Raw genomic sequence first — 57,671 nt, forward strand, 5'->3', positions numbered from 1 at the left:
GGAGGAAAGGACATCAACCGAGACTCCGTTAGTAGTGACGAGCGAACGCGGACTAGGCCAGTGGCTTCAAAAAAATAACTAAAACAACATGGAAAGGTTGACCATAGAGGGTGATAGTCCCGTATAGGTAAAAAGTTTGAAGTCCTTGAGTAAGGCGGGACACGTGAAATCCTGTTTGAATATAGGGGGACCACCCTCTAAGCCTAAGTACTCTCTAGTGACCGATAGTGAACAAGTACCGTGAGGGAAAGGTGAAAAGTACCCCGACAAGGGGAGTGAAATAGTATCTGAAACCAAATGCTTACAAGCAGTCGGAGCAAGCATATTTATATGTCTTGTGACGGCGTACCTTTTGTATAATGGGTCAGCGACTTAGTTTATCTAGCAAGCTTAAGCCGTTAGGTGTAGGCGTAGCGAAAGCGAGTCTGAACAGGGCGTTTAGTTAGATAAATTAGACCCGAAACCGGGTGATCTAGCCATGGCCAGGTTGAAAGCGGAGTAAAATCCGCTGAAGGACCGAACCCACTACTGTTGAAAAAGTAGGGGATGAGCTGTGGTTAGGGGTGAAAGGCCAATCAAACTCGGATATAGCTGGTTCTCCGCGAAATCTATTTAGGTAGAGCGTTGTAGCGATTACCGTCGAAGGTAGAGCACTGAATGAGCTAGGGGGTCCCACAGACTTACCAAACTCAATCAAACTCCGAATGTCGGCGAGTACAGCATAGCAGACAGACTATGGGTGCTAAGGTCCATAGTCGAGAGGGAAAAAGCCCAGACCGCCATCTAAGGTCCCTAAATCATGACTAAGTGTTAAAGGATGTGAGAAGACCAAAACAACTAGGATGTTGGCTTAGAAGCAGCCATCATTTAAAGAAAGCGTAATAGCTCACTAGTCTAAATAAGTTTTCTTGCGCCAACAATGTAACGGGGCTCAAGTCATGTACCGAAGATGCGGATTTGCACTAAGTGCAAGTGGTAGCGGAGCGTTCCGTAAGCCTGTGAAGGTAAGCCGTAAGGTTTGCTGGAGGTATCGGAAGTGAGAATGCTGACATAAGTAGCGATAAAGAATGTGAGAAACATTCTCGCCGAAAGTCCAAGGGTTCTTGCGTAAAGTTAATCTGCGCAAGGTTAGTCGGCCCCTAAGATGAGGCTGAAAGGCGTAATCGATGGGAATCAGGTTAATATTCCTGAACCTGAAGGATGTGACGAAAATAGTAAATTGTACAGTCTTATTGGATTGATTGTGCAGTGGATATTTTCCAGGAAATAACCCTTCATTATAGACCGTACCCGAAACCGACACAGGTGGACAGGTAGAGTATACCAAGGCGCTTGAGAGAACGATGCTGAAGGAACTAGGCAAATTGCATCTGTAACTTCGGAAGAAAGATGACCTGTGTGTGGGCAACCGTATGCAGGTGGCACAAGCTAGGGGGTAGCGACTGTTTATTAAAAACACAGGGCTCTGCAAAGTCAATAGACGACGTATAGGGTCTGACGCCTGCCCAGTGCTGGAAGATTAAAAGGAGGGGTGCAAGCTCTGAATTGAAGTCCCAGTGAACGGCGGCCGTAACTATGACGGTCCTAAGGTAGCGAAATTCCTTGTCGGGTAAGTTCCGACCCGCACGAATGGCGTAACGATTTCCCCACTGTCTCCAGTATCGACTCAGCGAAATTGAATTCTCCGTGAAGATGCGGAGTTCCCGCGGTCAGACGTAAAGACCCCGTGAACCTTTACTATAGCTTTGCACTGGTGTTAGGAATTAGATGTGCAGGATAGGTGGGAGACTACGAAGCGAAGGCGTCAGCCTTTGTGGAGTCACCGTTGAGATACCACCCTTTTGGTTCTTGACATCTAACCGAGATCCTTGAATCAGGATCCGAGACAATGCATGGTGGGTAGTTTGACTGGGGCGGTCGCCTCCCAAAGAGTAACGGAGGCGCGCGATGGTTAGCTCAGGTTGGTCGGAAATCAACTTTTAGAGTGCAATGGCATAAGCTAGCCTGACTGCGAGTCTGACAAGACGAGCAGAGACGAAAGTCGGTCATAGTGATCCGGTGGTCCCGAGTGGAAGGGCCATCGCTCAACGAATAAAAGGTACTCCGGGGATAACAGGCTGATGATTTCCAAGCGTCCATAGCGACGAAATCGTTTGGCACCTCGATGTCGGCTCATCACATCCTGGGGCTGGAGAAGGTCCCAAGGGTTCGGCTGTTCGCCGATTAAAGTGGTACGTGAGCTGGGTTTAGAACGTCGTGAGACAGTTCGGTCCCTATCTGCCGTGGGTGTAGGAAGTTTGAGAGGATCTGCCTTTAGTACGAGAGGACCGAGGTGGACGTACCCCTGGTGTACCAGTTGTCGTGCCAACGGCACAGCTGGGTAGCTAAGTACGGAAGGGATAACCGCTGAATGCATCTAAGCAGGAAACCTGCCTCAAAACTAGACTTCCCCATTAGAGCCGTGGAAGACCACCACGTTGATAGGTCGGGTGTGGAAGCACAGTAATGTGTGTAGCTAACCGATACTAATAGCTCGATTGATTTACTTTGCTGTGGGATTACATATGCGTATAGTGTTAATTCTATAAACATATAAGTATCAACTCACAAAGTTATCAGGTGAGATTAGCTTTATCAATGAATAAACATGTTGTTGCACAGCTAATAGTGTCATGTCGTGGCTTGACCACAGTATCTGGAAGAATTTCCAATATTTGGATTCATCCTTCTGTAGGAGTGGCAGGTTTGATCATGCAGCAATACATTAGCAGTAAACTGTAGTACAAATCTATCTTTTTAAAAGTTTGTATTGCTGGCTTGGTGGTTATAGCATGAGTGAAACACACGATCCCATCTCGAACTCGAACGTGAAACCTCATAGCGCTAATGGTACTATGTCATAAGGCATGGGAGAGTAAGTCGCTGCCAAGCTTGCAATGCAAGTTTTTAATCATCTTTCTTTCTCTTTATGAGATGTTTTATATTCATAATTCTTATCCTCTTTCGTATTAGTAATGCTTATACATTAAAGAAGAAATATTGATTTATTTCCATAGAATCGCTAAAATCTAACATAGAAATCAAAAAGTTATTTAAAGAAAAAAATACTGATCAATTTATTTTAGAGTGACTAAATGGCACAGTAATTAATGAAGGTGGAATTTTAACTCACGAAGGTTATCTTCTATATGATACTTAAACAAGCTGAGGTGATCAACATCGTTTATTAAATAAGAAATGAGATAGTAATACAGAGAACCCTTTATATTTTAATGGAAAATTAGCAATCATTTCATCTTCTGGTTCTGAAAATTGGTATCATTGGTTGCTACAAATTTTATCTAGATTAATTATATAAAAAGAGTCGGATCTTGAATATGACCGTATCTATATTAATAATTTAAAATATTCATAGCAAATTAAGTTATTAGAAATAGTATTAAATTATTTAAATATACACGAAGATAAGCTTTTTGTAGTAAATAGCGATTGTATAATTCAAGATACTAGACTAATTGTTCCATCTGTACCGTTTATTCCGGTCAAAGATACGCCTTTGCCTTTATGGTAAAAAAAAGATTTAAGAAATATTTTTATTAAAGATAATGGTAAAGCATACTATAAAATATCTATTTCTAGTAAATACGCTTCTACCCGAAAAATAGTTAATGAAGAGTAATTAATAGAAAAAATTGAGAGGCTCGGTTTTAAGGTAATATATCTAGAGCTATCCTCTCCGTATGAAGAGGCCAAGCTTTTTAATAAAACAAAAATAATAGTTGGACCGTGCACGGATCAGGATTTGCTAACATTATTTTTGTGGCCAAAATGCGAAGTAGTAGAGATTGATCACGGTACAACTCCCTATAGAAGTTTTTATAAAAGAATGGCAAATTATATGTCATGTGATTATTATCCTTTTTATGTAGATCAGATCAACAGAAGAGCATCTAGAAGACTATATAAAGATCAATATTGGATTTCTTAGCCTATCTGTAAATAAATTTTAATGAGTAATTAAAGAGCTTTTTGAGAGAAAATTGATAAGATTTTTGAAAGAATAATATTTATATTTCAAGCTCTTAAGAAAGTTAATGCTTAAAATCATTGTTTAATAAATAAGATTCGCTATTCATTCCATTTAGTCTTGAAATAGTGCGTTTGAATTCTGCGGCGCGTGCTGAACCTTGATATATTTTACTCGGCTTATCTTCTAAGCTCATAAATAAAAGGATTTTATAGAAATATGCATTATCGATAAAGTTGATAAATCTAACGGCTGTATTTGTATCGTTAGCATCGATAGTATGAACGTTCTTCACTATAACAACATTGAAATTTTGACAAATATTAACATAATCGATATAGCTTAAGTCTCTTGTAAATAATTCATTGTAATCTGTTACTAATATTCGTTTATACACTTTTTGAAAGGATATTTCTCTACCTAGAACCTGTATATTTTGAGCAACAAGCTTATTATCACTAATCTCCGTGATAATTTTTTCAAGTTTGTTTTGGTGTTCTAAAGTTAATGGATAAATTATCCTTTCTCCTTTAACTCCTAAAGCTTTATCAAATCGATAATCATGGTGATTATCTAGATATTTAACATAAAATGTATTATTGATTATCTTTATAAAAGGTACGAAAGATTCTCGTTGTAATCCGTCTTTGTAAAGATTATTGGGACTCGTGTTAGAGGTTATAAAAATAAAAATATTTTGCTTTATTAATGCATTAAATAATCTACCGATTATCATTGCATCTGTAATGTCTTTAATTTCAAATTCATCTATTCCAAGTACTCTAGTTTGTTTAGCACAATCTTTTGCAATTTTAAGGATGATATCTTTTTGATTTTCTATCTGTAATTTATGCATAGATTTATGTACTTCTTGCATAAAGTTCTGATAGTGTGTTATTATTTTAGATGTGGCTAATTCTTCAAAAAAAGAATTCATGAGCATAGTTTTACCGCTGCCAACCGGACCGTATAAATAAATTCCGCTTTTTAAGTTGTTTTGATTAAAGAATTTGAATAAACTTTTAGGCTTATTAAGTTCTGATGCCAGCTGTTTTAATGCTTCTAATAAAGCAGCTTGTTTTGAATCTAGTATTAATGAAGTATAGGATTTAATCATCCAAAATATTTTTTCTCTAAGTTGTTATATATTTTTTTCTAAAATGTCGTTCTTAGCTAAAAGCAGGAAGAGTGTGTTGTGTGGATCAATTTCATCCATGTCATACCGTGGCTTGATCACGGAATCCAGTTAAAAATGCTAACCTTTAACATGTGTTTTGTTATTTTTTCTAGATTACACCATCATTTTAGTTGCTCGTAATGACGATTGTGATTATCATTTCCTATACAAAAGGGTTGCATCGCCATAGCTGAAAAAACGCATTTTCTCTTTTATAGCATATTTATATAATTCATGCATCTCTTTAAAGCCGGCAAAAGCACATATAAGCATAAATAAAGTAGATTTAGGGAAATGGAAATTAGTAAGTAACATATCTGCGGTTTGAAATTTAAAACCCGGTGTTATGAAGATATCGGTTTCAAAGCTACCTGCTTTTATGATGCCGTTATTGCAAAAACTCTCAACTGTTCTAAGTGTTGTAGTGCCGACTGCGATAATACGCCTCCTTTCTTGCTTTGCTTTGTTGATGATTTCAGCAGTTTCAGGAGTAATAGAGCAATATTCAGTGTGCATTTTATGCTCATGAATATTTTCGGTTTTTACAGGTAAAAAAGTTCCTGCTCCTACATGTAATGTTAAAAACGCAGTATGTATGCCTTTTGTTTTGAGTTTATCAAGTATATCATTTGTAAAGTGCAACCCTGCAGTCGGTGCTGCAACTGAACCTTCTATTTGACTGTAAATTGTTTGATAGCGTTCGTTGTCATACACTATGTCATTGTCCTTATCTTTAATGTCATTCCTGCGGAAGAAGGCATCTAATTTTTCTGAATACCCGTTTTCGCGGGTATGACATAAAGTGCTAGTTGTATGATACAATGAATGTGACCTCCTAATATAAACCGGCAGCGGCATCTCACCGTATTTGTCCAAAAATTCAAATACCGAAATATTATCAAGATCGAATTTTACTTTAATCTCGCCCATCACAAGTTTTTCGGTAATAATTACCTTATGATTATCAAAATAAAATTCATCATTTACATGAAGCTTGCGAGTCGGTTTAGCAAAAGCCGACCAACTATCATCCGATAATTTTTGATTCAAATTTATTGTCACATTCTTCCACAAATGTAGCTTTGCTTTTATCACTTTGCTATTATTCAAGACTAATAAATCCCCTTCTTTTAAGTAATCTATTATGTTATAGAATTTAGTTTTAATAGGCGGCATAGCCGCAATTAGTAAATCTGAGTTATCACGTTCACTAGATGGAGACTGTGCTATAAGCTCGCTTGGTAAATTAAAGTCAAAAGCAGATAGTTTCATTATAGAATATTAGAAGTTAAAGAAGCCATTATAACAATATATTACAATATTTAATATAAGATTCTAGTTTATTAAAGACATGAATTTTTGATAGAAGACTTTATCAAAGAATCCAAAGCTTTTATTGAAGATCCAAATATAAATATTCGTTACGCGTACAAGGAGGCATACACCAATACATGTACTATAGCAGTAATGTCCTGGCGAGTTTATAGTTAAAGCAATTACTCAATGTCATTATGATTTAGTTGATAATATATTAACAGTTCTAAATGTTGATCCGAATACTTATGCAAGGACACTAGAACATGATTTTGGCAGTCTTTTATATTTTGCGTGTAAGAAGAATCAGAAAAAGATAGGCAATCTTTTACTTGACAAAGGAGTGGATATAAAATTGAGTAATAATTATTGTAACACACCTTTGTATAGTGCTATGGAAGCCGGATACTTGGATATGGTAGCATTTTTACTTGAAAATGGCTCTGATCTTCATTTACAGGGAATGGAAAATTTTCTCTTGTTTAGAGCAACAGTTGTTCTAAACAGAAATGTAGTCATGGTAGCTAAATTGCTTGCTTATGGTGCTAATATGGAAGATACCATATTTGAAAGGTTAACGTATTTAAGTAAAGATCTTTGGATTCAGACTCTGCAGGATAAACAACATAAAATAGATATGATAAAAGTATTTTTACAATACGGTGCTAATCCAGATGTGGTGTATTCTAACGGTCAAATGATCAAGGATATTGAAGCAGTGTATGAACCTATGAGAGCACTTTTAACGTTTGAAGCTGCATTTCGTCGGAATGATGACAAGGGAATTAAGGTTATTGACAAGAAAGATTTAGCAGCATTTATTCAATGGAAATCAGAAATATGGCCGGTTATAAAAGATATTTCTAAGGATTAGTATATTAAAAGTTTATTAGAGCTGACTACATTTTCAAAACAAGTGAAATTGGGTTGGGATGATTCTATAGAACAATTGCTAATAAAATTAAGAGAAAAGATAGCTCAATTGGCACCATCTTTGAAGTTTCAATGCTTTGTAAAAATTGCAGATATTATTAAAGGTAACGTTGAATGTCATATAACATTTGATTATGAGTTAACGTATAATAATGCACTGGATTTACTGAAAAAATGGGTTTCAAGTTCAAGTAACAGGAGAAGCATAGGAACTACTGACTTAGTTTAAATATTGAGGCCGGTATTATGTCACGTAAGGTTTGCTTGTGTGTATACTAAATGTCGTCATTGCAAGGAAAAACTGTAAGTTTTGGCAAAGCAATCTCAGGATGCTTGACAAGATTGCCACGTCGCTTCGCTCCTCACAATGACGATCTGGCGTCTATGCCACAACACCGGTGGGGCTACGGTATGACAATAATTGTTTCACATTATCAACCCTTTAACTTGGGACTTCCATAATTTTTGATATAGCTTACTATTTTTTAGTAATTCTGCGTGGCTACCGTCATCGATTATGCTACCTTTGTCAAAAACTAGAATTCTATCCATATTGAGTAAAGTCGATAATCTGTGAGCAATGACTATTACGGTTTTATTTTGCATCAAATAATCCGTTGACTCTTGAATCAGGCTTTCCGTCTCGCTATCTAAGCTACTTGTTGCTTCATCAAGAATTAGAATAGGAGCATTTTTTAAGATGGCTCTTGCTATGATAATTCTTTGACGCTGACCACCTGATAAGTTATTCCCACGCTCGCCGCACATAGTATCGTAACCGTCCTGTAGATTATTGATAACATCATGAATATGCGCAGCTTTTGCAGCAATTATGACCTCCTCAAGAGTAGCTTCTTTTTTTCCGTATCTGATATTTTCCAAAATGGTACGATGAAAAAGTACTGGTTCTTGAGGTATAAGGCTAATGGCTTTTCTTAAAGAATCTTGAGTTACGTTTTTAATATTTTGATTATCTATTAAAATCATTCCTTCTTCTATATCATGTAACCTAGTCAGCAAACTAATAAAAGTAGTTTTTCCTGAACCGGAAAATCCGACTAGCCCTACTTTTTGTTTACTCGGTATTAATACTGATTTATTATAAAATAGATTGTTATTATGATTATAATTAAATGTAACATTTCTAAATTCGATAACCCCTTCTTTGATATCTAAAGGAGTAGCGTTTTCAATATCCGTTATAATATGCGGTGCCATTAAAGATAAGCCTTGATTAAATGCCCCGACCTGCTCGAACATATCACCGATTTCTTGCGTTAAATCCCAAATATCGTCTGCTACATTTATACATAATGTTAGCACTAATACGCAATCACCTATGCTTATAGATAATTCGCTACGAAGTTTAGATAAATAATAAATCATTATAAGAATCATTATTGAACAAGAAGTTCCAAGAGCATAACGCAATTTGAACATAAAGAATTGCATAGTCTGCTCATCAGCCACGGTATTTTCTACTCTTGTTTCTAGATGTTGACGTTCAAATTTATGGGCTGTAAACATTCTCACAGCATTAATATTGCTAATTGCGTCTACGATACTACCGGCAACAAAAGATTGACTTCTAGCATAATTTAATGAGTATTTATTAATTCTATCCGAGAAAAGAACACTAAGCCCTACAAAAACCGTAATCCATAAAATAAATATCGTAGCAAAAACGTAATGTACGGAATATAAAGCAATGAATGCAAATACGATAATAGCAAGTTTACGCAGAATTTTTTCACCGAATATTGAAATAATCATCTCAAACGATCTTGCGGTTTCGGTAATACGATTGCTAATATGTCCAGCTAAATTATCCTGAAAGAATTTATGACTATGATATTGAGTATAATTATAAAGTTCATTTAGGATTTTGCCTTTTATTACGGGTATAGTCTTTAGATACAAATAATCATACGAACGATATGCTATATTAATACTTTCCCACCAAAGAGCATAAAATACTGCCCAGTAAATCATGGAAGATAACAGGTTATTAGCATTCTCATCGCTGAAAGATTCTATTAAATCAATGATTTTCTGAAGTAGGATACTATCAATTGCCGGAATCATACCGAGTAAAATACAAATTACAGTCAATAAAGTAATTTTAACGTTATCGAATTTTAAAAAATAAATACCTAAGCTAAATGTTGATTTAGATAAAGTAGGGTATTTTATCACGATAATGTACCTCAATTTTAAAATAATATATTAATTCGTGTTATTGCAGAGCATATTTTAATTTAATTATTTTGCAACAATATACCTAAAAATATTAAATCTATGGAAAAATAATAAACAAGCCTTGCTTCTTACCTTAAATAATGCTACAAAATTCAGAAAATAACTTCCAAATCATTAGCAATGCAAGAAAAAGAAGTATCTAGTAATTTTTTAGAAGAACAAGAATTAGAAGAAAAGTATAAGGAAGATGATTCTCCATTCTTTGATGTAAAATATATTTGTCAAGCAAGTTTACTAATTACGGATTCTATCCGGAAAGGGTATGATGTAGCTCAATTGTCAAATGGTGATATTAATGTTACAGAAGTAAGAATAGTAAATGTTCATTATAGTTGGAACTCAGAAAAAGGAAAATTTGTTAAAACTAATCAGATAGAATTTAATAGTAGCAAAGGTGGATGATTAAATCAAATACTGTGTTAATGTTATTGTGTACTTCGGTTTTTTCGTCATTGTAAGCGGGCGTTGCCCGTGTGATACCAAATCGTCATTGCGAGCAGCTGTAGGCTGCATGGCAATCTCATGAATAATAAGAAACTCCTGAGATTGCTTTGTCAAAATTTTCAATTTTTTCTCGCAATGACGTTGAATCTTAAAACAGCAGCTTAAATATGGAATTTGATCAAGTATTATTATCGAGGATTCAGTTTGCTTTTACCATAAGTTTTCATATAATATTTCCTGCTTTTACTATAGGGCTTGCAAGCTTTTTAGCGGTACTTGAAGGGTTATGGTTAAAAACAAAAAAGCTTGTTTATCAAGAAATATACAAATTTTGGGTGAAGATTTTTGCCGTTACTTTTGGTATGGGAGTAGTTTCGGGCGTTGTAATGTCTTATCAATTTGGTACTAACTGGTCGAATTTTTCAGATAAGGTTGGAAATGTCCTCGGTCCACTTCTCGGTTTTGAAGTATTTACTGCCTTTTTCCTCGAATCTTCTTTTTTAGGTATAATGTTATTCGGTTTTAATAAAGTTAGTAAAAAAGTACATTTTATTTCTACGTTAATAGTTGCTGTTGGTACTTTAATCTCAGCTTTTTGGATACTTGCAGCTAGTAGTTGGATGCATACGCCGGCTGGTTTTGAACTGCGAGGCGATGGTTTTTTTTTCCCTTTGAATTGGCTAGAAATTATCTTTAACCCTTCTTTTCCATATCGCTTTTTCCATATGATTACGGCGGCTTATTTAACTACTTCTTTTATTATCGGTGGCGTAGCTAGCTTTTATTTACTAAATAATCGTTATAAAGAGCATGCTAAAATTATGCTTTTTATGTCGGTTTTAATGGCGTTAATCGTTGCACCTATTCAAATATTTATCGGTGATTTGCATGGTTTAAATACTCTTAAATATCAGCCGGTTAAAGTTTCAGCTATGGAAGGGATTTGGAATACGGAAAAAGGAGCAGCTTTTAATCTTATCGGTTTTCCTGACATGGCAGAAGAAAAAACAAAATATGCTGTAGAAATACCTTATGCTAGTAGTTTAATTTTAACGCATAACTTAGACGGTGAAGTGAAAGGATTAAAAGAATGGACAAAAGAAGATCGTCCGCCGGTTACAGTGGTATTTTTTAGTTTCCGTGTTATGATAGGCATCGGTTTCTTAATGGTATTTACAGGTATTGCGGGGTTGTATCTTTACTTGAAAAAAAGATTATATACTACGCATTGGTTTCAATATTGGTATATATTAATGTCGCCTTCAGGTTTTATTGCAGTACTTGCTGGTTGGTTTGTAACCGAGGTAGGTAGACAACCTTATATAGTATATAATATTTTAAAAACTGTGGATGCGGTATCACCGGTACTCGGCGAATATGTGTTTATTTCTCTAATGGCTTTCGTAGTGGTGTATGTGATTATTTTCGGAGCGGGTATATATTATATAATGCATTTAATAAAGCAAGGTATAGAAGTGATAGATAATAAAGAAACGTACGGAGGTATGTATAATCAGTTGTGATTTATATCATACCGCGACTTGATCGCGGTATCTATCAAAAATGTAATTCACAAGATACCGTGATCAAGTCGCGGTATTACAATGTAGGCAATTTATGTTAAACTTTGCACCTTATATAGATTTACCGCTTGTTTTGGGTGGTCTTATAGCTACCGCTATTTGTTTATATGTTTTATTAGACGGTTTTGATTTAGGAGTAGGAATCTTATTTCCGTTTGCACCTACAGATGATTGCCGTCATAAAATGATCAATTCTATTGCTCCTTTTTGGGACGGTAACGAAACTTGGTTAGTACTTGGCGGCGGTGGTTTATTTGCAGCTTTCCCGATGGCATATTCACTATTAATGCCGGCTTTATATATTCCTATTATATTAATGTTACTTGGTCTAATATTTCGTGGTGTAGCGTTTGAATTCCGTTTTAAGGCTAATATAGGTCATCGTTATATTTGGGATTATGCTTTTCATTTTGGTTCTATGCTTGCTGTTTTTTGTCAAGGCTTAATGCTTGGTACGTTTGTCCAAGGAATAAAGATAGAAGGACGAGCATTTGCAGGAGGGAGTTTTGATTTTCTTACTCCATTTTCTGTTATGACGGGGATAGCATTAATATTCGGTTATGCACTCTTGGGTGCTACTTGGCTTATTTTGAAAACAGAAAAGAAAACACAAGATTGGGCTTATAAATCTGCTTTATATATTTTAGTTTACGTTGCACTTTTTATGGGGCTTGTAAGTTTATGTGTTCCTTTCCTAAATAACCACATAAATTATCGTTGGTTTAGTGTACCTAATATTTACTATTTATCGATTGTACCTATTGTAACGGCTTTAATATTTATCAAGTTAATTAAAGCCGTTAAACAAAAAAAAGAAGTAAAACCGTTTGTTTATACGATCTTGTTATTTTTATTAGGATATTTAGGGCTTGCAATAAGTATATGGCCATATATCGTTCCTTATAAAGTTACGCTCGAAACCGCAGCAGCAGCACCGGAATCACAGTCTTTACTGTTGTTAGGGGCGGGGATATTCCTACCTGTCATACTTAGCTATACTTTCTATTGTTATTATATATTCCGTGGTAAATCATCTCATCATCCGATATATTAGGCTCTGTGAACATTTCTAAAAAATTTAAAAAAATAACTTCTTGTCTACAAGGGTGGCAATGGTTTATTATCCTATGGCTTAGCGGATTATTATCCACGCTACTTTTAACTTATATAATTAAGTTGGTGTTTAGGATGATAGGGTAAAATTATTGTTATTACAAGCATCATAATGTCATGCCTAGCTAAAAGAGGTCTTGTTGTATGGTTTGTGAAAAGTGTTCGATGTCATTTAAAGTATAGATATATGGAAAAAATCTCAGCATTTATTATTACCAAAAATGAAGCAGCAAGGATAGCACGAGCTATAAACAGCGTAAAAAATATTACTGATGAGGTGATAGTAGTCGATAATGAAAGTACTGATGATACAGTTAATATAGCTCAAAAATTAGGAGCAAAGGTAATAGTAAAGCCGTGGCTTGGCTATGTAGGGCAGAAATCTTTTGCCGAAAGCCTTTGCGTAAATGATTGGGTGCTTAATATTGATGCTGATGAGGAGTTGTCTAAAGAGTTACAAGACGAAATAGAGTATATTTTTGCCTCTCATAATCAAGATTGTTATTTGGCTTATCAAATAAAGCTGTTAATAATGCATCGTAATGACCAAAAGCCACGAATGCTTGCTCCATTTAATAAATGTACTCGGTTGTATAATAAAAAATTTGCAAGCTTTGCAAATACCGTAAATAGTACTACTCATGATTCGGTGGTATTTAACAAAGATGTTGATTTTGCAGGTAAAATTTATCTATTAAATAAAGCTGCTTATCATTATTCTGGTACTTCAATTGAGCAGTTGGTAACTAAAGCACATTTTTATTCTAGCGAGCAAGCAAAAGATTTAGTTAAGCAAGGAAAAAAGCTTTCAAATTTTCGTTTAACAACTGAAATGATATGGTGGTTTTTTAAAGCGTTTTTTATCAGACGCTATTTTGTATTTGGTTTTGACGGTTTTGTAGATTCAATAATTTTTGCTTTTGCAAGATTTCTAAGGCTTGCAAAGTTAAGAGAGTCATCGCTTAAATCAAACAACGTCATTGCGAGCGACTATAGGTATGATTGCATGGATACCAAGTCGTCATTGGAAGGAGTAAAGCGACGCGGCAATCCAGAACAATAATTAAAAAAATTTTGACTTACAGAATTTTTTACTAGATTGCTTCGTCGAATTACTACATAATTCTTCTACCAATGACGGAAAACCGATCCACGTAATAATGTCTACTCACAATGATGATTTAGAAAATAAAAGTAACTTATGAAAGAAAATTTTAACGTTAGTAAATTAAAAAACGGTTTAACAATTTTAACCTATAATATGCCTTATGTTAATTCGGTAGCAATAAATTTAATTGCTAAAGTTGGAGCACGTTATGAGAATGCAGAAGAGGAAGGTATCTCTCACTTTCTTGAGCATATGGCTTTTAAAGGTACAAAAACTAGAACGGCAAAACAGATAGCAGAAGAGTTTGACTCTATAGGCGGACATTTTAATGCCTATACCGGTCATGAGAATACGGTATATTATGTACGAGTCTTGTCTGAAAATTGTGATAAAGCAGTTAACATACTTGCCGATATAATTCAAAATTCTATTTTTGCTGACGAAGAAATAGCTAAGGAATATCAGGTGATAATGCAGGAAATTGCTCATCATCAGGATAATCCAGATGACCTAGTATATGAAAAGTTTTATAATAAAGTTTATAGAGATCAACCGTTAGGTAAGTTGATCTTAGGTACTACTAAAACCATTGCAGCTTTTACGCAAGAGCATTTTTTGACCTTTATAGGTAAACATTATAATGCTGAAAATCTTTATTTATCGATTGCCGGTAATATTGATCATGATAAAATAGTAATTATAGCGGAACAGTTATTTTCTTCTTTGAAGCAAGGAGTAAAAAGTAGCTTTATTCCGGCAAAATATATAGGTGGAAATGGCTTTATTCATAAGGAGTTAGAACAAACTAGTTTAGTGCTAGGGTTTGAAGGTACATCATATATTAATTTAGAAAAGCTGTACCAAACCCATCTACTTTCTATAATATTCGGCGGCGGTATGTCATCGCGTTTATTTCAAACTATTCGTGAGAAATTGGGGTTAGCATATGCAGTAGGTAGTTATAATAGTGCTTACTTTGATAGTGGAGTGTTTACAATTTATGCGTCTACTGCACATGATAAATTAGAATTATTATATCGAGAGATTAAAAACGAAATAATAAAAATGACTGAAACAGTAAGTGCAGAAGAGATTATTAGAGCTAAAACACAACTTCGTAGTAATTTACAAATGGCTCAAGAGAAAAATGCTTATAAGTCAGAAGAAATAGGTAAAAATTATTCTGTTTTCGGTAAATATATTTCTCCTGAGGAGATTATGGAAATTATTACAAATATAAAAACCGATGACATTATTAATACTGCAAATAAAATATTTAGCGGTACTACTACGTCGGCAATTATTGGTCCGAATGGTTTGAGAGAGGTTTAATGTCATTCCTGCAAAAGCAGGAATGACATATGTATCCACGCAGGCGATGACGAGGACAATGAATTTTGAGAAAATAACAAATGAAAACACAAATTTACAAAGGTTCAAGTAAAATTTTATATTCTGCCGAAGAAGATTTTTTACTTATAATGGCATTTTCTGATAATGGTATCTTAGAAAGTGGTGAAATTATTGAGGTCTCAGGCAAGGGGGTACTTAATAATAATATTTCTTCCTTTCTAATGGATAAACTGGAAATGATTGGCATTGAAAATCATTTTATCGAAAAAATAAATATGAGGGAGCAATTAATTCAATATGTTGAGGTTTTTCCGGTACAAGTAATAATATCATCAGTAGCGTGTGGTAGATTTGTAAAAGAATTTGGAATGGACGAAGGGTATGTGTTTGATAAACCTATAATCGATTTTAAGGTCCGAAGCCGTGAATTTAAATATCCGATAGTTAATGAGTATCAAATATTGAATTTCAGCTGGTTAACTCTTGATGAAATTAAAGCAGTAAAAGAGCAGGCTTTGCGTATATATGCTTTTCTAAGTGGCTTATTTATGGGCGTCGGGATTCGGCTTGTTGAGTGTAAATTAGAATTTGGGCGTGTGTTGAATGGTGAAGAATCTATCATTATGTTAACTGATGAAATTAGTCCGGATAATTGTAGATTATGGCATATTCACAGTAATGAAAAATTAGGGTTTGAATTGCTTGAAAACAAGCCGAATAAAGCTTTTGAATCATATCAGCTAATAGCGGATCGTTTAAAAGAAAAATAAATATATTTTTTAAGCGGTATATGATATTTCGGATTTGAAAAACACTTCGATGTCATACCGGTTTTGTTGTATGGTTCGTTTTCATCGTTATTGCGAGCAGGCTTTGCCCGTGTGGGTCAATTTTACCGCTGTCATACCATGGCTTGACCCCGGGATCCAGTTAAAAATACTAAAATTATTAGTATTTTATTGTTTTTATGGACCTAGTTAGCAAGCCACGGGGTGGCCATTGTGGTTTAATTATCAACGCGGGAATGACATAAGAGAATTCTTGATTTTTAATAGTTTTTTACAGTAAAAAATATGAAAATACGATTTATTATAATAAGTTTTATATCTCTAATCTTAGTGGGATGGGGATATGCTGCCTATAAATTTGAACATCAAAGTAAAGAGAATATTATCTCTATTCTTGATGAATACGGGGAATATATAGCCTATGATTCAATAAAAGTTAATAAATATAGATTTAGCGTTACTTTAAATAAGGTGATGTTAAGACCTATAGATTTTTATTTTGATGAAATAGTTATTAGGCATATACCATTTTTAAATATTACAAAAATTGATTCTTACGGTAATAATGTGAAAATTACCACCGCTCAAGATGAAAAAAATATTTTTTACTCACCTGATCATCATACGACAATTTGGTTTAGAAAATCTTTATTTAATAGAGAACCTGGTTATTGGAAATTAAGCTTGAGTGATAATAAATCAACTCTTTATAGTTCTTTAGATGCAGAAAAATTAGCAGAAAGTGATATTAGCAATTCTATAATTACTAATACTAAAACATCGGATAACCTGAATTTGTTAATTTTGGATAGAAAAAATACTGTTTCTTTTATTTCTGAAAATTACAGAAGAAGTTTATATGATAAAATTTTTGAATTTTTTGGAGATAAGATAGCTAATGACTCTGATACTGCTTCCTTTGAGTATGGTTTGACAAAGTTAGATATATTGAATTTACCTATTGCTTATAATTCCAAATTAAAACTAAAATATAGTGATGAGTTAGTAGCTCTTGGGAAATTATTAATTCAAAACTTTTTGCTAAATCAAAAGCAAGAGGAAAATATGCATTCTGTTATTTTTATGCAGATGTTAGGAGAATTAGTAAAAGGTAGACCGTTTTTATTCTTTTGCGATATTGAAAGAAAAGGAAAAGTAGAAAGTAATTCATATAAATTAAATATAGACAAAGATAAAATTTTTGATTTTGCTTTAAATATTAAATATACTGTAGAACCTTCTGAAACATACGAAAAAACGGCAGTTGAAGTTTTAGGAAGTTACTTTAGTAATGGTTTAAACAAAAGAGCTGAGTTAGATAACAATTTTAAACTGACTAGCCCTATTACTCAAGAAGACGGGGAAAAAGTAATGGGTGTTTTTGCAAAAATAAATAATTCCGAATTTAATTTAAAAGGTGAGTTTGATCCTGAAGCAAAAAAATTATCCGGTAAAACTAATCTTGTAATGGATGATTTTAATTTTGCTATTGATATTGATATGCCTCATTTAGATAATCCTTTGATGCTCGAAAGTGTAATAAAATTATCGGATCCAAATGTGTTTATAAATAATTTTGTGCATTATACCGATAATGCCGTAATACCTGTGCTTAATAAAATAGAAGATTCTAAGGCATTTGCTTTAAAGCTAGGAAAACAATCTTCAGTAATAAAGCAATACGGTTTTAGAGCTATAGAAGCTTTTAGTAAAAATTCTGAATTAAAAGACGGTGAATCTTTAGTAGTTGATGTAAAAAGTAAAGACGCCGTGCTAACTTTTAACGATAGAGCTATTGATCAGATCCTTAGTGATGCAAGAGTATTAGAATTTATGAATGCCATGGTTATGATAGATCAAGAAAGAAAACAGTTGGTCGGTAAATAAAGTATTGTGCAGTGCGAGAAATTGTCATCCCGTGGTTTGACTCACTGGATGACAGCGGATTGTTTAAGAATCATATCGGCAACGTCTAAAATAGAAACCTAGAAAAAATAAGTTATAATAAAAATGATAAATATTTCTTTTCCCGACGGTAGTGTAAGACAATTTGAAAACGATATTACAGCCTATGAAGTAGCAAATGCAATTTCAATGTCACTGGCTAAAGCAGCAATGGTTGCTGAAATAAATGGCGAGCTTAAAGATTTAAGTACCGTAATTGAAAATGATTGCAAGCTTCGTATTTTAACTGCAAAAGATTCTGAATGTCTTGAGATCATAAGGCACGATGCGGCTCATATTATAGCTGAAGCTGCTAAAGAATTATTTCCTGATATTCAAGTAACTATCGGTCCTGCAATTGAAAACGGTTTCTTTTACGATTTTGCTAAGGATAAGCCATTTACACCAGATGATGTGGCAATGATAGAAGCAAGAATGCATGAAATAGTCAAGCGAAACGAACAAATTACTAGAGAATTATGGAATCGTGATAAAGCCATTGAGTTTTTTAAATCGATAGGGGAGCACTATAAAGCCGAAATTATTGCTTCAATTCCTGCAGGTGAGCAGATTACTTTATACAGGCAAGGTAATTTTATTGATTTATGTCGAGGCCCGCATGCTCCTTCCACAGGTTTCGTTAAGCATTTTAAGTTGATGAAAGTTGCAGGAGCTTATTGGCGAGGTGATAGTCGTAATGAGATGTTGCAGCGTATATACGGTACGGCGTGGGCTACGAAAGAGCAGCTCGATAATTACCTCTTGATGCTTGAAGAAGCCGAGAAACGTGATCATAGAAAGCTAGGGAAAGAGCTTGATTTATTCCACTTCCAAGAAGAAGCTCAAGGGATGGTATTTTGGCATGATAAAGGTTGGAGTATATATAATACCATTGAGCAGTATATTAGGAAAAAGATTCGTAAAAACGGTTATACTGAGGTTAAAACACCTGTTTTAGTCGATAAAAGTCTTTGGGAAGCTTCAGGACATTGGGAAAAGTTTCGTGACGATATGTTTGCGTTAGACACAGATGACAAGACGCTTGCTTTAAAGCCTATGAATTGCCCTTGCCACGTGCAGATATTTAAACAAGGTATCAAGAGCTATCGTGATTTACCGCTACGTATGTCTGAGTTTGGTTTATGTCATCGTAATGAGGCATCCGGTGCGTTGCACGGTTTAATGAGAGTGCGGAGTTTAGTACAAGACGATGCACATATATTTTGTACAGAGGAACAAATTACCGATGAAACGGTTAGTTTTTGTAAATTACTGACGGAAGTTTATAAAGATTTTGGTTTTACCAATATAAGTGTAAAATTCTCTGATCGTCCTGAGGTTAGAGCCGGTAGCAATGGGACGTGGGATAAGGCAGAGAATGCTTTAAAAGAAGCAGTGGAAAAAGCAGGGTTTACTTACACGCTAAACCCGGGTGAAGGTGCATTTTACGGTCCGAAGCTTGAGTTTGTTTTAACCGATGCGATAGGACGGCAGTGGCAATGCGGTACACTTCAGATGGATTTTGTTTTGCCGGAGCGACTCGATGCTAGCTATATTGCAGCAAGCGGTGAGAAAAAAAGACCGGTAATGCTCCATAGGGCAATACTAGGCTCGCTTGAGCGTTTTATTGGTATATTGATTGAAGAATATGCTGGGTGTTTTCCTCTTTGGCTTGCTCCTATACAAGTTGCTATTGCAACAATTACAAGTGATTTAAACGATTACGCTTTAGAAGTGCAAAAAGCTTTAATTGATAATGGTGTAAGAACGGATATTAATATCTCACCTGATAAAATTAACTATAAGATTCGTGAGTTTTATAATCAAAAAATACCTATGATTGCTGTAATCGGTAAACAAGAGCAAGAAAATAAACAAGTAACGATAAGAAGACTCAGAACTACCGAGCAGGAAGTATTATCGCTCGAACAGTTGATAACATTAATTAAGGAAGAGAATGAGAAGTATTTGTAATATATATGAAATTTAGAATTGTTTAAGACAACATAATGTTGCGATGTCATTCCTGCGTAAGCAGGAATCCAGTTACCATTAATGTCATACCGCGACTTGATCGTGCTTAGGACTCAGCTTGTACTAACAAGATCCCGTGTGTCAAGCCACGGGATGATATTTTTGCTTTTTTTTGATTCCCGCTTTCGTGAGCATGACATAAAACGAGACATGCAGCAATGCGTTCCTACTTTTAGTTTAGAATAATATATATTTCTCAACTTATAAAAAATCAAAACTCATCCTGTTTCTTTTTTATGGTCGGTTATAAAGCCGTATAAATTGCTATTTTGTTATGATGATTGCACCGTTTGCAAGTGCTCTCTTTGTATCCTATTTTATATAACTATGCACATACAGCTTTTGCTTGATTTGTTTACCCAAAACGCAAAGATTACATTTGCACAAAGTTATAAACCGGTAATGGTTTTTATAGCGGCACAAGCTATTCTTGATTTAGCTTAATGTGCTCACAATTTTGTACAGCTTAAAGCCATAATCTGCGAGTCGTCGCATAATCATTTTTTCAAGCAGTAATTGTTTCTCCGAGATATCAGTCTTTATCATTGATTATATATAAAGGTGGATATCTCACCTCATCTGTACGTAATACAAGCTGCTCTTTATAAGATTTTGACCATGAAATAGGATATAAGTAGAGAAATTTTGCATTCTCAATATTTGTTTCAATATCAATAATGGTTTCGCTAATATAGTATGCTGTTATTTTATAACTAATTATTACGCCCAATTGCTCTAATGCTGCAATGCATGATAGCTTAAATGTTAAGCATGCGAAGCATCCTTATTAGGAATTACTGCATAAACAACCAGTTTATTTTTTGTGGGACTAAAAAATTCTCCATTATTTAATATATTACAGTTTTGATATAAAGAGCCGATAAAACTACAGAGTCAATGCAAAGTCTTTCCATAATCCTTTAGTAAGAATTGCTTACTTTTATTAAATGATATAGTAACAAGATATATGTTAGACATAGTTTAAATAAAACTTACCTATTTAGCTAAGAATACTGCCTTTTATAATCTAACTTAATCGCAGTTTATTCCTAGATAGCTATATCAGTATATAAGTATTGATTTTAAACCTGCTTTAAAAAGAAGTATAAAATACTATTTTTCAAAGAAAAAAGTTATACCCCTAAGGCTTTTTTACCTTTAGATGGTTCTTGTTCAACTGCTTGAGTATGAGATTTCACTTGAGGGAGTGCAAGATCTACCACATGTTCATATCGGACGCCGTTTTCAAATAAAACTTGACCGCATTTATTCACTTGCATAACATCTTCTTTAGAGAACTTATTTAAAATAACTTCCGTAATGTCGTAAAGGAATTTCCAAGATAATTCTATTCTTTCTTGTAATGTCAGCTTTTTATTTTCTGGTTTTTGACTATTAAGGGCAACGTTTGGTGAATTATCAATATTACCTCCTTCAGCAGGTAATATAGTTTTTTTACGTGCTGCTATTTTCTTATACATTAAAAATAATAATGCTAAGCAACATATTGCAATTAAAATATGAGTATTAGAATTAGACACTATTTTGCTCTTCCTTGTTGTTGAGTTAAGTTTTGTGTTTTAGAAAGCATCGTAACCGCAGCTTTACCTATATTAACTAAGTTAGCTATATCAGGAGCTAGCTTTGCAACTGCTAAGACCGGAGGCGGTAATGAGTTAGTTTTTATTGCTAGACTTATAACATTTCCGAGTTCCTGACTTCCAGGTATTACTCATACTATTTTTTTATATTGCTTGCAATTTCTGTAGCTTTTGTTGCTGCTTTACATAAGGATTCTACTTTTTTACCAAAAGAGGCTTCTGGATTTTATACTTTTCATAATTCTGTTTTAGTTTCATTTTAGATTATCCGAAATAGTATTCTTTACAGAGTTTAATTTGTCAATATTTATATCTTGTTAAATTGAAATTTCAATATTACTTTTTAGTGTTGCTATTTTTTCTTCTACTTCATCTTTGCTTGTCGGTATAGCTTTAGTAGCTTTTGCAACATTATCTAGTGAAGCTCTGTTATTAGGGTTGTTATGTGCTATTCAATAATTTTGCGATGCGATTCTTTTGAGATTTCTAAAATTGCGTCCATTTGCTTAGCGTTTTCATAAAGGCTGTCAATCTGGTCATTAGATTTAACATCTCACCTTATTTCTTTTATATCATTATGCAATTTTATTATTTTTGGCAATAATTTTTCCGAATCCATGAGGTTATTTACTTTTTCAAGTATATCGCTTATTTGTATAAATATTCTAAGCATCTGCATTTGAGCTGATATAACTCCGACTAATATATTTTCTAATAATTCTATAATTGTTTTAGAAGATCCCGGATAGAGTTTATCTAATTCTTTCTTCCTGAAATTTTAAAACTTGTGCTAAAACGTTTAAACATTTTTCTACAATAATCCCGTCAAATACAAAGATATCTTTTGTTTTTAAATGTTCTTGATATGCTTTCTCAAGTACTGCAGATAAAGTAGTTAGAGATTCTTGGATTGTCCTATTAAAAAATTTTTCTATTTTCTCTACATCAATATTTTCAGTGTGAGATAATTCATTTAAAGAATTTTGTAAAATATAAAATAAATGATCTTCTAAATCTTTTACATTCATTTTCAAAGATTTTGTAAAACCGTTTAATTTTATTAAAAGTCTTTGTAGTTCTTCTTGTTGTTCTTTATTTAATCCACTAAAACTAGAAAAATTAATTAAATAGACATAAAATTTATTATTTTATTACCAAATATTAATTAATCTTAAAGTTTTATAACTTTAAAATAAAATGAAAAATAGTTATCATTGCCCTTGAGATTAATTTTTGTTATATTACGTGCTAACATTGCTACAATAGATTTATATTGTTTTATTGGGATATAGGTTAATTCTTGAAAGATTAAACTAATCTAACTAACATATTATCAATTATTCAAAAAATTTATGCGTAAATTAGCTACATTTATTATCACATTATTACTAACCGGTTCGGCTACCGCTGTTGATTTGCAGGAAGCTTTAACTGCAGGATATAAGAATAATGAGGAGCTGAAAGCTGCTAGAATTAAATTTTTGAATGCGATTGAGCAATTTCCTCAAGCTTTCTCAGGATTTATGCCTAGTGCCGGATTGCAGATTAATAGACAAAATAGTAAGACTAAATATAATAGAAAATATACTGATAAGCTTGGTCTTACTACAAGACAGACAGATAGCAATCAAGGTGCATTAACAATAGAGCAATCATTATTTAGCGGTGGTTCTAGTGTTGCGGCTCTTAAAGCTGCTCAATCAGGGTTTAGAGCATCACGAGGCGAATATTATGCTGGCGAACAAAAAATATTATTAAATTTAATAACTGCTTATCTTGATTGTTTTGAGAGCAAAGAGAAATATGATATTTCTGAAAGTAGGGTTCGTACTAACATACAACAAGTTAACACTGTTGAAGAGAAATTAAGATTAGGGGAAGCAACGGCAATAGATATAGCAACTGCAAGAGCAGGGCTTGCAGCGGCAGAAACGAATAAATTAGCTGCCTATGCCGATTTTCAAGGCAAAAAAGCTAATTTTATTAGAGTATTCGGAATAGAGGCGACTGATCTAACTATGCCTAATTTACCTGATAAATTACCTGCTTCATTGGATGAGTTAACAAGAAAAGCTGCTAAGTTCAATCCTGATATTGATTCGGCAAGGCATAATGTAATTTCGGCGAAAGCTTTGGAAATGGTGCAGAAAGGAAAGTTATTGCCGCAAGTAAGCGTAAAGTTGCAATCAGGTAGAACTGACTATAATCCACAAGATCCAGCTGTACAAAATATAAACAATAAAAGCTATACTACTATTCTTTCGGTAAATATACCTATTTATCCAGATGGAGGAGCTCAATATTCAAGAATCAGATCGGCTAAAAACCAAACAAGAAGTAGTGCAGTTCAGCTTGATAGTGCGATAAAGCAGACACAAGCGGGTGTTGTAAGTGTGTGGGAAGGATTTGAAGCAGCAAAATCTCGTATTGTTGCAGCTAATCAAGGTGTAGATGCTGCACAAATATCATACGATGGTACAGTGCAAGAAGAAATAGTCGGCTCCAAAACTATACTAGATGTTTTAGACGCTGAGCAAAAATTGTATGAAGCAAAAATAACTCGTGTGGATGCTTATAAGAATTCAGTACTTGCTGCATATCAAATGAAATTGTTAACCGGCGAGCTAACGGCTCAAAGTTTAAAACTTAAAGTAAAATATTTTAGTCCTGAAGAAGAGTTTAAGACTATTAAAAAGAAAATGTTTATAGGTTTCTAACGTGAGTAAGGAAAATAACAAGAAACAAGATATGTCTGTAGAAGACATATTAAAATCGATTAAAGGAGTAATTAACAAGCATAAAAATCATATTTATGAAAATGATAGTGAAGATGAAGATATATTAGAGTTAACAGAAATAGTAAATCAAGATGAGGAAGAAAAGTTAATATCACCTAAATCTGCTGAAGCGGTAGGTGATATTTTTAAAAATTTTACCGATACTATTAAAGATAAAAATCTGGATAATAATATCTCATCTAAAAATGCACTTGAAGAATTAGTCACCAAGATGTTAAAACCAGAACTTAAAGCTTGGCTTAATAAAAATCTACCTGTACTTGTTAAAGAGTTAGTAGAAATTGAAATAAAGAAATTGGTGCAGAATAGTAAGAGGTAGGGGAGTGAATTATTGTCACCACGTGGCTTGACAACGGGGGGACAGGATAAATAAGGAATTATATGTTAAATAAATCATGTAAGATATTATTTTTTATCAATTTGTTATTGGTTGTAGTGCAAAGTTATGCTTCCCCTCCGCCATTACCGACATCATTACCGGCTGCCGAAGTGGATACTAAAGACAAGGATGTTAGCTCTAATTCCGATATTTCTTTTTTTGATAAATTTAAGCAATTTTTTAGTAAATCAAAAAAGAAAAATATCCACACTAAACAGCCAAATGAACAAACTAAAGCAGCTCCTCAGGAAGAGCCAAAGCTAGCTTCACACGAGCATACTGAAGATGATGTATCTAAACCTTTTATAGATGTTGGTAATACAGCATTGCCTAGTGCCATCGCAAGTTATGAACATGAAAATGGTGTAAATTTAGCTTTTCATGACATTCAGGAATCTAGTGAAACCGAGGCATCTAAACCTTTTATAGATGTTGGTAATACAGCATTGCCTAGTGCCATCGCAAGTTATGAACATGAAAATGGTGTAAATTTAGCTTTTCATGACATTCAGGAATCTAGTGAAACCGAGGCATCTAAACCTTTTATAGATGTTGGTAATACAGCATTGCCTAGTGCCATCGCAAGTTATGAAGTACATGAGGAAGAAGTCGCTTCTAATGAGCATAAAGATACAAATTTATCTTCTAATATTATAACTCCTAACGTACCGAGACCGATAGTATCTATGCCTCCGGCTCAAGCAGGAAGTTATGTAGTGCCTCCGCATCGACCGGTGCAAATATATAAACCGACCAATTTGCTGTCTGTGCATAGGCCTATTCCGCTTAATACCCCTCCTGATGCTTATAAAGAGGCAGAAAGCGTAGCACCGCAATCTATACCTAATATGCCTGCGGTTTCTCCGCCTGTAATCCAAGATATTACTACCCCTAGTACTATGCCGACAACGGTACCTTCGGCAGTACCTAGTAATGTACCTGCACATCGAGTAATGCCTACCAATCAACCTTCTACGCAGCCTATAACACAGACTAGCCCAAATACACCCGTTACTACTCCGTCTAAAGTAGTTCCTAAAATTGATTCTTCGGCAGAAATAAATAACTCGCAAGAGACATTTGTTGCTGTTTCAGATGTCCAAAAAAAACAAGATTGGAATACTCCGCTTATACCCGTTGTTGTAGTGAAGCCGAATCAACCTCAGACTTTAGAGAAGCAAGTCAATAGTCAAACTACACATAATCAAGAGAAATCACCTCCAGTAAGCTCTCAAAATGTCACGATCCAAAAACAAGATAATAAGGTGAATAATGAAACCTCGGTATCGACAATAAAATTCGTTAAAGATGAAACACAAATGTTACTTTTACCTGATGATGATATAGTTCTTGGTAAACTAACAGAGCAAGCGACTTTAGAGCAGATGGATATGTATGGATATATAGCGCTGTTCCAAAAGAAAGAAGAATGGATAGCAAGTGCTAAAAGAAGAAAAGTTGTAGAGAGTTTTATTAAATATGATAGTTATATAAATAAAAAGCAAGATATTTATTCCAATCTATCTTATTGTAAGGCAGTAGATAATGCTTTTAGAGCAGTTGATAGCAATAATCTTTTTGGGCTGCGTGCATTACTAGACGTTTATCCAATATTGCAAGAAAAAAGTAGAAGCGGTGAAACATTACTCACTGCTGCTATTTATAACGATAATTACTATTTAGCAAAATTTTTAGTCATACGAGGTGTTCAAATTGCTACTCTAAATGATGAATGCCAATATCCGTTAGATATTGCATTAGCTCAAGCAAACACTAACATAGCTTGCATGTTAATCAAAGCTAAGGGATATAATTAATTATGTCATTCCAGCTTTCGTGGGAATGATTTAGAAGTATTAGGCTATCCCAAGTGATTCTTTTTAGGTAATGCCACACCATTTCTTTAAAGCTTCATTGCTTTCTTGAGTTAAATAGTTTAATTTAGGAAAGAAAATAATTAATTCCTCCCCTATATATATGAATGATTTATTAAGCTTTAACAAAGAAAAGAAAAATAAGCTAGTCGATAATAACTATAGTGCAAAAGATATTGAAGTATTAGAAGGGCTGGAGCCTGTTCGTAAAAGACCGGGGATGTATATCGGTGGTACTGATTCAAATGCTATGCATCATTTAGTATCTGAGGTGCTAGATAATGCTATGGATGAAGCACTCGCCGGCTTTGCAAGTATCATCACGATAAAAATGCATCAAGATCATAGTATTACTATATTTGATAACGGTCGTGGTATTCCTATTGATAATCATCCTAAATTTCCTGATAAATCAGCTTTAGAAGTAATTTTAACTACTCTTCATTCAGGCGGTAAATTCTCAAATAATGTTTATCATACTGCAGGCGGATTGCATGGCGTTGGAATATCGGTCGTAAATGCTTTATCTAAACATTTAGAAATAAAGGTGTATAAACAAGGTAAATTATATAGCCAAAGTTATTCTCAAGGAAAAAAATTAACTGATTTAATATGTGAAGAATCATATAAAAGGCTAAGAGGTACATCAATAAATTTCACTCCAGATCCAGAAATTTTTAGTGAAAAATTACATTTTAATCCTAAAAAGATTTATGAGCTTGCAAGGTCCAAAGCTTATTTATATCGCGGTGTTACTATAGAATGGGAATGCGAAGTAGAAGTACTGTCAGATATACCTAAAAAGGCATTAATAAATTTCCCGAACGGTTTAAAAGATTATTTAAGTTCAAAAATAACTTTAGATAATTTAATTATTCCGGAAATTTTTTCAGGTAATGTAGAGTCTACGCCGGATGGAATAAAACTTGAATGGGCGATTTGTTGGCAAAATAATGATAACTCGGCATTTATTCAATCATATTGTAATACTGTTACGACTCCTCAAGGAGGAACGCATGAGCAAGGACTTAAGTCGGCTATTTTACGTGGGCTTAAAGCGTACGGTGAAATGATAGGGAATAAAAAAGCTGCTAATCTAACTATTGAGGATATTTTAGAAACCGCATGTGTCGTACTTTCTATTTTTATAGCTGAACCGTCGTTTCAAGGACAAACTAAGGAAAAATTAGTGTCAAACGGTGTAAGTAAACCGGTTGAGAATATAATAAAAGATCATTTTGACCACTTCCTTAGTAGCGATAAAGCTTTAGCTACTAATTTACTTGAGCATGTAATTGCTATTGCCGAGTTTAGAATAAGTAAGAAAAACGAAAAAAATATTTCCCGTAAAAATGCTACTCAAAAATTACGTTTACCCGGTAAACTTGCCGATTGTACACGAACTTCACCTGAAGGGACGGAATTATTTATTGTAGAAGGTGATTCGGCAGGAGGTTCTGCAAAACAAGCACGTAATAGAGAAACGCAAGCAGTATTACCGCTATGGGGTAAAGTGCTAAATGTTGCGAGTTCTACGCTTGAGAAAATCGTTAATAATCAAGCAATACAAGATTTAGAAATAGCACTTGCTTGTGGTAGTTTAAAGAATTATAAAAAAGAAAATTTGCGTTACGAAAAAATAATTATTATGACTGATGCAGATGTTGACGGTGCTCATATAGCTTCGTTGTTAATGACTTTCTTTTTTTTACGAATGCCGAAATTGGTAGAAGAGGGGCATTTATATCTAGCTAAGCCTCCGCTTTATCGTTTAACGCAGTCTAATAAAACTTATTATGCAGGCGATGAAGAGGAAAAAGCTAAATTAATGGGTAAATTATCGAAAGCTAGTAAAGCTAAAATTGAAGTAGGTAGGTTTAAAGGTCTCGGTGAAATGATGCCTGCACAATTAAAGGAAACTACTATGCATCCAGAAAAAAGATCGCTTTTAAATGTAACTTTAGAAGATTTCCAAAATGTCGATAAAATAGTAGATGATTTAATGGGTAAAAAGCCGGAAAAAAGATTTCAATTTATTTATGAACAGGCGTTAGTTAAAATGGATAAAATTATTAACGAGTTGGATATTTAAGACAAGGCGTCATTGTGGGGCATTGTCAACGTTGACCGCATGGCTCGAAAAACTTACTAGATGTCATTCCCTCCTTCGATGGCATGACATATTAACTTTTATTGGAGTATTATGTTATTACGCTTAATTATAACACTATTTTTTATTATAAATTCTATTTGTACATTTGCAGAAGCAGAAAAAGAAACTGAAAATAAAATATCAAATCAGGAAGCTTATAAGCAATTTCAAGACGTATTTGAACGTATCGAAAAGGATTATGTACAGGTACCCGATAGGCAAAAAATGATAGATGAAGCAATTAACGGTATGTTAAGCTCTCTTGATCCTCATTCAAGCTATTATACTGATGAGGATTTAGAGGATATTTTTACTTTTACAAAAGGTGAATTCGGTGGAATCGGTGTTGAAATAATGTATGATAGCGGAGCAATTAAGATAATATCGCCTATTGACGATTTACCGGCTTTTAAAGCAGGGCTTAAAGGCGGGGATTATATCGTAGGCGTGAATGACGAGTTAGTCTCTACGCTTGGTCCTAATAAAGCTATAAAAGAGATGCGTGGTATGCCTGGTACTAAGGTTAAATTGTTGATAATTAAGGAAGAAGAGGCAAAACCGCAAGAGCTAGAGCTTACTCGTGAAATAGTAAAAATCAAGCCGATAAAAGCACATTTAGAAAAAAATAATATTGCATATATACGTATAACTACTTTTAATGAGTCAACAATTTCTGAGCTGAAAGCAGTAGTAAAGAAGTTAAAAACTGAAAGTAAAGATAATCTTAAAGGTATAATTCTAGATTTACGTAATAATGCCGGTGGTATACTCGATCAAGCTATTGCCGTTAGTGATTACTTTATTGATTCCGGTGTAATTGTAACAACAAAAGGTAGAACTACATCAAGTAATAGCGAGACTAAAGCAAATGAGTTTTCATTAAAAGCTCCCAAAGTACCTATGATAGTTTTAATAAACGGTAATTCTGCCTCTGCCTCAGAAATAGTTGCTGGAGCTTTGCAAGATCATAAAAGAGCAATAATACTTGGCACTAGGTCTTTTGGTAAAGGATCAGTGCAGGCTTTAACGCAAATCAATTCTAGGGCTGCCGTAAAACTCACTATATCTAAATATTACACCCCAAGCGGTCGTTCTATTCAGGCAGAGGGAATAGAGCCTGATATTTTAATTGAGCCGGCAAAAGTCGAATATCCTGAGGTAAAAAAAATAGATAAGCGTTTTTCAGAAAGTTCTTTAAAAAATTACTTAAAGAATGATAATGAAAAAAATAAAGATAGCAAAAAAGAAACAAAAGCCAAAAATAATAAACAAGAAGAGAATGAATTATCGGAATTATACAAAAAAGATTATCAATTTGCTCGTGCTTATGATGTAATTACAGGGTTGATTCTTAATAAGAAGCTGGCAGCAAAAGAGCAAGTTAAACAAGAAGATAAGTAGAGAGAATAATTTCATTCCCGCGTAGGCGGGAATCTAGGGTAAAGTGAGATAAATCAAGCTTTTCAAATAAATTTTTTAAAAAATTTTACAGTAAGGGCTTTCCGCCTACGCGGGAATGACATCCAGAGCATTCATACAGTAGGGATGCAAGCTATAGGATGACTTGAGAGCTAAAAATAACTACTAGGTCTCGTAATGAACCATAATAAGTATATAGTAAGATTGTCATTTATTATATTATTTCTTAATATTGTTATAAATATGATGTTTTATCGTTATTTTATGATAAAAGAAATGATAGTAAAACAAGTGGCTTTGGAACATACTAAAATTGTAGAACTTTACACTGATAATATTTGGAATACTCATCAGAACGTAATCAGTAAATTACATAAATTCGATTATTTAAAATTATTACAAGATCAAGATTTTATTAATTTTGCAAAGATTACCGCTCAATGGTTCACCAATCTTAATATTAATATTTCTCTCTACGATCTCAAAGGTAATAAATTCATCACTAGTAATATGTTGCATATGTATAGTGTAGACAATTATAAAGATGATAGTTTGGTTGAGATATTTACCGCAAAAATCGATAAAATTTTTTTGAAATCCTTTACTTCAAAAGCTCCGCTTCACGATGCTTTTGATGGTATTACAAGTCATATATTATTACCAAGGGTAGTAATAGAAAATGAAAGTGATTTAACAGTGGAAGAAGCTTCTTTTGTTACTAGCTATATCCCTGTTATAGATAATAATTTAGATTTTCCCGTAGATGCAGTATTTGAGATTAACACTAATATTACCAGCCAGTGGCAAAATATAACCGCTCTTGAGCAAAAGGTTTTTATAACTTTTATCATTATTTTTATAATATTCTGCACTATAATTATTAGTAATACTAATTATGCTAGACAAATTATTGAGGAACAGTTTGAAACAAATAGAAATTTAAAAGCTCAAATAGTAAAAGTAGAACAAACTAGCTCTTCAAATACAAAGTTTTTTGCTAATATTAGTCATGAATTGCGTACACCGCTTAATGCTATAATAGGCTTTTCGGAAATTCTTATGTCGGAAAGAGATGCAGAAAAAAGTAAAAATTATATTAAAGATATAAATGATGCCGGTAAACATTTGCTTAGTATGATTAATGATATTTTAGATCTTTCTAAAGCTTCTGCCGATAAATTAAAAGTAGATAGTATAGATCTTGATTTAAATAAATTAATTAGTTCTTCGCTGGCACTTGTTAAGCCTCGTGCTGATCAAGCCGAAGTGGCTTTAATGAGTAGATTACCGAAAGAGCATGTGGTTATAAAGGCTGATCCAAAAAGGCTAAAACAAGTATTCTTAAATCTTTTATCAAATGCCGTGAAATTTACAAATTCCGGAGGAAGTGTTGCTATTACACTTGAAAAAGATGAGTTAGCAAAATTAGTATATATCAAAGTTATAGATACCGGTATCGGTATTGAGGAAAAAGATATTCCAAAAACTTTATCAGCGTTTGGCCAAATTGATAGTGAGCTTAGTAGAAAATATGAAGGTACTGGTCTTGGGTTACCGCTTACTAAAAAGCTGGTTGAACTTATGAATGGTAAATTTGATTTGCAAAGTAAGATAAATGAAGGTACCACCATAACAATAACTTTTACATATGATGGTAGTATTGAAATATGATATTGCTACGTGGTTTGGTGCTTTCCATTGTCACCCCGTGACATGATCACGGGGTTCAGCCACGGTATGACATCGAGTGTGTGTTTAAAGCGATGCAATAACACATACGGATGCGTAGCTCATGACGATTTATTCTACATTGTAGAAATATAAAAAAATTGTGTGGAATATAAAAAAATTTTCGGTATTATAAAAAATTATAAATTTTTAAAAAATATATGAAGTTTATTGTCTTATTATTTACTTTTTTATTTTCTATGTTTTCTTTCGGAGAAAGCGAACCTATTAAAGGTAAACCTTTAAAATATGTAGTAAATAATGATTTTGAAAATAGATTAGATGAACAGGAACAAGAAATAAGAAGGCTAATCGGTAAAGTTGAGGTTTTACAGCATAAAATTGATCTGCTAACACAAAATTCAAATATTCCAAATCAAGAAGAAAATACTGAAATTTTAGAAGCCGGTGATTCAAAAAAACAAGATGTTTTTGATATAGCTTTGCTTAAAGATATACCGGATAATGTTCCTAAAAAACCTATTGCGATTAATAAGGATATAGCGCCTGATAAGCAAGCTTACGATTTGGCTCTTGCTGCTTATAAAGATAATAAACTTACTGAAGCAAAAGATAAGTTTAAAAATTTTATCCAAAAATATCCTAACAGTTTGCTAATTAGTAATGCTTATTTTTGGTATGGGGAATGCTTTTTTAAACACAAAGATTATAACGGAGCAGCGGTTAACTATTTAAAGGGTTATAAAGAGTCGCCGAAAGGGGCAAAATCTTCCGATGGGTTATTGAAGTTAGCAATTGCCTTAGGCGAATTAAAAAAAACTCAGGAAGCATGTAATATACTTGATAAGCTTGATAAGGACTTTCCAACTAATAGAACTGCCGCATCCAAGAAAATGGCAGGAGATGCTAAGATCAAATTTGGTTGTAAAAATAAATAAGAATAATACAATATGACTGATATTTTAGATGAAGTACTGAGTGATCACAATGAAGAAAAAAGGTTGATTTTTTTCAAAAAGCTTTTACCTATAATAATAATCATTTCTATGATAGTTATTACTATAATGGTTGTTATTAATAATAATAAAGATACAAGAATTAAAAATAACCAAAAAAACGGAGATATTCTTGTTAAGACTGTTGGTTTGGAAACAACAAAAGATAATAAAGAATTAGCTTTTAATACTTTAGAGAATTTAGTTACTATTAGTAATACTAAAATAAAAGAAATAGCTTCATTAGAACAAGTAGCTATCAAGATTTCGGAAAAAAAATATTCAGAAGCGAAAGACCTGCTTGATAAAATTATTGTAAATAAAGAATATTCTGAAATTTCTACTGCTTATGCACGTATTGCATGGTGTGGTCTTGTTATTGATGATCAGAATCTAGATATTCAAGATAAAGAAAAATTGACAAAATATTTAAATTATTTTGATGACAAGAAAAAACCCTTTTGGGCTACAGCAACTATCATAAAAGCTATGTGGGATATTAAGAATAATATGAAACCACAAGCAGCAAAAAATCTAAAAAATTTATTAACTTCAGATAATGTATCTGATCTAATAAAAGATCAGGCTAAAGCATTGCTTGTAAATTTAAGTAAATAATAATTTGTACTTAAGGAAAAATATGACAAAAAAAATAGCACTTCTGTTATTACCTTTTATTTTAATTTCATGTAGCGGGCTTGGACCAAAACGTGTGAAAAATATTGTTGAGTTGACTCCTAAATTAGCAATTCATACTAATGATCCTATATATTTAGATTCTAATGCAAATATACATACATTTAATGCAAATATGCTTAAGAATAAACAGTATAGTTTTGCTAGAAGCAAAACAATTACTGAGCCTATTTTTATAGGCGATATGATTTATGCATTAGATATTAGATCGAATGTTTCTGCATTTTCTATAGAGAAAAATAAGATTATTTGGTCTTATAATTTAAGTAGACATAAAAAAGATAATTATATAGGCGGCGGAATTTTACACCATAACAGAAAATTATACGTAACATACGGTTCAAGGATGTTAGTAGTACTAGATGCAAAATCAGGTTATGAAATAATTAGAAGAGAACTTCCGGATATTATGAGAACTAAGCCTATTGTGCTCGATGATAATACTATCTTAGTGCAAACTATCAGTAATCAAACTATTGCTTTAAATGCAGAAACTTTAAAAACCGTATGGGAACATGAAAGCATAGCGGAAGTTTTATCGGCTAGTTATTTTATGACGCCGATAGTACATCATGATAATGTAATAGTAACTTATAATTCTGGTCAAGTACTCGCCTTAAATATAAAAAATGGTGAAGTAAGATGGAATTTTGAGTTTGCAAATCTTAATGATTATACAGCTATACCGAATTTTGACGAATCAAGTATTTTATGTACCCCAGTTCATGATAATATGAATCTTTATATAGCAACCGGTCTTGGTAAGCTTATTAAGCTTAATATAGCAACTGGTAGCGTGATTTGGCAGGTAAATGCCGAGGATATTCAATCAATGTCTTTAATTGGTAATAGCCTATTTGTAACAAATAATGCTCGACAAATAGCAGCATTTAATCCTGAAACAGGGAAAGTAAAGTTTGTAGCTGATTTAAATGATGGACAAGATCCTAAGAAACTAAAATCTGCTACTTTTTTAGTACCTTTTGTTGGAGTTGATAATAACAATAAACGAAGTTTAAATGTTATTTCCGTTAAAGGTGTTTTATATAGTTTTGATTTTGATAATAATGGATTAAACATGATACCTCATATTGTTAAAATTATAAAAAATATTCGTTATTATGGGCTAATGGCAGATAATAATTTATATTTTTCTACCGATAGAAAAATAATATTCGGAAGTAAATAGATTATATTTAGCTTGACAGATAGCGGGTATTAATGATATTAAATATGTTGCTTGATTCTTTAATTTTAAATTCTAATTAAAATAGATACTATTGTGAAAACTTACTCGGCAAAGCCATCGGAAATTGAAAAGAAATGGTGGGTCATAGACGCAAAAAATATTGTGCTAGGACGACTCGCTAGCAGAGTTGCTAATATGCTACGCGGTAAGCATAAGCCTAGTTTTACACCTCATTTAGATTGCGGTGATAATATAATCATAATAAATGCAGAGCACGTAAAATTGACAGGTAAAAAAGCGAATCCCAGAGACGGAAAAATATATTACAGATATACAGGATTTCCAGGTGGGATAAAAGATACTACGGCAGGTAAAATATTAAGCGGTAAACATCCTGAGAGAGTGATTAAAATGGCCGTAAAAAGAATGATTACAAGAAATGCTTTAGGTGCTAAGCAAATGAGTAATTTGTATGTTTACGCAAATAGTGATCATCCTCATATGGCACAGCAACCTACTGTGTATGATTTTGCAGGCCAAAATCCAAAAAATAAAAAGTAATAGAATATGACCGAGTTAAAAATTAAAACAGCAAAAGTAGAAAAGCATTTAGCCAAAGAGCCTTTAAAACCGGTATTAAAAACTCCTACACAAAAAATAGATAGTTCAGGTAAGTTTTATGCTACAGGTAAAAGGAAAAATGCTGTAGCAAGAGTATGGATTAAAGTAGGAAAAGGAAAAATAGTTGTTAATAAAAAAACAATAGACCAGTATTTTCCTTCTGAAACTTATGTGAAAACTATCTTACGGCCGTTTGTCTTAACAAACACTATTGATCAGTATGATGTAATTTGTACTGTTAGAGGTGGAGGAGTGTCAGGACAAAAAGGTGCTATTTTACATGGAATTTCTAAAGCTTTAGATAAATCTGTGCCGGATTTTCATACTATTTTGCGTAAAGGCGGTCTTTTAACACGTGATTCTAGGGTAGTAGAGCGTAAGAAGTACGGACAGCGTAAAGCACGTAAGAAAACACAATTCTCTAAACGTTAAGATATTGGCTATTGTCATTGTTGCATTCTTCACTATTATGAGCATTTGCTAGTGTTTGTTGCATGGTTTGAGAGATCCATTAAATGTCATTTCCGCGTAGGCGTGGATCCAGAAAAACACTAAACAAAGACTAGGTCCTGCGATCAAGTTGTGGAATGACGTGAACAAGCCTATACGACAATGCCTACGATCTTAACAAGTTATATAAACACTTTTCCCATGGCGGGGTAGCTCAGCTGGTTAGAGCAACGGAATCATAATCCGTGTGTCGTGGGTTCAAATCCCTCCCTCGCTACCATTCATTCATCTTTTTGAAAGTTCTATATTAAACTGATTTGAACTTGGTTCTTTGTTGTGCATAATCTAGTCTATTGATAGATGAGTTCTACCTTCATGCCTGTCACAAAATTAATAAGATTTTTGAAGGAATAGTTATTCATAATTCAACAAAATCTGATAATTTGTAGCAAAAATATCTCATAATTATAATCATTAGTTTGATTTTTATATTTATGAGCTTTTTTCCAATATATGCTAAATCCTTACCTAAAGGGTTCGTGTATCTGAAAGATATCGACCCTACAATTATTCAAAATATGCGTTATTATTCAGATAAAAATTTTGTTGGTAAAAAAGGTAGATTGTTATAAAGCACCAGAAGCAATTTTAACAATAGCAGCTGCTAAGGCTCTTAAAGCAGTACAAGCTGAGATAAAAAAAGATAGTTATTAACTTATTATATATGATGCATCTAGACCGCAAAAAGTTGTACAACATTTTTTAAGATGGAGAAAATGGATAATATTGATCAAAAAAAATAAGGAAAGCTTTTACCCATATATAGATCAGTCTAAATGTTTTACACTAGGTTATATAGCTGAAAGATTCAGTCATAGTAGTGGTAGTACTGTAGATTTATCAATAATAAAGCTTCAAAATGAAGTCTATTAAAAAACTACGACAGTATTAAGTGAGAAAAGATATATACCATGTGAGTGCGGTATTACGGCGCTTGAGCAAAAAGAAATTGATAAGTTACTAGTTCAGTTACAAAGCAATTTGCACGTGAATGAAGTATGGAATCTTTATAAAAAATATAAATTTCTTATGGAATTTGCAAATAAGATCACTGAAATTGCAGAGCAGGAAGCACATCATCCCGATTTCACTATATCTTGGGGAGCATCGACGGTCTGACTGAAAACGACTTTATATTGGCTGAAAAGATAGAAAGTATTACTTACTTAGGCGAAAAGAATGATAGTAAAAATCATACAAGTATCAATAGCTAAATGATGATTTCTTATTAAATGAATTGAATTATAACTAATCTTAATAATATTTAATAATAAGGCATGTTTAGAGTAAACATAAGGTAATGTTATGCCAAATTATCATATTAAATTTTACCAAATATAGTTAATTTAATCGGTTATTTTTGTAGACTTATTTTATTACCAAATTTAATACCATCTGATTCTAGTGAAAATATTTATGACCAAAGCCTTGATAGAAATAAGGTATATTCTGTACATTTCAAACCTTTTGCTAATAGTTCTACATATTTTTTAGATGAGCATCCTGATCATACATTTGTACATATTGCTAATAAAAAATATATTTTATGTGGATTGGTTAGAGAGCTAAAATTTGCGTTTGAAGATATAAAATCATGGTTTTTAATGCCGGAAGCTCAAATTGATACGGTTAATTGGGACACTATAACAACAAATCACTGTCTAAGTAATTTGATTATAAACTTATTTCATATAAGAGAAGTAAAAGATTTTATTTCTAATATAACTATATCTAACCTAGCAAATGCATTTACTACACATATTATCGGTGATAATAATTATAACTTAATACAGCATGATAGTACATATTATATGATTGAATCTAGTTACGATAAAGATATTAGTTTATTGTCTAGAGGAACAAATGAATGTGCTGTATTTACTTTAGGCAATGATACGGATACTTCATTATTTAGTGCTATAAATGAATTAATTGAAGGTGATAGAGATGTATAAATAGTTCTGCTACAAGTACTATATTTATCTGTATTACAACAGCAGTAATATTAGTATATTAGGCATAAGATACATAGCTAATAAAATTAAGATACATATAAATTCTTATTACTATGATGATAGCGATCAACATAATATATGTTTAGTTCAAATAGAGGATCAAGAGGGGCTAAATAGTTCAGTATACTTGTTTAATTTGAAAAATTGGCTACTCTATCTTGTGCTGATAGTCCTCACTAATATGTACGCTGCGTTCATCAGTTTCAAGATGCTTCTCTCTTTTCCAAATTAAAATTCGTCTACCAACTCTTCATTTATGAGAGGGATATATAAAATTTTTACTGAATTAATGATTTAAATTCTTTTACAACGGCTTGATAAAGTTTCCGTTTGAAAGGAATTATAATAGATAATAGTTCGTCAAGTGATGCCCAACGCCATTGGTCAAATTCCGGATTAGAGGTATTTATATTAATATCTTCGTTATTTCCGGTAAACCTAATTAAAAACCAGCGTTGTTTTTGGCCACGAAAATTACCGTTCCACAATTTAGGTATTAACAAGCTTGGTACATCATAACTATACCAGCATTTGCTTTCTGCAATAATATATCCTTTATCACTTCCTATTTCTTCTAACATCTCACGCATTGCTGCAATACTTGGAGTTTCACCAGGAACTATCCCACCTTGAGGCATTTGCCATGCAGATAATTTTGTATCTATTCTTTTACCGACGAATATATGGTTATCGGCATTTAATATCATCATGCCGACTCCTAGTCTATATGGTAAATCAAGATGTTTTTTGGAAGAATTTCTCATTATTTTTTACTTTAAAAAATCAATTATAATTTTACTACTTTATTTCTACCCGTTGTTTTAGCTTCATACATAGCTTTGTCAGCACGTTCAATGAAAGATTCTATTGATTCTGCTTTTTTATATTCTGTAACTCCGATTGAAATAGTTTTTTGTAAAGGTTCAATTTGATCTTCAATATGAAAATCCATATATTCTATTTTAACTCTAATTCTCTCCGCAGTTTCAATTGCTTTAGAAATATCTATATCCGTTAAAAGTATAGTAAACTCTTCACCGCCGAATCTTGCTATTAAGTCTGTTACTCTAAGCGTATTCTTCAAAATACGGGATACAATCGTTAAAACCTTATCACCTGCTTGATGACCGTAAGTATCGTTTACGTGTTTAAAATTGTCGATATCGCACATCAGTAAATATAATTTAATACTTTCATTATTAGCTTTCTCAATCATTTGTTTAAGGTGTATATCGAAATAGCGACGATTAAATAAGCCGGTTAAGCCATCTTTAGCTGCTAAATTAACACTTTGTTCAAGATCATTATGTAAATTATCTTGATATTGCTTACGCCTTAATTGTGTTCTAATTCTGGCAAGTAGTTCGCTTTCCTCTATAGGATAAACGAAATAATCATTAACACCGAGTTCAATACCCTTCACAACTAAAGGCATACCGTCTTCATCAATTTGTAAAATTATTACAACGCCTCTTATTTCTTCTTTACCTCTTAAAATAACACTGATTCTCAAAGGATCTTCATTTTCGAGCGTACTACTGATAATTACTAAATCTGGTGTATATTCATTTATAATATCTAATTCATCGGAATTACTTATTACCTTTACGTTTTGTGTAATCTTAAGTAACATTTGTTTTATATTTTTAGCTTGTATCACATCATCATTAATTAGTAGTATTTTTTTATCTGCAAAAGTGTCATGCATTTCGATATTTGTTACGCCTAATAATGCATTAGTGCTATTACGAAGCTTTAATTCATCAATTAAGCTTTTCATTCTAGAGAGCGATTTAAGTCTTACAAATAGAGCAGTATCGTTAATCGGCTTTGTTAAAAACTCATCAGCCCCTGCCTCAAGACCTTTAACTCGATCATCAACATCAGAAAGTGCAGTTACCATTACGACTGGTACATGAGTAGTTTCCGGATTGGTTTTTATCGTTTTACATACCTCAAATCCATCCATTTCCGGCATCATAACATCAAGTAGTACAGTATCGATTTTTTCCTTTTTAAGAATTGCTAATGCTTCTTTGCCGCTATTTGCAGTAAGAACCGTATAATACTCTTTTAAAAGTTTGGCTGTCAGTAACTTAATATTGGTTTCTATATCATCTACTACTAATATTGTGGTCATAAGATTAAATTCTTGTTTTTGAATGAAATAATTTGTATATTTATACTTTAATTTTAAGTCTCAAATGTATAATATATGAAAATTTCAGCAAATTCAATTAGAACAGGTAACATATTAGTTTGTAATAATGATTTATGGGTTGTAAGCAAAACACCGGAACATACGCAACCTGGAAAAGGTGGAGCTTATGTACAAGTTGAGATGAAAAATTTAAAAACAGGTATAAAGCGTAACGATAGATTCAGTTCTTCTGATTATTTGGAAAAAGCCGAACTTGAACAAAAAGACTATCAATTTTTATATTTTGAAGGTAATGATTTAATATTGATGGACACCAAACATTTTGATCAAATAAATGTCCCCAAGGGAATTTTAGAAGAAAAATTACCTTTCTTAACTGAAAATATGATTGTTAAAGTCGAATTTTATAATGAAAAGCCTTTAAATATTGAGCTTCCTCCAACTGTTATACTTGAAATTAGTGAAACTGATCCGGTAATAAAAGGAGCAACCGCTACCGCTTCTTATAAACCGGCAGTTTTAGAAAACGGTATTAAAGTTAAGGTACCGCAATATTTAGCAATAGGAGAAAAAATTGTTGTTAAAACTGATGATATAACGTATGTCGAGCGAGCTAAATAAATTTCCATTATGCAACCTATAACTAATTTATTAATTCATGCCCTGCGTAAAGCAGTTAAGTTTTTGCATAGAGATTTTTTAGAACTTGAAATGCTGCAGAGAAATTCTATAAGAAACGAAGAATTTTGTAATCGATCTTATTTAAGATTAAAAACTTTATTATGTGAAAAATTGCAAAAACATACACAATATTTATTTTTTCCAGAAGATCAATTTGATTTAAATAATAATTATGAGAGTGTTTTTTTAATTAATCCTATAGATAGCACAAATAATTTCGCCAGAAGCATACCTTTTTTTGCGATATCTGTAACGTATTTAAAAAGGAATCAAGAAGTTTTAACTCCTACTTCTACAGTAATATATTTTCCTGCTCTTAATGAAATTTATTATGCTGAAAAAGGCAAAGGAGCTTGGATAGAAAAAAATAATTTAAACTCTAATTATCAAGGATTAAGACTTAGAGTTTCGGATAATGCAGATTTAAAAAACTGCTTAGCAATTATTGAAGATGTAAATCATGATGATTTGGAGGCGATAGAGGTAGATAATATTAGATCTTTTGGTTCTCCTTGCTACGGGGTGACGCTTGTAGCTTCAGGTAAAGCGGATTTAATATGTGTATCAGTATTAAATATTACATTATATTATGCATTTGAGCTTCTTATTAAGGAAGCAGGCGGGATCATTATAGATGCTAGCGATAAATTTGTATCTTCAAATCGTTATATTGCTAATAAACTTAAAAAATATTAGAGGTTATCTGTATTAGTTATTTTAATTGATAATTAAAGAAATTTTATAGCAAAAATTAATAAGATTTTGGAATGAGTAGTATTTCCTATTTCAAGAAAATCTTATAATTTGTAGCAAAAAAGCATTTAATTATCTTTAAAGTAACTGATTCAGTAACCTCTTGGAAAGAAATTATTTTAGATTTACTTCTTTATTGTTAGAATATAATTATGTTAATATAATTATTAATGCATATAAGTTATGGCACATTACAAAGAGTTTGAATTTGACTGCGATTTTGGTGGACAAAGAGCCAAGTTTAAGTTTTATATAGGGACGCCTCAAGAAGGGCATCATCCGCTACAATTTCAAGCAAAATGGTTATCTGACGAAAGAGGTGGTACTATTCCTGATGAGATTATGAAAGCAATATCACAGCTAAATGATCTTGCTAAAAAAAACAGTGTTCCACTTCCGGATTTGTGCGTATATGCTCTTGGTTCTGCTCAAGAAGCCCAGGCTATCCCTCAAGAAGAAGATGAAGATGAGAGTGAAAACTACGAAGATGAAGCAGAGCAGGCATAGTTAAAAATAATGAGAATCGCGAAGAGCAAATTACTTAGGTAATCCACTATTCGCGTTAAGATGATTCATAGGGAGTAAAATGAGACAATATAATGATTTATTTAAGATTATTCACCGCGAAGGGTATATATTTATTGCTAGCTTTGCATTAGTAAGTTTTTTATTAGCGTCATTTAATGAAAAACTTGGCTGTATTGGATTTATCGCTACTGCTTGGTGTATTTATTTTTTCCGTAATCCTGATCGCTTTGTGCCTATAAGTGATGATCTGGTAATAAGTCCTGCAGACGGAATAATTCAAGAAATTAAGGAAGCACTGCCACCCCAAGAATTAGGTCTTGGTGATGTGGAAATGATTAGAGTTAGTATTTTTCTAAATATTTTTAATGTCCATGTTAATAGAATCCCGGCAAACGGAAAAATTTTAGCACTTCATTATAATCCTGGAAAGTTTTTTAATGCTTCACTTGATAAAGCTAGTATTTATAATGAACGTCAATCAGTATTAATGGAAACTGATAAAGGGCAGAAAATCGTTTTTGTTCAAATAGCAGGACTGATAGCAAGGCGTATAGTTTGTGATTTAGAAGAGGGGAATGAAGTTAAAACGGGTGAGCGATACGGTATAATTCGTTTTGGTAGCAGAGTAGATGTTTATCTACCGTTGAAAACAGCTTTATTAGTGAGTAAAGGGCAGACTGCTATAGGCGGTGAAACTATCATTGCTGATTTTGGACGTAAAAAGATAGCAGAATTTAAGTTTGAGAGAAGATAGTTAAATATCATACCGTGGGTTTGACCAGCGTCGTTGTGTGGGTCGATGTCACCACCTTGTCATTCCCGGCGACTTAATCGTTGGATCCAGTAAAATACTAGTATTTTTTATTGTTTGGATGGATACCGTGATCAAGCAATGGTATGACACTTGGGAGTATAAAAATTGTTAAAAATTCGTAAATCTATAATAACTAAACCTGTACCTCTAATAAAATTAATTCCCAACTTTATTACGTTGCTTGGTTTAGTAACCGGTATGAGTTCTTTAAAATTTGCTTTGGATAGCAGATGGGAACTTGCTGTATATTGCATTATAGTAGCGGCAATTGTTGATGGTGTCGACGGTAGAATAGCAAGGATGCTAAATGCAGCTAGCCCATTTGGTGCAGAGCTTGATTCATTGTGCGATTTTGCTAATTTTGGTATAGCTCCTGCTTATTTAATATATTTATGGTCTTTTCAGCAATATGAATATAAGGTATTTTCATCAGCGGTAATGCTATTATTTATAGTGTGTATGGCATTACGTTTAGCTCGCTTTAACGTTGGTATTTATCAACCGAAACAAGATAGAACAACTGAATATTTTTTTACCGGTGTACCTGCCCCATGTGGTGCTTTACTTGCTTTAACTCCTGTAATGATAGATTTTGAAATAGGTACGTTATTAAATATTAATACCCGTACTCACACTATAACAATTAATATATATTTGGCTATTATAGCTTTTCTAATTGCTAGTAGGCTTCCTACAATCTCAACAAAAAATTTGAGTATTAAACCTGAATATTTATCGCTTGCAATGATTTTAATTGCTATTGCTATTATAAATCTTATCATATATCCATGGTATTCACTGCCGTTAATTGCAGTTATATATATTCTTTCTATACCAATTTGTTATTTTTTTAAACATAGAGGGTATTGGTGAAGTTAATTATGCCGAGTATATTACAACAAGCCATCGACAAATATACACGTCATCCATTTACTAAATATGTAACTATTATAGCCTTAATAATATTTATTTATTTGGGATATAGAATTTATGTTTGGGCAAATACACAATCCACGGATAATGCCTACATAGATGCAGATATTTCAAATGTTAGTGCTGAAGTTAGCGGTGTTGTCACAAAGTTATTTGTTACCGATAATACTAAAGTTAATAAAGGTGATCTGATAGCTGAAATTGACGATAGAGATTATAAGGCAAAGCTTGCAGCACTTGAAGCATCTATTGAAGCTTGCATAAAAAATATAGAAATTATAGAGCAAAAAACCTCAATAGGGCAGATTAGACTAGAACAAGCGGCTGAAAAATTAAAGCTTACTAAAATAAGCTTTGATATTGTGTCAACAGATTTTACTAGAGTGCAGGAATTAAATAAGGCAAAATTTGCTAGTTCTAAAACATTAAATGATTCTAAAAACGCATATCAAAAAGCCAAAACGGATTATAAACAAGCACAGTTAGATTTAGATATATCTAAGCAACATTTACAACTTCTTGAGCTTGAAAAAGCAGTAGAACAGGAAAAACTTAAAGAGCTAACGGAAAACAAAAAAGTAACGTTAAGGAGCTTACAAAATACTAAACTTATTGCTATGGTACCCGGTATATTTGGTAATAGTAGTTTAGAAGTCGGAAATTACATAGTACCGGGTAGGGTGTTGTTTTCTATAGTTCAAGATGATACTATGTACATTCAGGCTAATTTTAAAGAAACACAAATTAAGAAATTTAAGTCCGGCATGAAAGTCAAAATTGAATTTGATGCTTTGCCTAAAAAAATAATTGACGGGAAAATTCGTAATATTGCTCCTGCTACCGGCTCTAAATTTAGTTTAATCCCACCCGATAATGCTACAGGTAATTTTACTAAAATCGTACAACGTGTACCTGTTTTAATAGATTTTGAATCCCCAAATGCTAATCTAGTCCCTGGCATGTCAGCAATGGTATCAATCAGAACCGATCAAAAGACATAATTTTCGTCAAAAAATAGCAATAATTATTCTATTAAAAGTACATATTCTAGTATTATTTACTTATTACTTAAAAAGCTATAGAATATCAGTAATACCAAAAGTAATAATTAATATGTAAAGATATTGAGATCCCAGAAACTAGTCCGCTTGCAAATATAAAGAGCGAGAAAGTATTAGATGCGTATAATGTAATAGAAATGCATAACCTAACCACCGAGGAGTATGACGCCTACATAAGAGCAAAATTAATAGAAGATGCCGCGGCAATAGCTTGATCTGAAAATTTTGAAAAAGGTAAAGCCGAAGGGAAAGCAGAGCTGATACAAATGATGCTAGAACAAGGTAAAACTGTTCAGCAAATAATGGAGTTTACAGTGTTAAAGCAGAAATAGAAGAGCTAGAAGCAAAAATAAAAAATTCTAAAGCTAGTTGATTAATTATTTACCGCTTAACTCTGTTAACTCTTTTTTTAGTTTTTTTACTAAAGTTTGTAATTTTTCGAATTCTTCGCGAGTGACGTAATTACCTTTAATTATTTTATCCTCAATTATGCCACAGCTTTTATCCGATATACTATTTAAGGCTTTTTGTGCTATGCTACTAGCTCCAATGGCTACTTTTAAAATACTATTTATTTTCATATCACCTCTATAGATAAAGCATGTAAGCCGCTATTAAATTCATCGGCAAGTAAGTTATTAATAGTGCGGTGACTTATAATTAAGCTTTTTCCATATAATGTTTCTGCAGCAATTCTTATTTTTATATGGCTGTGAATTCCGTCATAATGACTAGCATGTTTATAGCTTTCATCTATTATTTCTTGAAAATGTGGTTTTAACACACTTAATCTTTCTTGTATCCTTTCTATGCGGCTCATATTTTTATTTCATTTATAGTAAAAATGTCCTAATATCCTTGAGTATATAATTTTATGATAAAAATGGCAATGTCAGAATTAATAACGGATTATAAAGATTTACAAGATGAGATAGATAAATTGGAAAAAGGTGTATGTTTTGCTTGTAGATTAGTTAATTATGATGAAATAGAATTTATAGAGCATGATAAGCATTTTATAATTGAAGCTTTAGATCAAATCATTGAGGATGTAAGCAAAGAACTTGATATTTTTTCACAGTTTAAGAAAATAAAGAAAGATAGAATATTATTTATCCTAAATACTACTGATTCTAACTTAATTAAAAATTTTGCTAGAAAATTATATTTATTTTCGCAGCTTTATATTAATGAACAGAAGCCTGCAATTTATATACATTGTTATATTGCTAGTATTAAATTTCCAAAAGTAAGTAATAATGCTAAAGAAATTGAAAAAACATTAAATATGTTACTTTCACAAAATAATCATTACTATTACCGTGAATATAACAGTACAGCACATGATTTAGAAAATATAAGAAAATCTAATCTTCAGCTTAACTTATTACGACAAGCCTTGGCAAAAAATACTATGCGATTTGCTTATCAGCCTATAATAGATCGCAATACCATGAAAGTTCATTATTATGAATGTCTGCTTCGTATACCTTACGAGAACGGCGTTTATATTTCCGTAGGTCCTATAATCCCTATTGCTGAAAATAAAGGATTAATTTTTGTAATTGATCAAATTGTTTTGGAAATGACTATTAACAAACTTGCAAGCAACCCAAACTTAATGTTAGCCGTTAATATTTCAAATATAGGAACAAGCGATGAAGCTTTATGGGAAATAGCAGAAAACTTATTAAAAGCTCATAATGTTCGAGATCGTTTAATTATTGAAATTACAGAAACTTCTTTCAATGAGAATTATGATAAAATAACTTTATTTATTAATAAACTACGTAAGTACGGATGTAAATTTGCATTAGACGATTTTGGCTCGGGTTTTACTTCTTTTAAACAACTTCAAAGCTTACCAATTGATATTATCAAAATTGACGGTAAATATGTGCGTAGTATTACAAGTGATATACAAAGTAGGTATTTTGTAGAAAGATTAATTAAAATTTCAGAAGATTTAGGTATTGCAACAGTAGCTGAATTCGTAGAAAACGGAGAAATAGCCAAATTTTTAATTGATCTAAAAGTCGGTGGGCTACAAGGGAACTTCTATTCCGAAGCAAAATTTGATAGAGCGGAGTAGTGTAAATCTGTCTCGTATGTCATTCCCACCTACGCTGGCATGACATACGAAGTATAATACTTGACAATCTACATAAAAACCTCTATGCAGAACTCAACTTTCAATAATTAAACTTAGATGCTGTTACTTGAATTAAAAAAAACTAATCAAACTTTAGAAACTATACATTTTCTAGGTATCGGCGGCGTTGGAATGAGTGGTATTGCCGAGATATTACATAATCTAGGTTATAAAGTACAAGGTTCCGATTTAGTAGAAAATTATAATACTAAAAGACTTGAGTCATACGGTATTAAAATATTTTTAGGACATGCTAAGCAGCACATTACCAATGTTTCGTATGTTGTTATTTCATCGGCAATTAATTCAAATAATCCTGAAATCAAAGAGGCATTAGAGCGTAAAATTCCGATTATTAGGCGTGCGGAAATGCTCGCGGAACTTATGAGGTTAAAATGTTCTGTAGCAGTGTCTGGATCGCACGGCAAAACAACTACTACTTCTTTAATGGCTTGTTTATTTGAGGCAGCCGGTTTATGTCCTACAGTTATTAACGGCGGGATTATAAATAATAAATCGACTAATGCATATCTTGGTTCAAGTAATTATTTAATTGCGGAGGCCGATGAATCGGATGCGACGTTTATTCATATTCCATCAACTATTGCGATAATAACTAACATTGACCCTGAACATTTAGATTATTATAAAGATTTTGAAACATTAATTGGTGCATTTAAAAGCTTTATTACTAATTTGCCGTTTTACGGTTTTGCCGTTTGTTGTATCGATCATACAATAGTTCGTAAGTTAGTAGATGATATTACTGAAAGGAAGATTGTTACTTATGGAATCGATTCAGAAGATGCCCATATTATAGCGTTTAATATTAACACTGATATTGCTTCCTCTACTTTTGACGTAAAAATTAATATACCAAATGTACTAGGTACAACGATTATTGAAAAAATTACCATTCCAACGCCCGGAAGACATAATATTTTAAATAGTCTTGCTGCAATTGCCGTTGGGATAGAATTAGATTTCGGTATTAAAGCTATTAAAAACGGTTTTAATAATTTTAAAGGAGTGAAAAGGAGATTTACTAAAGTAGCTGAATATAATAATGCGGTGGTTATCGATGATTACGCTCATCATCCTGAGGAAATCAAAGCGACGCTTGCTACGGCTCGAAATATAGCCGATAAGCAAAACGGTAAAGTTATTGCTATTTTTCAGCCTCATAGATATTCAAGGATGCAGCATTTATTTGATGATTTTATGCGTTGTTTTAATGATGCAGATATGATTTATATTACCGATATATATGCTGCAGGAGAAGAGCCTATAGAAGGGGTTACAGGTCAAAATTTAGTTGATAAGATTACTAAAAATAAGCATCATGACCAAGCAAATTTTTTAGCTGAATTAGAGGATGTAGTTGGCGTTATTATAGATAATGCAGCTTCCGGTGATATGATAATTATTATGGGAGCAGGTAATATTTCAAGTTTTGCTAATGAATTAGATGAGAGATTGTCATCCCGCACTTGATATCCATGAAACAACGTCATAGAAGAAAAAAGATGAAAGTAAAAATATGTTAATTTTACCGACAGTAAAGGGCGAGTATCAAAAAGATTATAATTTAAAACATCTGACATGGTTTAAAGTAGGCGGTGATGCTGAAATTTTCTTTAAACCTTTAGATAGCGAAGATTTAGCAAGTTTCTTAATACAAAATAGACAAAAATTACCTATAACTACTTTTGGTGCAGGCTCAAATATTATTATAAGAGACGGCGGCATAGAAGGGGTCGTTATAAAACTTGGTCAGAATTTTAGTAATATTGAGTTTATAGATAATCATTTAATAGTAGGTAGCAGCTGTCTTAATTATAATTTAGCAAAATTCTGTCAAGCAAATGATATTTCCGGTTTTGAGTTTTTAGTAGGTATTCCTGGTACTATCGGTGGTGGTGTTGCTATGAATGCCGGAGCTTACGGTTCTGAATTTAAAGATATTATAGTTAGAATAGAAGCTATTGACTTTGCAGGAAATTTTCGAACATTTACTAATGCAGAAAGCGGTTTTAAATATCGTGGCAATAATTTACCGAAGGATTTAATTATTCTCAAAGCCGTTTTTAAAGTAAATAAAGGAGATAGTGAGAATATATTATTACGGATGAATGAAATAAATAACACAAGATCATTGACGCAGCCTATTAAAGAGCGTACGGGCGGTAGTACTTTTGCAAATCCTGAAGGGCTTAAATCTTGGGAACTTATTGACAAAGCAGGGCTTAGGGGCTATAGAATAGGCGGGGCTTCGATGTCAGAACTTCACTGTAATTTTATGATAAATAATGGTGATGCTACCTCTAAGGATTTAGAAGATTTAGGTGATTTTGTTCGGCAGAAAGTATTTGAAGATAGTGGCGTTGAATTAAAGTGGGAAATTAAGATAATAGGGAAGTATGTTTAAAAACCGTCATTGCGAGCAGTCGTAGACTGCGTGGCAATCCAGTAAAACATGCTAATCTATCGCATGTTTTACTGGATTGCTTCGTTAAAACTTATAGTTTTTCTCGCAATGAAAAAATAAATCACAGGATGAAAATATAGAATAAAAGCAAATAATATGCAATATCAAACACATTGGATAGAACATTCTGTAGTCAAGATATTAAGTACTACCGGTAAAAACCATATAGCGTTAGTAGCTGGCGGTATGTCTGCTGAGCGTGAAGTATCATTAGTATCAAGCGAAGGGGTTCAGCAAGCCTTAATTGCATTAGGATATAAAGTTACCTTTATTGATATGGGAGCGGATATTGCTGTTAAATTACAAGAAATAAAACCTGATATTGTTTTTAACTGTTTACACGGTACATATGGTGAAGATGGTTGCTTGCCTGGATTACTTAATATAATGAGGATTCCTTATACTCATAGCGGCGTGTTATCTTCAGCTTTAGCATTTAATAAAATACATTCTAGCAGTTGGTTTTTCGCGAATAGTATTAATACGGCAGAAAGTATTGTTGTAAGTAAAAGCTATAATATAAACACTGATCCTATGAAACGACCATATGTAATCAAACCTCTTACGCAAGGATCAAGTATTGGTGTTGAAGTTATATTTGAAGAAGATGATTTTAACTTTGCCGATTATGATTTTCCTTACGGTGATCAGGTAGTAATAGAGCGATATATAAAAGGACGCGAATTTCAAGTAGCGGTATTAAACAGTAAAGCTTTAGGAGCTTTAGAGATTAAATTAATAAAAAATCGTTTCTATGATTATGAAACTAAATATACCGAAGGATTTGCTGAACATCTGTGTCCTGCTCCGCTACATGCTAATTTATATGAAAAATTACTTATAGAATCAGAAAAAATTTATAAAACAATGAATTGTAAAGGTCCTGCTAGAGCAGAGTTTATTTTAGAAGAGCAGACAAACAAATTATATGCTTTGGAGATAAATACTCACCCAGGTATGACTCCTTTATCAATAGTGCCGGAAATTGCAGCTTATGCAGGGATAAATTTTACTAACTTAATTGCAGAAATTATAAAGACGGCAAGCTTTGAATCATGAGAAAAAAAACGAGCTCCAATAAAAAAAACAAAAAAAAAAAACTAATAATATCTCATTACGCCGAAAATTAGGACTAATTTACAAAAAAGCAATATTAGGGCTTAAGATTGCTTTAATTATTTTTGTATGTCTATTTGTTTTTACAAAATATTTTGCTGGCATAAAAACCTACTTAACAACAAATATATATCAAACAACAACGAAACTTGGGTTTAAACTTGAGAATGTTATCATCGAAGGACAGCAAAATGTCGATGAGCCTACAATATTAAAGGTTTTAAATGCGAATAATGGTAGTCCTATTTTCGCTCTTAAATTAGATGAAATTAGAAATCATTTAAAGAAAAATAAATGGATCAAGGAAGTATATGTCAGTAGAAGATTACCAAATACGGTATATATAAAATTATTTGAAAGGGAACCTATTGCTATTTGGCAAATTAATAATCAGCTTTTCTTAGTCGATGAAGAAGGTTACGAAATTAGTAAAAATATTCAACCTTTTCCTCATTTATTACATGTTGTAGGGGAAGGAGCGAATATCTATGCAGGTAAATTAGTACTAGAGCTGCAGAAATATCCGGCATTAATGAATAAAGCTTTAGTGGCTATAAGGGTTGGAGATAGAAGGTGGGATTTAAATCTTAAAGGTAATATAAGTATTAAGTTACCTGAAAAAGAGTTTGAAGAAGCATTAAAGTATGTCGATGCACTAAATAAAGCCAACAAGCTATTTAACCAAAATTATAAGGCTTTGGATTTAAGGGATAAGCACAAGTATTATATTGAGAAGTATTGAGCATCATCATTGCGAGGAGAATTACGTAGTAATTCGACGAAGCAATCTAGTGAAGAATTCTGATTTACAGAATTTTTTAATTTTTTTCTAGATTGCCATGTTGCTTCGCGCCTCGCAATAACGTTTTTGGAATAACAAACATAAAACAATGAAAGAGAAAATATCAAATTTTGTAACGCTTGATTTCGGCAGTAGTAAGATTGCAGTAATTGCTGCATATATTAGTAAAAAGGGTGAGATTAAAGTAGCTAGCCAAAATTTGCATCATTCTAAAGGTATTAAATCAGGAGTTATATCAGATTTAAAAAACGCTGAAACTAGCATTGTTTCAGCAATTTATGCACTTGAAAAAGATTGCGGTAAAAATATAAAAAAAGTTATATTATCGTTATCAGGTGCCGATACTAAATCTTATTATATTAATTATACCATTAAAGTTAACGGGCAAACCGTAACGCAGCAGGATATTAAAAAGTTATTACAAAAAGCATTACTTGAGTTTAAAGTTAAAAACCAAGAAATTATTCATTATTTTCCTCTTGAATTTACTCTTGATAATAATTCAGTCGAGAATCCTATAGGTATGTATGGTAGAGAGCTTAGTTGTGAATTACATATTATTGCAGCTAGTTCAAATATGTTATCAAATATTGTACAATGCTTTGCTAAATGTCATGTTGAAGTCACAAATATTACTCTAGCAATTTATGCTTCTGCTATTAGTTGTCTTACAAATGATGAAAAAAATCTAGGATCGCTTATTATAGATATGGGCGATAAAACGACCTCTTTCGGCATTTTTTTTGCCGGTAAATTAATATATACCGGGCATGTAAATGTAGGTAGTTTTCATATTAGCTCAGATATTGCTAAAGTTTTCGGCATTGATCTTGTTACGGCGGAGAAATTAAAAATTTTATACGGTAATGCAATGATACCTTTATTTGAGAAAGATAGTATTATAAATATGGATGATTTTCAGGTTGAGACTCATTATAATTTAAATACTGCCGTAACAATTTATACATTAGCCGAGGTAATAATGGCAAGAGTTGAAGAAATATTATCAATGGTAAAAGCCGAATATGATAAAGCAACAAAAGGGCATGTTGAAGTTTTTAGAGTTGTAATTACCGGCGGCGGGTCTCAGCTTAGAGGGCTTAAAGAGCTTTCAAATAAAATTTTTGAAAAACAGAGTAGAATTGGTAAACCGGAGATTATTGCCGGTTTTACAGAAGACTATAATCCGGCTATGCATTCAGCAACTATAGGAATGCTAAAAATTCATGCTATAAAACAGCAAAAAGAATTCGCTCATATTAGACTTGATGCAAATAGTAGCTTCTTTAAAAAAGCTTTTGATTGGTTTAAAGAGAATGTTTGAATTCGATTATTATTTTTTCTGGCTGCTATTCTCGGAAAAATACCTTGAGAATCATATATCATTTCAAGGATTTGGAATCCTGCTTTTTTTAGCTGTGTACGTGTTTCGGATTCTGTACGAAACACTTGCCATGCAGCGTTAATAATATTGCTACAAATAGCCTTTTGTTTTAAAGCATTAACAGTATTAACTTGTCCATGTAGATTCCTTTGATAATGTTGTAGGAGGTGTTAAAAAGCTTGCAATTAGTATACCACTAGGTTTAAGAACTTTACTAAATTGTTTATATAGATCAGTAACTTTATCATCATCAAATTCATCGATATTAAGACCATTACTTCTAAGTATATTATATTCCTAGTGAAGATCAAGATTCCAAGCATCTTGTTGCCACAAGTTAACATGCGCAAGATAATGCTTGTTAGCGTTCTCTTGTGCTAGTTCTAAAGAACTAACATCTAGATCAATCCCTATGCCTTTATTTTGCTGTAATCTAATGTAAGCAAAGCGTACATAGTACCGCAAGGAACAGCAATACATTTCATTCTGTCTGCTAACTTATCATGTAAAATGTTGTAAAATATGTTAAAGCGTTCTTGGGTAGCTTTAACAGAAGTAGCATGGTATAAAATTCATCTTTCTAAAGGGTGGAATTTTTCTTTTTAAAGACCATGAATTATTATATAAGATGTCCAATAACCATTGAGTCCTTTATTTGCAAACAAAAAATGACCTAACTCAAATTTGCGTAATTGATCAAGTAAGGAAAGCTGTTCATCTAATGGCAAAGAAGTAGTATGCTTGTTTGCTAACTCTTTTTTGAGTTGTGAAGCATCAAAAGTAGATTTATTTAATCCATGATATTCATCTTGGTATAAATTATATAGTGTTTGATTCTATGTTTTAGGTCTATGCTTAGAACAAATTAGTACATTCCCTTTGTCTGCGGTGATAAAGAGTTGCTCACCTGTTTTTGCATCGATTTCATTTGGAACAAGGTAAGCATTCAGAATAGCACTGGACCATCTTACTTGTCCTATAGTATCAGATAGTATCAGAAGAAACGGTAGAATTACAAACCTCTACCATTTTGTCTATCATATTTGAATAATTTTCTGTTCTATCAGTTTTATTATAAACATATTTTTTAAGAGGATAATATAATATGCAAAACCAAATAAGCGATAATATACCAAAAAATGTTATTTGATTTGTTAAGCTAACTAGAGGATAGTTATATACCACAAGAGTCTTTGATAATGCTCCAAGCCCAAAGAATAAAAATCCAATATTTGGAACTGCAAAAAATTCAACAACTACACAAATTATGCCGATTATTAACCATATTTCGGTGAGGTAATTATTTATCATGAACATAAGTTTTTAAAAATAATATGACGTCAGCTATGTCTCGTGGTCTTGAGATACCGGCAAAGGACATTTTAGTTCCTGGTGCATAGCTACTTGGTTTATGTAAGAAAGCAAATAAACTATCATCATCCCATACGCCACTGAGTTTTGATAGAGCAGGGGAATATTTATAGTCTGCTATGCTTCCTTTTGGTCTGCCTGCTACATCCCAAAGATGCGGTCCTAGTTTATTTGGACCGTCTTTATCAAGAGAATGACACATTAAACATTTCTTGGCTATTTCACGACCGTTATTGGCATTCGCTGTTTTCATCAATTGCGGTATATTGATTGGTGCCTGCTCTAGTGCGGTAGTATCTTGATTGTCTGATGATGCTTGAACCGCAACGCTGTAGCCGCGATGCTGTAACTCTAGAGTGGGTTTATATAATATATTTGCAACAAATCCAACCATCATAGCAATTAAACTAGCAGATAGGATGGCTGCAACAATTTTATTTAATTCTTTTCCAGACATTTATTTTGTTTTTTTTATTAGAATTTATACTATAATTTAAGTTGTAAGAGAAGTGCATTAAATAAATAAAAGAAAAATTTATAAAAATATTTGTTCTTTGGAGAGAGAAATAAATGTCTGATTCAAAAAAATCAAGGGCTAGAAGAATATTTAATCAGTTAAAATCTTATTGGACTAGTTTTAGACAAAGTAAAATCGGTAAAATATTATTTAGCAATAGTTTAAGTTATGTAGTTTCCGTAGCTTCTATAGCAATTGCAGCTTCCGGGCTTTTTACTCCTATATCACCGATAATTATAGCTGTAGCTGTTGTTTCAGGAGTTAGCGTAGGAATTAAAGCTATAAATGAGACTTTGAACGTGCATGGTTTGCATAAACTTCATAAAGAGAATAATTTGTTAGTACATAACAGAAATGCTAAAAGTCAGCAAGATTATATATTATCATTGGAACCAAGCTTAAAAGATATTTTGAAAAATGAATTATATACGCCGCAAATTGCAGGTAAGGATTGTACTCAAGATAAGTATGAGTTAAATGTAAATAAATTGAAAAGTACAGGACGAATATTTGGAAATAATTTGGGTGGAGCCGCAAATTTGGCTGTCTATATTATTAAAGGTGCTAGTGGTAATGTACTTGATATATTAAAAGCTACGTGTTACGGTGTAGTTACAACCGCATCATTAATGATCGACGGTCTTACTGAAAAGGAAAAAAGAGAAATAAAAGAAATATTTAAATTAAATATAAATGAAGAATATAAAAAACAAGACACTCCTATATATGAAAATTTAGAAACATTAGAGCATTATACTAAAAATCAAGTATTGCAAACGTTGGCTTTAAGAAAATTAATAACGGATAAGAATTATTGGAGTATGAATAAAGACCAAAAAATACAAAAATTTCGAGAGATAAGAGGTAATTTTGAAATAAAAAGAAACGGTTTAGAAGAATTTTTTAAAGAAAATAAAATAACAATGGATAATAGAAAAGAGAGTTATGTTAAAGATATTAAAAATGTAATGAATCCATTTTATGACAAGCCTAGTAAAGCCGAAGTATGTAGTCCGTTAACTAAAGCCATGGATAAAGATAAAGTTAATAATGCTGAAATAAAAAGGACAAAACGTGAAAATTTAAAAAGGATGCAAAAAAGAAAGCGAAATTTAACAATATGAAATGATTATTATAACTCGTTGCTAGTTACAAATTTGTAAGAGGTAGTATCGCTAAATATTCTATGCAATAATTCATTATTAAGAGCGTGGCTTGTTTTGTAACCTTTAATTGAACTTACAACGCTAGTGCCGCTGGTATATAAATCACCGAATAAATCTAATAATTTATGGCGAACAAATTCATCTTCATAACGTAAGCCGTTTGGGTTTAAGATTTTATCCTGCTCATCTATTCCTATAGCATTCTCAAATGAGGCACCTTGGGCAAGTCCTTTGCTTTTTAAATAATCAACATCTCTTATAAATCCAAAAGTTCTAGCATCCGCAATATTTTTAGTAAAAGATTCTTGATCTCTAAAACTTAGATTTTGTCTACCTATAGCTTTACTGCTAAAATCAATAGTTAAATCTACAGTCATGTGATCGGAAGGAGTACAATATAATTCACAATCTTTATGAACTACTTTTATATCTTTTAAAATTTTTAGATATTTTTTAGGAGCATTTTGTAATTTTTTTCCTGCACATTCAATCATAAACACAAAAGGTTTACTACTGCCGTCCATAATTGGTACTTCAGGACCGTCAACTTTAATAATTGCATTATCAATACTGCATCCCCAAAGTGCTGCCATTAAATGTTCAATTGTTGAAATTTGCACTTTATGCTCATTACTTATAGTGGTAGATAACAACGTATCGGACACATTGAAATAGCTAGCTTCAATATAATTCTTTTCAGAAGATATATCGGTGCTAATGAATATAATTCCGGTATTTTCTTTAGCGGGTTCCATAGTTAACTGTGTGCGTTTTCCCGAGTGAACCCCAATCCCGTAACAACTAACCGGTTTTAATAATGTACTTTGCTGCATGCGAGGCTATAAAAAATATGCCTAGATGTTAATCTTTAATGCCAAATTATACAAGTTATATTATGTTACAAAATATTACATAATCGTCATTGCAAGCAGTAATAGGCGTTGTTGTACGGCTCATTTTATATCATTCCTGCGAGAGAAGGAATCCAAAAAAGTACCAATACAACAAATTTTTGAAATTAAAAGCTCGACTTATATCGCTTTATACTTGATGCCTGCAAACGCAGGCATGACATAGAGTTAAATTTAAAATCTATACAATTTATACTTAATAAAATACCAAAAATGATAGGCTACAAAACTACCGACTACGGCAAAAACGGAAAATAAGAAATCACTGCCGTTAATAGTGCCGTAAGGTACATGAGATGATAAAGCTCCGGCATATGTACCGATGCTGCACATTGAAAAATACGAAAATAAAGCTGTTCTGAGTTCGTAATCTCTAAATTTATCAATTAGTATTAAAATATTGCAAATATAAATGGATCCTAAACAACTACCGATTAGTATTATATATAATATATTAAGGTTTTTACTAGTGCCATGAAGCGGTAGTAACATAAAGCAGACGAGCAGAATTATAGTTAGTGATAAATTAGCCAAATATTTATTTACTTTGCTTAATATGTAGCATATAGGAACTATAGAAAAACATATTGCTAGGAAAATATATTTTAATATGAGTCTTAAATTAACTAATGCTAATTCCTTCTTTAATGCAAAAGCTTCATAATACCATAATATATCCAAGGTGACATAAGCAACTACGAAGCCTGTCAATAATTGTAATTCGACATTTTTTATTAAGGATGAGAATTTTGAATTTAGATTTAATTTATGAGATGTAGGATTATAATGCAGAAATTCAGTTAGTATATTGATACAAT

44 protein-coding genes, 1 tRNA gene, 2 rRNA genes and 6 pseudogenes (2 of these 53 only partly in view) are annotated in these 57,671 nt (G+C 32.6%); 40 read left to right on the top strand and 13 right to left on the bottom strand.

The annotated features are described in order from the left end of the window. Positions 1 to 2,550: ribosomal RNA gene (locus A1C_RS01405) — 23S ribosomal RNA — on the top strand (it extends 208 nt beyond the left edge of the window). Between the two features lie 266 nt (positions 2,551 to 2,816). After that, positions 2,817 to 2,931, top strand: a 5S ribosomal RNA gene (gene rrf, locus A1C_RS01410). Positions 2,932 to 4,091: 1,160 nt separating this feature from the next. Here the strand turns inward: rrf and zapE are convergent. Continuing rightward, positions 4,092 to 5,144 carry a cell division protein ZapE gene (gene zapE, locus A1C_RS01415; protein WP_012149261.1) on the bottom strand — a complete coding sequence of 351 codons (1,053 nt, stop codon included), beginning with the start codon at positions 5,142 to 5,144 and terminating at the stop codon, positions 4,092 to 4,094. A 216-nt stretch (positions 5,145 to 5,360) separates the two neighbouring features. Next, positions 5,361 to 6,476: a tRNA preQ1(34) S-adenosylmethionine ribosyltransferase-isomerase QueA gene (gene queA / locus A1C_RS01420; protein WP_012149262.1), complete on the bottom strand. Its 1,116-nt coding sequence runs from the start codon at positions 6,474 to 6,476 to the stop codon at positions 5,361 to 5,363. Between the two features lie 256 nt (positions 6,477 to 6,732). Between queA and A1C_RS08390 the strand changes: the two genes are divergently transcribed. Continuing rightward, positions 6,733 to 7,392, top strand: a complete 660-nt coding sequence (locus A1C_RS08390) for an ankyrin repeat domain-containing protein (RefSeq protein ID WP_232279124.1) — start codon at positions 6,733 to 6,735, stop codon at positions 7,390 to 7,392. A 485-nt stretch (positions 7,393 to 7,877) separates the two neighbouring features. Here the strand turns inward: A1C_RS08390 and A1C_RS01435 are convergent, their stop codons facing one another. Next, on the bottom strand, positions 7,878 to 9,647 hold the full coding sequence (locus tag A1C_RS01435; protein ID WP_012149265.1) for an ABC transporter ATP-binding protein: 1,770 nt from the start codon (positions 9,645 to 9,647) through the stop codon (positions 7,878 to 7,880). Between the two features lie 183 nt (positions 9,648 to 9,830). On the opposite strand from A1C_RS01435, the gene A1C_RS01440 reads away from it, so the two are divergent. From A1C_RS01440 to thrS, 8 genes are all read left to right on the top strand, one after another. Then, positions 9,831 to 10,112, top strand: coding sequence for a DUF2671 domain-containing protein (locus tag A1C_RS01440; protein WP_012149266.1), 282 nt, complete (start codon positions 9,831 to 9,833; stop codon positions 10,110 to 10,112). Between the two features lie 209 nt (positions 10,113 to 10,321). After that, on the top strand, positions 10,322 to 11,677 hold the full coding sequence (locus tag A1C_RS01445; protein WP_012149267.1) for a cytochrome ubiquinol oxidase subunit I: 1,356 nt from the start codon (positions 10,322 to 10,324) through the stop codon (positions 11,675 to 11,677). 94 nt (positions 11,678 to 11,771) lie between these two features. Next, positions 11,772 to 12,791 (top strand): cytochrome d ubiquinol oxidase subunit II, encoded by a 1,020-nt coding sequence (gene cydB / locus A1C_RS01450; protein WP_012149268.1) that lies wholly within the window; start codon positions 11,772 to 11,774, stop codon positions 12,789 to 12,791. 246 nt (positions 12,792 to 13,037) lie between these two features. Further along, on the top strand, positions 13,038 to 13,913 hold the full coding sequence (locus A1C_RS01455; RefSeq protein WP_012149269.1) for a glycosyltransferase family 2 protein: 876 nt from the start codon (positions 13,038 to 13,040) through the stop codon (positions 13,911 to 13,913). A 138-nt stretch (positions 13,914 to 14,051) separates the two neighbouring features. Then, complete coding sequence (locus tag A1C_RS01460; protein WP_012149270.1) at positions 14,052 to 15,290, top strand: M16 family metallopeptidase; 1,239 nt, start codon at positions 14,052 to 14,054, stop codon at positions 15,288 to 15,290. A gap of 80 nt (positions 15,291 to 15,370) precedes the next feature. Then, positions 15,371 to 16,081, top strand: a complete 711-nt coding sequence (locus A1C_RS01465; RefSeq protein WP_012149271.1) for a phosphoribosylaminoimidazolesuccinocarboxamide synthase — start codon at positions 15,371 to 15,373, stop codon at positions 16,079 to 16,081. Between the two features lie 303 nt (positions 16,082 to 16,384). Beyond that, positions 16,385 to 17,986 (top strand): hypothetical protein, encoded by a 1,602-nt coding sequence (locus A1C_RS01470; RefSeq protein WP_012149272.1) that lies wholly within the window; start codon positions 16,385 to 16,387, stop codon positions 17,984 to 17,986. A gap of 123 nt (positions 17,987 to 18,109) precedes the next feature. Next, positions 18,110 to 20,017 carry a threonine--tRNA ligase gene (gene thrS / locus A1C_RS01475; RefSeq protein ID WP_012149273.1) on the top strand — a complete coding sequence of 636 codons (1,908 nt, stop codon included), beginning with the start codon at positions 18,110 to 18,112 and terminating at the stop codon, positions 20,015 to 20,017. A 1,193-nt stretch (positions 20,018 to 21,210) separates the two neighbouring features. On the opposite strand, the gene A1C_RS01490 is transcribed toward thrS, so the two are convergent. Together A1C_RS01490 and A1C_RS09205 are read right to left on the bottom strand one after the other, a co-directional pair. Next, positions 21,211 to 21,618: a DUF2660 domain-containing protein gene (locus A1C_RS01490; RefSeq protein WP_012149276.1), complete on the bottom strand. Its 408-nt coding sequence runs from the start codon at positions 21,616 to 21,618 to the stop codon at positions 21,211 to 21,213. Further along, positions 21,618 to 22,802, bottom strand: a pseudogene (locus A1C_RS09205) (hypothetical protein). Before A1C_RS09205 ends, A1C_RS01490 begins: the two are co-directional and overlap by 1 nt. 228 nt (positions 22,803 to 23,030) lie before the next feature. Here A1C_RS09205 and A1C_RS01500 point away from each other — a divergent pair. From A1C_RS01500 to A1C_RS01570, 16 genes and pseudogenes are all read left to right on the top strand, one after another. Beyond that, positions 23,031 to 24,395: a TolC family protein gene (locus A1C_RS01500; protein ID WP_012149279.1), complete on the top strand. Its 1,365-nt coding sequence runs from the start codon at positions 23,031 to 23,033 to the stop codon at positions 24,393 to 24,395. A 1-nt stretch (position 24,396) separates the two neighbouring features. Beyond that, positions 24,397 to 24,795 carry a DUF2497 domain-containing protein gene (locus tag A1C_RS01505; RefSeq protein ID WP_012149280.1) on the top strand — a complete coding sequence of 133 codons (399 nt, stop codon included), beginning with the start codon at positions 24,397 to 24,399 and terminating at the stop codon, positions 24,793 to 24,795. Between the two features lie 62 nt (positions 24,796 to 24,857). Continuing rightward, positions 24,858 to 26,672, top strand: coding sequence for an ankyrin repeat domain-containing protein (locus A1C_RS01510; protein WP_012149281.1), 1,815 nt, complete (start codon positions 24,858 to 24,860; stop codon positions 26,670 to 26,672). Positions 26,673 to 26,832: 160 nt separating this feature from the next. Next, positions 26,833 to 28,821: a DNA topoisomerase IV subunit B gene (gene parE / locus A1C_RS01515; RefSeq protein ID WP_012149282.1), complete on the top strand. Its 1,989-nt coding sequence runs from the start codon at positions 26,833 to 26,835 to the stop codon at positions 28,819 to 28,821. Positions 28,822 to 28,932: 111 nt separating this feature from the next. Then, a complete protein-coding gene (locus A1C_RS01520; protein WP_012149283.1) occupies positions 28,933 to 30,282 on the top strand; it encodes a S41 family peptidase in 1,350 nt (449 codons plus the stop codon). 195 nt (positions 30,283 to 30,477) lie between these two features. Next, on the top strand, positions 30,478 to 31,971 hold the full coding sequence (locus A1C_RS01525) for a sensor histidine kinase (protein WP_012149284.1): 1,494 nt from the start codon (positions 30,478 to 30,480) through the stop codon (positions 31,969 to 31,971). A 218-nt stretch (positions 31,972 to 32,189) separates the two neighbouring features. Continuing rightward, positions 32,190 to 32,927, top strand: coding sequence for a tol-pal system protein YbgF (ybgF, locus tag A1C_RS01530; RefSeq protein ID WP_012149285.1), 738 nt, complete (start codon positions 32,190 to 32,192; stop codon positions 32,925 to 32,927). Between the two features lie 12 nt (positions 32,928 to 32,939). Further along, positions 32,940 to 33,602, top strand: a complete 663-nt coding sequence (locus A1C_RS01535; protein WP_012149286.1) for a DUF2659 family protein — start codon at positions 32,940 to 32,942, stop codon at positions 33,600 to 33,602. Between the two features lie 22 nt (positions 33,603 to 33,624). Then, a complete protein-coding gene (locus A1C_RS01540) occupies positions 33,625 to 34,869 on the top strand; it encodes an outer membrane protein assembly factor BamB (RefSeq protein WP_012149287.1) in 1,245 nt (414 codons plus the stop codon). Positions 34,870 to 34,962: 93 nt separating this feature from the next. Then, a complete protein-coding gene (rplM, locus tag A1C_RS01545; protein ID WP_012149288.1) occupies positions 34,963 to 35,430 on the top strand; it encodes a 50S ribosomal protein L13 in 468 nt (155 codons plus the stop codon). Positions 35,431 to 35,436: 6 nt separating this feature from the next. After that, positions 35,437 to 35,922, top strand: coding sequence for a 30S ribosomal protein S9 (gene rpsI, locus A1C_RS01550; protein ID WP_012149289.1), 486 nt, complete (start codon positions 35,437 to 35,439; stop codon positions 35,920 to 35,922). 221 nt (positions 35,923 to 36,143) lie between these two features. Next, positions 36,144 to 36,220: transfer RNA gene (locus tag A1C_RS01555), tRNA-Met, on the top strand. 214 nt (positions 36,221 to 36,434) lie between these two features. Continuing rightward, positions 36,435 to 36,597, top strand: a pseudogene (locus A1C_RS09390) (D-alanyl-D-alanine dipeptidase); the annotation flags it as partial. Positions 36,598 to 36,906: 309 nt separating this feature from the next. Then, a pseudogene (locus A1C_RS01565) lies at positions 36,907 to 37,214 on the top strand (4a-hydroxytetrahydrobiopterin dehydratase). Between the two features lie 91 nt (positions 37,215 to 37,305). Then, positions 37,306 to 37,595 (top strand): annotated as a pseudogene (locus A1C_RS06575) (hypothetical protein); the annotation flags it as partial. 9 nt (positions 37,596 to 37,604) lie between these two features. After that, on the top strand, positions 37,605 to 37,955 hold the full coding sequence (locus A1C_RS01570; RefSeq protein ID WP_041816816.1) for a hypothetical protein: 351 nt from the start codon (positions 37,605 to 37,607) through the stop codon (positions 37,953 to 37,955). Positions 37,956 to 38,293: 338 nt separating this feature from the next. On the opposite strand, the gene A1C_RS01575 is transcribed toward A1C_RS01570, so the two are convergent. After that, positions 38,294 to 38,779 (bottom strand): RNA pyrophosphohydrolase, encoded by a 486-nt coding sequence (locus tag A1C_RS01575; RefSeq protein ID WP_012149293.1) that lies wholly within the window; start codon positions 38,777 to 38,779, stop codon positions 38,294 to 38,296. A 23-nt stretch (positions 38,780 to 38,802) separates the two neighbouring features. Further along, positions 38,803 to 40,155, bottom strand: coding sequence for a PleD family two-component system response regulator (locus A1C_RS01580; RefSeq protein WP_012149294.1), 1,353 nt, complete (start codon positions 40,153 to 40,155; stop codon positions 38,803 to 38,805). 75 nt (positions 40,156 to 40,230) lie between these two features. Between A1C_RS01580 and efp the strand changes: the two genes are divergently transcribed. The 6 genes from efp to A1C_RS01610 all read left to right on the top strand — a co-directional run bounded on the left by efp (position 40,231) and on the right by A1C_RS01610 (position 44,886). After that, positions 40,231 to 40,797 (top strand): elongation factor P, encoded by a 567-nt coding sequence (efp, locus tag A1C_RS01585; protein WP_012149295.1) that lies wholly within the window; start codon positions 40,231 to 40,233, stop codon positions 40,795 to 40,797. 9 nt (positions 40,798 to 40,806) lie between these two features. Then, positions 40,807 to 41,553 carry an inositol monophosphatase family protein gene (locus A1C_RS01590; RefSeq protein ID WP_012149296.1) on the top strand — a complete coding sequence of 249 codons (747 nt, stop codon included), beginning with the start codon at positions 40,807 to 40,809 and terminating at the stop codon, positions 41,551 to 41,553. Positions 41,554 to 41,793: 240 nt separating this feature from the next. Then, positions 41,794 to 42,117, top strand: a complete 324-nt coding sequence (locus A1C_RS01595; protein WP_012149297.1) for a DUF2610 domain-containing protein — start codon at positions 41,794 to 41,796, stop codon at positions 42,115 to 42,117. 79 nt (positions 42,118 to 42,196) lie between these two features. Continuing rightward, positions 42,197 to 42,892, top strand: coding sequence for a phosphatidylserine decarboxylase (locus A1C_RS01600; RefSeq protein ID WP_012149298.1), 696 nt, complete (start codon positions 42,197 to 42,199; stop codon positions 42,890 to 42,892). 165 nt (positions 42,893 to 43,057) lie between these two features. Next, positions 43,058 to 43,825, top strand: a complete 768-nt coding sequence (locus A1C_RS01605) for a CDP-alcohol phosphatidyltransferase family protein (protein ID WP_012149299.1) — start codon at positions 43,058 to 43,060, stop codon at positions 43,823 to 43,825. A gap of 8 nt (positions 43,826 to 43,833) precedes the next feature. Beyond that, complete coding sequence (locus tag A1C_RS01610; protein WP_012149300.1) at positions 43,834 to 44,886, top strand: HlyD family secretion protein; 1,053 nt, start codon at positions 43,834 to 43,836, stop codon at positions 44,884 to 44,886. Positions 44,887 to 45,323: 437 nt separating this feature from the next. Here the strand turns inward: A1C_RS01610 and A1C_RS01615 are convergent, their stop codons facing one another. Further along, on the bottom strand, positions 45,324 to 45,527 hold the full coding sequence (locus A1C_RS01615) for a hypothetical protein (RefSeq protein ID WP_012149302.1): 204 nt from the start codon (positions 45,525 to 45,527) through the stop codon (positions 45,324 to 45,326). Further along, positions 45,524 to 45,766, bottom strand: a complete 243-nt coding sequence (locus A1C_RS01620; RefSeq protein ID WP_012149303.1) for a BolA family protein — start codon at positions 45,764 to 45,766, stop codon at positions 45,524 to 45,526. The genes A1C_RS01615 and A1C_RS01620 overlap by 4 nt, the downstream gene beginning before the upstream one ends. A gap of 54 nt (positions 45,767 to 45,820) precedes the next feature. Here A1C_RS01620 and A1C_RS01625 point away from each other — a divergent pair, with 54 nt between their 5' ends. From A1C_RS01625 to ftsA, 6 genes and pseudogenes are all read left to right on the top strand, one after another. Continuing rightward, a complete protein-coding gene (locus A1C_RS01625) occupies positions 45,821 to 47,038 on the top strand; it encodes an EAL domain-containing protein (RefSeq protein ID WP_012149304.1) in 1,218 nt (405 codons plus the stop codon). Positions 47,039 to 47,155: 117 nt separating this feature from the next. After that, positions 47,156 to 48,592: a UDP-N-acetylmuramate--L-alanine ligase gene (gene murC, locus A1C_RS01630; RefSeq protein ID WP_012149305.1), complete on the top strand. Its 1,437-nt coding sequence runs from the start codon at positions 47,156 to 47,158 to the stop codon at positions 48,590 to 48,592. A 46-nt stretch (positions 48,593 to 48,638) separates the two neighbouring features. After that, positions 48,639 to 49,526, top strand: coding sequence for a UDP-N-acetylmuramate dehydrogenase (murB, locus tag A1C_RS01635; RefSeq protein ID WP_012149306.1), 888 nt, complete (start codon positions 48,639 to 48,641; stop codon positions 49,524 to 49,526). Positions 49,527 to 49,682: 156 nt separating this feature from the next. Then, positions 49,683 to 50,645 (top strand): D-alanine--D-alanine ligase, encoded by a 963-nt coding sequence (locus tag A1C_RS01640; RefSeq protein WP_012149307.1) that lies wholly within the window; start codon positions 49,683 to 49,685, stop codon positions 50,643 to 50,645. Beyond that, a pseudogene (locus A1C_RS01645) lies at positions 50,642 to 51,444 on the top strand (cell division protein FtsQ/DivIB). The gene A1C_RS01640 and the pseudogene A1C_RS01645 overlap by 4 nt, the downstream one beginning before the upstream one ends. Before the next feature lie 148 nt (positions 51,445 to 51,592). Further along, positions 51,593 to 52,828, top strand: a complete 1,236-nt coding sequence (ftsA, locus tag A1C_RS01650; RefSeq protein ID WP_012149309.1) for a cell division protein FtsA — start codon at positions 51,593 to 51,595, stop codon at positions 52,826 to 52,828. Positions 52,829 to 53,724: 896 nt separating this feature from the next. On the opposite strand, the pseudogene A1C_RS01660 reads toward ftsA, so the two are convergent. Both A1C_RS01660 and A1C_RS01665 read right to left on the bottom strand, forming a co-directional pair. Further along, positions 53,725 to 54,205, bottom strand: a pseudogene (locus tag A1C_RS01660) (NfeD family protein). After that, positions 54,189 to 54,716, bottom strand: a complete 528-nt coding sequence (locus A1C_RS01665) for a c-type cytochrome (RefSeq protein ID WP_012149313.1) — start codon at positions 54,714 to 54,716, stop codon at positions 54,189 to 54,191. The pseudogene A1C_RS01660 and the gene A1C_RS01665 overlap by 17 nt, the downstream one beginning before the upstream one ends. 113 nt (positions 54,717 to 54,829) lie before the next feature. Here A1C_RS01665 and A1C_RS01670 point away from each other — a divergent pair, with 113 nt between their 5' ends. After that, positions 54,830 to 55,900 (top strand): hypothetical protein, encoded by a 1,071-nt coding sequence (locus A1C_RS01670; protein WP_012149314.1) that lies wholly within the window; start codon positions 54,830 to 54,832, stop codon positions 55,898 to 55,900. Between the two features lie 8 nt (positions 55,901 to 55,908). Here the strand turns inward: A1C_RS01670 and lpxC are convergent, their stop codons facing one another. Both lpxC and A1C_RS01680 read right to left on the bottom strand, forming a co-directional pair. Beyond that, a complete protein-coding gene (gene lpxC / locus A1C_RS01675) occupies positions 55,909 to 56,775 on the bottom strand; it encodes a UDP-3-O-acyl-N-acetylglucosamine deacetylase (RefSeq protein ID WP_012149315.1) in 867 nt (288 codons plus the stop codon). A gap of 252 nt (positions 56,776 to 57,027) precedes the next feature. After that, a protein-coding gene (locus A1C_RS01680) for a hypothetical protein (protein ID WP_012149316.1) crosses the window boundary here: on the bottom strand, positions 57,028 to 57,671 show its 3' portion. It continues 505 nt past the right edge of the window; the window shows 644 of its 1,149 coding nt (coding positions 506-1,149); its start codon lies off the right edge, out of view — the gene reads right to left on this strand; the stop codon is at positions 57,028 to 57,030.

This window comes from Rickettsia akari str. Hartford (assembly GCF_000018205.1).
In the GTDB taxonomy this organism is placed as follows: domain Bacteria; phylum Pseudomonadota; class Alphaproteobacteria; order Rickettsiales; family Rickettsiaceae; genus Rickettsia; species Rickettsia akari.

Bases quoted from the DNA above. Each gene is read 5' to 3' on its own strand.
- zapE (WP_012149261.1), bottom strand. From the start codon at position 5,144: ATGATTAAATCCTATACTTCATTAATACTAGATTCAAAACAAGCTGCT.
- queA (WP_012149262.1), bottom strand. From the start codon at position 6,476: ATGAAACTATCTGCTTTTGACTTTAATTTACCAAGCGAGCTTATAGCA.
- A1C_RS01440 (WP_012149266.1), top strand. From the start codon at position 9,831: ATGCAAGAAAAAGAAGTATCTAGTAATTTTTTAGAAGAACAAGAATTA.
- A1C_RS01445 (WP_012149267.1), top strand. From the start codon at position 10,322: ATGGAATTTGATCAAGTATTATTATCGAGGATTCAGTTTGCTTTTACC.
- cydB (WP_012149268.1), top strand. From the start codon at position 11,772: ATGTTAAACTTTGCACCTTATATAGATTTACCGCTTGTTTTGGGTGGT.
- A1C_RS01455 (WP_012149269.1), top strand. From the start codon at position 13,038: ATGGAAAAAATCTCAGCATTTATTATTACCAAAAATGAAGCAGCAAGG.
- A1C_RS01460 (WP_012149270.1), top strand. From the start codon at position 14,052: ATGAAAGAAAATTTTAACGTTAGTAAATTAAAAAACGGTTTAACAATT.
- A1C_RS01465 (WP_012149271.1), top strand. From the start codon at position 15,371: ATGAAAACACAAATTTACAAAGGTTCAAGTAAAATTTTATATTCTGCC.
- A1C_RS01470 (WP_012149272.1), top strand. From the start codon at position 16,385: ATGAAAATACGATTTATTATAATAAGTTTTATATCTCTAATCTTAGTG.
- thrS (WP_012149273.1), top strand. From the start codon at position 18,110: ATGATAAATATTTCTTTTCCCGACGGTAGTGTAAGACAATTTGAAAAC.
- A1C_RS01500 (WP_012149279.1), top strand. From the start codon at position 23,031: ATGCGTAAATTAGCTACATTTATTATCACATTATTACTAACCGGTTCG.
- A1C_RS01510 (WP_012149281.1), top strand. From the start codon at position 24,858: ATGTTAAATAAATCATGTAAGATATTATTTTTTATCAATTTGTTATTG.
- parE (WP_012149282.1), top strand. From the start codon at position 26,833: ATGAATGATTTATTAAGCTTTAACAAAGAAAAGAAAAATAAGCTAGTC.
- A1C_RS01520 (WP_012149283.1), top strand. From the start codon at position 28,933: ATGTTATTACGCTTAATTATAACACTATTTTTTATTATAAATTCTATT.
- A1C_RS01525 (WP_012149284.1), top strand. From the start codon at position 30,478: ATGAACCATAATAAGTATATAGTAAGATTGTCATTTATTATATTATTT.
- ybgF (WP_012149285.1), top strand. From the start codon at position 32,190: ATGAAGTTTATTGTCTTATTATTTACTTTTTTATTTTCTATGTTTTCT.
- A1C_RS01535 (WP_012149286.1), top strand. From the start codon at position 32,940: ATGACTGATATTTTAGATGAAGTACTGAGTGATCACAATGAAGAAAAA.
- A1C_RS01540 (WP_012149287.1), top strand. From the start codon at position 33,625: ATGACAAAAAAAATAGCACTTCTGTTATTACCTTTTATTTTAATTTCA.
- rpsI (WP_012149289.1), top strand. From the start codon at position 35,437: ATGACCGAGTTAAAAATTAAAACAGCAAAAGTAGAAAAGCATTTAGCC.
- A1C_RS01570 (WP_041816816.1), top strand. From the start codon at position 37,605: ATGCCGGAAGCTCAAATTGATACGGTTAATTGGGACACTATAACAACA.
- A1C_RS01575 (WP_012149293.1), bottom strand. From the start codon at position 38,779: ATGAGAAATTCTTCCAAAAAACATCTTGATTTACCATATAGACTAGGA.
- A1C_RS01580 (WP_012149294.1), bottom strand. From the start codon at position 40,155: ATGACCACAATATTAGTAGTAGATGATATAGAAACCAATATTAAGTTA.
- efp (WP_012149295.1), top strand. From the start codon at position 40,231: ATGAAAATTTCAGCAAATTCAATTAGAACAGGTAACATATTAGTTTGT.
- A1C_RS01590 (WP_012149296.1), top strand. From the start codon at position 40,807: ATGCAACCTATAACTAATTTATTAATTCATGCCCTGCGTAAAGCAGTT.
- A1C_RS01595 (WP_012149297.1), top strand. From the start codon at position 41,794: ATGGCACATTACAAAGAGTTTGAATTTGACTGCGATTTTGGTGGACAA.
- A1C_RS01600 (WP_012149298.1), top strand. From the start codon at position 42,197: ATGAGACAATATAATGATTTATTTAAGATTATTCACCGCGAAGGGTAT.
- A1C_RS01610 (WP_012149300.1), top strand. From the start codon at position 43,834: ATGCCGAGTATATTACAACAAGCCATCGACAAATATACACGTCATCCA.
- A1C_RS01615 (WP_012149302.1), bottom strand. From the start codon at position 45,527: ATGAAAATAAATAGTATTTTAAAAGTAGCCATTGGAGCTAGTAGCATA.
- A1C_RS01620 (WP_012149303.1), bottom strand. From the start codon at position 45,766: ATGAGCCGCATAGAAAGGATACAAGAAAGATTAAGTGTGTTAAAACCA.
- A1C_RS01625 (WP_012149304.1), top strand. From the start codon at position 45,821: ATGATAAAAATGGCAATGTCAGAATTAATAACGGATTATAAAGATTTA.
- murC (WP_012149305.1), top strand. From the start codon at position 47,156: ATGCTGTTACTTGAATTAAAAAAAACTAATCAAACTTTAGAAACTATA.
- murB (WP_012149306.1), top strand. From the start codon at position 48,639: ATGTTAATTTTACCGACAGTAAAGGGCGAGTATCAAAAAGATTATAAT.
- A1C_RS01640 (WP_012149307.1), top strand. From the start codon at position 49,683: ATGCAATATCAAACACATTGGATAGAACATTCTGTAGTCAAGATATTA.
- ftsA (WP_012149309.1), top strand. From the start codon at position 51,593: ATGAAAGAGAAAATATCAAATTTTGTAACGCTTGATTTCGGCAGTAGT.
- A1C_RS01665 (WP_012149313.1), bottom strand. From the start codon at position 54,716: ATGTCTGGAAAAGAATTAAATAAAATTGTTGCAGCCATCCTATCTGCT.
- A1C_RS01670 (WP_012149314.1), top strand. From the start codon at position 54,830: ATGTCTGATTCAAAAAAATCAAGGGCTAGAAGAATATTTAATCAGTTA.
- lpxC (WP_012149315.1), bottom strand. From the start codon at position 56,775: ATGCAGCAAAGTACATTATTAAAACCGGTTAGTTGTTACGGGATTGGG.